This window comes from Streptococcus caledonicus (assembly GCF_042656225.1).
GTDB classification, from domain to species: Bacteria; Bacillota; Bacilli; order Lactobacillales; family Streptococcaceae; genus Streptococcus; species Streptococcus caledonicus.
In genome coordinates this window covers 55,549-113,101 of sequence record NZ_JBHSOJ010000033.1, presented here as the reverse complement: position 1 = coordinate 113,101, position 57,553 = coordinate 55,549, and the positions used below count along the sequence as shown (strand labels likewise).

The window sequence follows — 57,553 nt, the reverse complement described above, 5'->3', positions numbered from 1 at the left end:
CGGTTTGCCTTAGCTTGTAAATTGCCTAATAAGGAAGCCAAAACCATCAACGAGGCAGTCCAAGGCTTGATTAAACGTTACCCTATCGCCTCCATTACAGCTGATAATGGTTCGGAGTTTAGTCTCTTATCAGAACTAACTGACATTGAAGTCTACTTTGCTCATCCTTATTCATCATATGAAAGAGGTTCAAATGAGAACTTCAACGGCCTCCTCAGAGAGTCTCTCCCTAAAGGGAAATCTCTCAATCCGCTGACTGACGAAGAACTTGATCAATATCTCTCAGCTATTAACGAAAGACCTAGACGACTTCACCATTACAAAACTTCAAAATTTCTGTTTGGGCTAGCCCAAACAGCCTAAATAATGGAATCCTAGTCTATCCATGAACTTGTTGCACTTGACTTGACAATGTGCCAAAACAACTCTCTTTTTCTAATGAAAAAATCCACCGAAAACCAGTGGATTTTTTAACTTACAAATTAAAGTGAGTTTGGATCAACTTTGATACCAACACCTTGTGTTGTTGTGATTGATACTGAAGTCATGTAAGTACCTTTAGCAGTAGCTGGTTTAGCTTTAGCCATTACATCGTGGAAAGCTTTGAAGTTTTCAACGAGTTTGTCAGCGTCAAATGATACTTTACCGATAAGAGCTTGAACGATACCTGCTTTATCAGCACGGTAAGTGATTTTACCACCTTTAGACTCTTCAACTGCTTTAGCAACATCCATAGTTACTGTACCAGTTTTAGGGTTTGGCATCAAGTTACGAGGACCAAGGACACGTCCAAGACGTCCAACTACAGCCATCATATCTGGAGTTGCGATAACCACGTCAAAGTCCAACCAACCACCGTTGATTTTAGCAACAAGGTCATCTTCTCCAACAAAGTCTGCACCAGCAGCTTTTGCTTCTTCTGCTTTAGCACCACGTGCGAAAACAAGAACGCGTGACGTTTTACCAGTTCCGTTTGGCAATACCATTGCACCACGGATTTGTTGATCTGCTTTACGAACGTCAATGTTCAAGTTGTAAGCAACTTCAACTGACGCATCAAATTTAGCAAAGTTAGTTTCTTTTGCAAGAGCAACAGCTTCTTCTACGCTGTAAAGTTTTGTGCTGTCGATTTTCTCAAGAGCAGCACGCAAGTTTTTGCTTTTTTTAGCCATGTTATATGTCTCCTTGTAATCAGATAATCTTGGGTGCTACTATTAGTCAGTAACAGTGAATCCCATAGAACGAGCAGTACCTTCGATCATACGCATTGCAGCTTCAACAGATGCAGCGTTCAAGTCAGGCATTTTAGTTTCAGCAATTTCCTGTACTTGTGCACGAGTAACTGTTGCAACTTTAGTTTTGTTTGGTGTACCTGAACCTTTTTCAACACCTGCAGCTTTTTTCAAAAGGACAGCAGCTGGTGGTGTTTTAGTCACGAAAGTGAATGATTTATCTTCATACACTGAGATAACGACTGGGATAATCATACCAGCTTGATCAGCTGTACGAGCATTAAACTCTTTTGTGAATCCCATGATGTTGATACCTGCTTGACCAAGTGCTGGTCCGACTGGTGGAGCTGGAGTAGCTTTACCTGCAGGAATTTGAAGTTTTACGAGTTTTTCGACTTTTTTAGCCATGATATAAAATCCTCCTATTGTGGTTTTGGCGGTAATTACAGATTTTTACCTCCCACAAATATGCCATTGGCATACTCTAACTATTATACAGATTTTTTGTAAGAATGCAAGAAATTATATCACTTTTTATATAAGTTTTTGCACCTTGCACACAACAACCTACATCTAGCTTTATATTTCTAAGATAGCATATTTACAAGTTGACTTACCTATCACATTGTCTCAATTGAGAAAGACTGGCACAACCATTTTCCCCTCTTTCTCACTGCAGTGATAAAGGCTTTCATGATATTCAACTTACTCATCAAATAGTCCATTGAGACTTGCAAAAGGATTATTAGCCGCTGCTTTTTCTTCTTGCTGTGCTTGATACTGTTCCTCAGTTAAGACTGTCCAAGCATTGCCACTTGGCATCTGATCATCTCGTTCCTCTTCAGAAGTTAATACACGTAAAGGAATATTAAGTAAGATGTTATCTACAACACTCTCTTCTAATGAAATGGTTTCTCCTTCAACAACAAGAACCAAATCTTCCTCAACAAGTTCTGCTTTTTCTTTGGCATCTGCTTCTTCGATAAAAACTTCTGAAATCGGCAATGTTTCATTCAAAACTACTGCTTCCATCGAACGACTTGAAGGTAGCGTAATCGTATAACTTAGTTGGTAATTAAGCAAGTAAAGCCCTGCATCGTAAGAAATATGCCCCGTCACTCTAACGTCTGTGATGTCCAAAATACTGCAATCACGTTCCAATAAAGCTTCTTTGATATCTAGTTTGCGATCAAACGCAATGCCTTCAGTTTGTTTTTTTAAGTCAATCAAATTAAACATAGTTACTTTTCCTTATATCGTTTTTTTCATTATATCAGTTTCATCAAAAAAAATCGCCTCTAGAGACGATTTTACATTTGACGCAAGCGTTCAATGCGTTCTGAAATTGGTGGATGGGTTTGAAACAAGGCATTTAAATCTTTCTTTGGAGCATTAATATAAAGAGCTGCGCTGGCACTGTCAACTTCGTGAGCCATTGGACGTGAGTTGTCCAATTTTTCAAGCGCCTTAATCATTCCCATCGGATTTCTCGTTAATTCAACAGAACTTGCATCAGCCAAAAATTCTCTCTGTCTGGAAATAGCCAACTGAACAATGGTCGCAGCCATTGGTGCTAGCACAAGTGCCAAAATCGAAAACAGCAAAATCAGAATTCCTGCTCCGCCATTCTCATCAGAATCACGTCGTGACCGTCTTCCTCCTCCGAAATAGAGGAAACGACCGCCTATTGAGGAAATCATAGTTATTGCTGCTGTTAACGCTACCGCAACAGTCGCAATTCTGATATCATAGTTTTTGATATGACTAACCTCATGTCCCATGACCCCTTCTAGCTCTTCTCGTGTCATGACCGAGAGCAGGCCAGTTGTCGCGGCTACTGCTGCATTTTCCGGGCTGGAACCCGTCGCAAATGCATTTAGGGAAGGATCCTCAATAATGAAAACTCTTGGCATAGGAATTTGCGCCACCATGGCCATATCTTCAACAATGTGATAATAGTCAGGCGCTTCAGCTTCTGTAATTTCACGGGCATTATTCATTGACATGACCACATTAGTAGATTGGAAAATCATGCTAACCGCATAAATGGTTCCAATAATCAAAGCTATAAAAGCACCTAACTCTAGGCTTCCTAAAATAAGGTAACCTGCCGCTGCACCTAGAGCGGTGAGTAAGATAAAAAAGGCGATAAGTAGCACGACCGTCCGCCTCTTATTACTGGCAATTTGGTCATATAACATCAGCTCACCTCATTAGAAATCAAATTCAACCTTAGGAACTGCTTTTTCTTCTTCTGGTACTGCTAAGAATTCACTTGCTTTAAAGCCAAATAATCCTGCAATAATATTAGTAGGGACTGTCTGTAATTTCGTATTGTAATTAGCTGTCGTGCTATTGTAAAGTTGACGTGAATAAGAAATTTTATTCTCTGTATTTGTCAATTCATCCTGTAACTTAACAAAGCTGGCATTCGCTTTCAAATCAGGATAGTTTTCTGCTACTGCAAAAATCCCTGATACTTGACGCCCAAGAGCATCTGAGGCAGCCATAGCTTCTTGAGGGGTTTGGGCCTTTGCAACCTGAGCACGAAGCTCTGCTATTTTCTCTAATGTATCTCCCTCGTATTTAGCATAACCTTTGACCGTTTCAATCAAATTAGGAATCAAATCATTACGACGTTTTAATTGAACATCAATCTGACTCCAGGCTTCTTGAGTTTGCATACGGCTTTTAATCAATCCATTGTAAGAACCGACAGCCCATAACACTATAACCACTGCAACTGCAGCAAGAATAATCCACAACATAATAGACCTCCATAATCTTATTGGCTCTATTATATCAAGTTTTCAATCTTTTGTGGTAAAATAAGATCATGACTAAAGAAGAATTTTATCAAATGCTCGCTGACCAAGGCTTTAAGCTCAGCGATTTACAAAAGCTACAATTTAAACGCTATTTTGAATTACTCGTGGAATGGAATGAAAAAATCAATCTGACCGCAATCACTGAGGAAAATGAGGTCTATCTCAAACACTTTTATGATTCTATTGCACCAGTATTACAAGGTAAAATCACAAATAAATCACTCAAACTTTTAGATATCGGTGCTGGAGCCGGTTTTCCGAGTCTTCCTATGAAAATTCTTTGCCCTGAGCTTGATGTGACTATCATTGATTCACTTAATAAGCGTATCCATTTTTTGACACTTCTAGCTGAGGAATTAGGATTATCAGGGGTTCATTTTTACCATGGCAGAGCAGAGGACTTTGGACAAGATAAGGCTTTTCGTGCTAGCTTCGATATTGTAACCGCTCGGGCTGTCGCACATATGCGGGTTTTATCTGAATTGACTATTCCTTTTTTAAAAATCGGTGGTCAATTGATTGCACTTAAAGCTGCTGCCGCTGAAAATGAATTAGCTGACGCTAAGAATGCACTCGCTCTACTATTTTCAAAAGTCATAAATACTTATAACTATGATTTGCCAAACGGAGATGGTCGCAACATAACCATCGTTGAAAAGAAAAAAGAGTCCCCGAATAAATACCCTAGACGGGCGGGTCTCCCAAATAAAAAACCATTGTAAAACTGCCTTTGAGCAGTTTTTTAATACCCAAAAATCATGAAACGAATTCCCCATAGCACTAAAAGATGCCCAGGATAAAATGCATAGAAGCCCCATTTAACCCAAATTGGTGAATAGCCACGTTGCCCATTATAAGACAACAATATAGGAATGACCAACAAAATACCTAAATTGGCTACTATTATCGCCTTTACTAACGATCCTAACCAAAGATCTTGCAAGTATGATTCATAGGTATTCCAACTTAAGAGCACCATAATTAGAGATACAAATGGAATAACCCAAAATTTATGATTGCTCTGCCTAAAGCGATAGAAGACATAGATGATCAGGATTCCAAAAAGTTGCCAGTCCGACCAAAGTGTCAGCGTTATAAAAGCTAGAACGACAGGAATTTCCCACCAAAAAGAACGACATTTTTCTAAGACCATCATCATAAGAACCCCCATCATTAGGGTAAACATGATGTTATTTCCGACCCACATTGGTAGAGGAGATGAAAAAGTATAGTGAAAGGGAATAAAGGATAACAAGCTAAAGAATCCTAGTCTACCTGCATATTTCCAACGATTCCTTGTATAGTAAAACCCATCCACCATCAAATAAGCCATAATCGGAAAAGTCAGTAACCCTACGGATAAATAGAAAAAAGTCCACACAGGTGGATTCCAAATCGCTTCAAAAGTATGACCAATATGATTGATCAACATAGCCAATATGGCAATCACTTTAAGGTTAAAAGCATCATGTTTTTTCATATGTTCTCACTTTCTCACATTAGTTTATCCTCTTTACAATCAAAAAGCAACAATAAGCATTTTCCTATTTGCCTTTATCCCAAATTTTGTTATCATATTCTTAATCTTATTTAGAAAGAGTATTGCTCGTGAGATTTTTTTTTAATCAGCTAACTGCTGCTCAAAAGCTTTGCCTTAGTTTTATTTTTGTGATCATACTAGGAAGCGTGCTACTATCTCTCCCCATTTTTCATCTCCCTTCAGCACCTAAAACAGCCTATATTGATCATCTCTTTACGGTCGTTTCCATGGTTTGTGTAACAGGACTCTCTGTTTTCCCTATTGCAGACGTTTATAATCATGCTGGATTGATACTCTCTATGATTCTCATTCAGATTGGGGGACTAGGATTGATTACCTTAATCGCCTTTAGTTACTATACCTTAAGACGGAAACTATCCCTTAGCGACCTAACTGTCCTGCAAAGTTCCCTCAGCCGTGAATCCAGTAGACACCTTAACAAGTTTCTCTACTCTATCTATAAATTTACTTTTTTTGTTGAAATGGCTTGCGCTGGAATTTTAATGATTGATTTCATCCCACGTTTTGGGTTCATCAACGGTATTTTCAATGCTATCTTTTTATCAGTTTCAGCTTTCTGTAATGCTGGCTTTGACAATCTCGGAAACAACAGCTTAATTGATTTTCAAACAAATCCCTTAGTCAATCTGACGATAGCCTTTCTCATTATCGCCGGTGGACTAGGCTTTGCTAACTGGATTGATATCGTTCACAGGTTAAAGGATTACCTTAAAAGTAAACCGAAAAAATTATCGCTCACTCTGCGCCGATTAAAAATTCAGACTCGTTTGGTGTTACTGACAACTCTCATTTTATTGACTGGTGGAACATTACTTTCTTGGCTTATTGAATATCACAATCCAAATACTATCGGTAACCTTAACTTTTTCCAACAGGGGCTTGTTTCTTTCTTTCAAACCGTAACAATGAGAACTGCTGGTTTTGCTACTATCGATTACAGCCAAGCACATTCAGCAACAAATTTTCTTTTTATCATTCAGATGATTATTGGTGGGGCACCCGGAGGAACCGCTGGAGGTATCAAAATCGCCTGCGCCTCTCTAATTGTTTTACTCTTTAAGTCTGAATTACGTGGCGATAAACACGTTACCTTTTCTAAAAAGCGTATTCCTCAAGAGATTATTCAGCAGGTTCTAACAATCTTAGTCTTCTTCTTTAGCGTTTTTATCATTGGTTACTTCCTGTTATTAGTCACAGAACCTAGCCAATCTCCATTTGCCCTTCTCTTTGAAACAGCTAGTGCTCTAGCAACTGTCGGGGTCTCAATGAATTTGACATCTCAGCTCAGTCTCTTGGGCAGAGTAATTATCATGTTGCTTATGTTTCTTGGTCGTGTTGGGCCACTCACTGTCTTGCTCAGCCTTTCTCAAAAACAAAAAACAACCATAACCTATCCTAGAGCTGACATCAGTCTAGGTTAACTTCCATTTAGAAAGAATTTATTATGACACATAAAATTTTCGGCGTTTTAGGCCTTGGCCGTTTTGGCTTTGCGATTGCTCACGAACTTAGTCTTTTTGGACAAGAAGTTATTGCAATTGATAATAAGACAGACTTAGTAGAGGATGTTGCTGACTTTGTCAGTAAGGCTATCATTGGAGATATGACTGACCTAGATTTTCTAAAGACAGTTGGTATCGACCAATGTGATGTTGTCATCCTCGCTACTGGAACTAATCTAGAAAGCTCTGTTCTTGCCCTTATGAACTGCAAAAAGCTTGGTATCAAACAAATTATCGCCAAGGCTAGCAATAACGTTTATGAAGAAGTTCTCTATCAAATTGGTGCTGACCGTGTTATCACACCTGAACGCGAAAGCGGACGAAACCTTGCGTCCTCTCTTATGCGTCACAAAATTACAGAACTCTATCATTTAGAAGATGATATTGCCGTCATGGAATTTCTTATTCCTCAAGACTGGGTTGGAAAATCTATCGTTGACCTTAATATCCGTAAAAAATTTGACCTTAACCTCATTGGTATGCGGTCCGAAAAAGGAAGCACTCTATCTACAGAATTAGCTATTGATCAACCACTTAAAGAAAACACCATTATGGTAGCTGTCGCTAACAATCGGACCTTTGAAAAGTACGATTACCTAGGTTATTTATGATAATAAAAAATCGGAATAGCCTTCCGATTTTTTATTATCATAATTTTTTTAAATGGTGCCTTAAATAGTACTCTTTAGAATCTATTCAAATTTTTCTTGATAGAATTCAATTTTATCACCGTCATTAAGTGTGATTTGATCAGCACCTTTTGGTGCCATTTCATCATTGACCTTAAACATCCAGTAAAGCTTTTTAGCTTCATCTTGAGCTAAGCCATCAATTGAAGTAATCAGACCATTATCTTTTTCAACTTCATAGTTATCTTCCAAAACATCCATAACCGTGTCACCAGATTCAAAAGTAACCTGCTCATCCATCTTATTTGTATCTAAATTAACAATAAGTTGAACTTTACCTGCAACCTGATCGTCTTTTTCCGCAGCATCGTTATCACAAGCTACCAAAAAAATTGAAAGAAATATTACTAGACTAGACAATAGTTTTTTCATGGGATAATCTCCTAAAAAATGATGTGATTAGTGGAAAGAAAATCAGAGTAGATAAGGCGTGTGCTAGATTAAAGAAAAAACCTGCTGCCACATAAGACCACCAAGGCATGTTAAACATAAATGCCGACAGGCTATCAATCACAATACCGTAACCGATTCCTACTAAACCTGCTCCAATCGTTTCCACAAACAGTATTATTATATCAGATTTACCCCCCCTTGTCACCAAAGTCAGATAGACACGCCACAATAACATCATAATAGCAAATGATACGATTTGCAAGGCTACCCAAGGTCCCAAGCCAAGCAAAAATGAAGACACTAGCATAGTCAAGGCCATGACTAAAATGGCATCAATCAGTCCCCAAACAGGAACTAATACTAAAAAAATAGCCGTAATGGGTTGAACGTTAGGAAAAACAGAGAAAGTCTGTCTGAGCACCACACACAAGGCAGCCATCATGGCAACCTTAGTTAAACGATTGATTGAGAAAGTTTTCATAGTGACATTATAAAAAACTAGGTTACAAAATGCAACCTAGTTAACTTGGTTATCCCCAAACCTCATCAATGATTTCTTTAACTAAGGCTAATTTCTTCCATTGATCTTCATCTGTTAAGATATTTCCTTCTTCCGTTGAGGCAAAGCCACATTGCGTAGAAATCCAAAGTTGTTCCAAAGAAATGTATTGACTTGCTTCTTTTAGACGAGCGATAATAGCTTCCTTATCTTCCAATTCAGGGAATTTAGAAGTAATCAGACCGAGCACTGCAACCTTATCTTCATCTTTAAATTCTGACAATGGCTCAAAACCGCCTGAACGCTCATTATCAAATTCAAGGAAATAGGTTTTCGCAGCTTCCTCACCAAATAATTCTTTAGCAATAGGGTTGTAGCCACCTGATGATGCCCATGTTGAATGGTAGTTTCCACGGCAAACGTGAGTATTAACCAAAAGACCTTCTGGGACATTTTCATAAACATCGTTATTCAATGTAAGGAAAAGTTCAGCTAGTTCATTACGAACATCTTCTTTTGATTTTCCTTGTAAAGCTCCCCAGCCTGTTAAGAAATTATCATCCACCAAGACACCCCAAGTACAGTCATCAACTTGTAAGGTTTTCAAACCAGCTTCTACTAAATCCGTAATAACTTGCAGGTAGGCAGATTTAATATCTGCACGTAATTCAGCAAAATCTGGATAAATTTCATTTAATTTTTCCACATGCTCTACATCACGAATCAGCTCAAAGTAAAATTGAGATGGTGCTGGAATGGTTGTTTTTGCTTCTACATTTGTCCCTTTTTCATCTACATAAGCCTTGAGAAATTTGTAAGCTTCAACAAATGGGTGATTCTCACCTGTGATTTTTCCAGAAATAATAGCAGAGTCAGCCTTAGTTTCTTCATCATGGAACTGGTAACCTTGAGCAGCTTGGATATGGTCGATACCGTTAAATCCCCAGAAGAAGTCAAGGTGCCAGTAGGCACGACGAAACTCTCCATCAGTCACCTTTTCAAGTCCAACTGCGACTTGTTTATCAACCAATTCTGTAATCAGACGGTCTTCAACAGCTGTTAATTCTTCTTGTGAAATCTTACCAGCCGCAAAAGCCTCACGAGCCTCTACCAATTCAGCCGGTCGTAAAAATGATCCGACGTGTTCAAAATACTTCTTTGTCATAAGCCATCTCCTATAGTTATTCTTGGTTGCTTATCCCCAAACTTCGTCAAGCACTTCTTTGACAAGTTTTAATTTATTCCATTGATCTTCATCAGTGATAAGATTTCCTTCTGCTGTTGAGGCAAAACCACACTGCGTCGCCAACCAAAGTTGTTCTAACGGCACATATTGACTAGCTTCTTTGATACGAGCAATCAATTGTTCCTTGTCTTCAAGCTGACCATTTTTTGTCGTAATCAGACCAAGAACAGCCACCTTATCAGGATTTTTAAATTCAGCTAAGGGTTCAAAACCACCTGCACGCTCATTATCATACTCCAAGAAATATGATTTAGCATTTTCCTTACCAAATAAGGTTTCAGCCACTTTAGTATAAGGTCCTTCAGTCAAGTGAGTTGATTGGTAATTACCACGGCAAATATGCGTATTAATTGTCAAATCTTCTGGAAGACTTTCAATCGCCTTGTTATTGATATAAAGGAAGTTGTCACGAATCACCTCTTGTGGTACAGCACCTTTGGTCATTTTTTGATAGAAGTCATCATCCATAACAATTCCCCAGCTACAGTCATCCAACTGGATTGTGCGTGCCCCTTCTTCATATAGGGCAAGAATAGCTTGACGGTAAGCAACTGCCAAATCTTCCACTAACTCAGCTTGGTTTGGATACACTTCAAGGGCTTTTTGAAGGTTGCTACCGCGTTGCAATTCAATCAAGCATTGCGATGGAGAAGGAATGGTAATTTTAGCTTCCACACCACGCTCATCAGCCAATTGTTTCAAAAATTGGAAATGTTTAATAAAGGGATGATTTTCCTTAGTGAATCCGATCTTTCCTGTTACAAGAGCGGAATCATCATTTGTCTCAACACCAACAAAGTGCAAACCCTCACCATAGTTTAGCTTCTCAATACCATCAAAGCCCCAGAAGAAATCCACATGCCAGTTAGCACGACGGAATTCACCATCTGTAACCTTTTCAAGACCAACTGCGACTTGCTCATCAACCAATTCTGTAATCAGACGGTCTTCAACAGCTGTTAATTCTTCTTGTGAAATCTTACCAGCCGCAAAGGCCTCACGAGCCTCTACCAATTCAGCCGGTCGTAAAAATGATCCGACATGTTCAAAATATTTTTTAGTCATTATAGTTCCCCTTTTGTTTCAGTAAGTCTAGTTTATCAGAGTATTATATAGCTGTAAAATATATATTTATTATGATTTAATATAGTTTTTAGCTATATATAAAGCAGTGCTCTGCCATGTTATAATAAAAGAAAAAGGAAAATGCACTCTAATCATGAAAAAATTACGAATTATTGTATCAGGACGTGTTCAAGGTGTTGGTTTTCGCTACTCAACCTATGCTCTAGCTTTGGAAATTGGTGATATCTATGGCAGAGTATGGAATAACGACGATGGAACGGTTGAAATATTAGCGCAATCAGATGATTCAGCTAAAATGGCTAAATTTATTCAGGAAATCAGAAAAGGACCTTCTCGTTTGGCAAAGGTAACCTATGTGGATGTTACCATGACGTGCTTTGACGATTTCACTGATTTTCGCATGGCTAATTAAAAAAGCTCCAAAATTGAAATTACAGCCTTAGAATGATTGAGAATTATTCTAAAAAAAGGTAAAATAGTAATGTTACGTCTTAAAAACAACTAAAAAGACATGATTATAAAACAAAGGAAATGATACAAACTGTGAAAAAAATTCAAAAACGCCTCGCTCTATCAGGCATGGCTCTATCAATGCTTCTGCTTCTAACAGGCTGTGTTAGCCGTGATAAGGCAGGTAACCCAACAGGGCTTATCTGGAACCTTCTAGGTAAACCAATGGCAAGTCTTATCAGCTTTTTCGCCGATAATATGGGACTCGGTTTTGGTCTCGGCATCATCCTCGTGACCATTATCGTTCGCTTTATCATCCTGCCTCTAGGACTTTATCAAAGCCGAAAAGCGGCTTATCAGTCTGAGAAAATGGCATATCTTAAACCTATTTTTGAGCCACTTCAAAAACGTATGCAGGATCCAAACCTCTCTCAAGAAGAAAAAATGACTGCACAGGCTGATTATTTTGCAGCACAAAAAGCAAATGGGGTTAGTATGTTTGGTGGTATCGGCTGTCTTCCACTCCTCATTCAAATGCCTTTCTTCTCAGCAATGTTCTTTGCAGCACAACATACACCAGGAATTTCTGAAAGCAAGTTCCTCTGGATGAACCTTGGAAAACCTGATTTTATCTTAATCGCCACCATTGTTGCCCTATATTTTATTCAATCTTGGTTATCTGTTCAAGCAATGCCGGAAGAGCAACGTCAACAATCTAAAACCATGATGTATTCAATGCCAATTACGATGGCAATCTTTACATTTGGTCTCCCATCAAGTGTGGGACTCTACTGGTTTGTCGGTGGTATCTTCTCTATCTTCCAACAACTGATTACAACTTATATCATCAAACCACGATTACGCAAGCAAGTTGAACAAGAATTCGAACTCAACCCACCTAAAAATATCAACATGTCATCAACACGTCGTGATGTGACACCACAGGCTTCACAAGCCATTATAACAAAATCAAATCGCAACGCTGGTAAACAACGTAAACGTAAATAATCAAAAAGCCGTAATCTAGCGGCTTTTTCTTATACTCTCAAAAATCCATCCATCACTGTTGCCTCAGCTCAGCACATTTAATTCTATACACGTTTATTTTATCCATTTTTATGCTCATTTAAAATCAATGAATCTAGTAAATTTTAAACACTTCTACCACTATGAGCTATTCCTTATTAGAGAAATGTTAATGTTCCGTAGAGGGCTCCAGATTAAGCTTGGAAATTAGTCAGCCTAGGAAATCTTCTTGATAAGAACAGATTGTTTAAGAAAAATTCTAAACGCAATTTTTACTTTTTGAAGAGTGTCAGATTTCAATTCTCACTTTTGACAATGCAAAAAAGCCCTAGCAAAACTAGGGCTTTTACAATTAAAAGTTGTCTGACTTAATAATTGTTATTCTGGGAACTTAAGATATCTTAAGCTTCGATTTCTGAAACAATACCTGAACCAACAGTACGTCCACCCTCACGGATAGAGAATGTAGTACCTTGTTCTACGGCGATTGGGTGGATCAACTCAACGTCGATAGTCACGTTATCACCTGGCATTACCATTTCTGTACCAGCTGGAAGTTCGATTGAACCTGTAACGTCAGTTGTACGGAAGTAGAATTGTGGACGGTAGTTGTTAAAGAATGGAGTGTGACGTCCACCTTCTTCTTTAGAAAGGATGTAGACTTCACCTTTAAATTTAGTGTGTGGGTTGATTGAACCTGGTTTAGCGATAACTTGACCGCGTTCGATTTCGTCACGTTGAACACCACGAAGAAGGATACCTACGTTGTCTCCTGCAAGACCTTCATCAAGTTGTTTACGGAACATTTCAACACCAGTAACAACTGCTTTTTTAGTTTCTTCTTTGATACCAACGATTTCGATTTCGTCGTTGACTTTAACAGTACCACGGTCGATACGTCCTGAAGCAACTGTACCACGTCCAGTGATTGAGAATACGTCCTCGACTGGAAGAAGAAGTGGTTTGTCAGTGTCACGAACTGGTTCTGGAATGTACTCATCAACAGTGTTCATCAATTCCATAACGATGTCTTCGTATTTAGCGTCACCTTCAAGGGCTTTAAGAGCTGAACCTTGGATAACTGGAAGATCATCACCTGGGAAATCGTATTCTGAAAGAAGGTCACGGATTTCCATTTCAACGAGTTCAAGAAGCTCTTCATCGTCAACAAGGTCGATTTTGTTCATGAACACGATAAGGTGTTTAACACCTACTTGGCGTGAAAGAAGGATGTGCTCACGAGTTTGTGGCATTGGTCCATCTGTAGAAGCTACTACAAGGATAGCTCCGTCCATTTGAGCAGCACCAGTGATCATGTTTTTAACGTAGTCCGCGTGTCCTGGAGCGTCGATGTGAGCGTAGTGACGTTTTTCAGTTTCGTACTCAACGTGTGCAGTATTGATTGTGATACCGCGTTCGCGTTCTTCTGGAGCAGCATCGATAGACGCATAGTCTTTTGGTTGGTTTACTGCTGATGGCAAGCGACGTGCCAAAACAGTAGTGATAGCTGCAGTAAGAGTAGTTTTACCGTGGTCAACGTGTCCAATTGTACCGACGTTAACGTGTGGTTTGCTACGATCGTATTTTTCTTTTGCCATTGTGGAAAAAGCCTCCAATAAAATATATTTTATAGATAGACAGTAGGCAATACGGTCTAACTTTACCTTACTATTCTATCAAATTACCAGATAATTGCAAGCTTTTTGTGCGTTTTCACAAAATCTCACTTTTACTTCTTACTTTTCTAAGTGGTGATAAGGTTGAATTTCAACACTTTGTCCGATATTTGAGGCAAAAATCCAGTCTACATCTTTTAACTGCGCAAAATTCTCAGAACGACCAGTTAAGATAACACCTGCGAATTTAGCGCTTTTTGGATCAGGATTAGCTACTAAATAATCTTTTAGAAATTGATCTGTCGAATACTCTTTACCATCCTCTCCAGTTCTTGATGTGGAACCATAGCCTTCGGATAGAAAATCTTGTACATTAGTTTGAAAGATACTATAACTATTTTCCATACCCTCTAGTGGAGTTACTTTTTTATCATACTTTGCATATATTTCTGAAATATTTGCATCGGGATTTTTTTTCATTGCAGTATCAATTTCTTTTTCAAGGGCTCTAGACTCTTTGGCGTTTAAACTAGCATCAAAGTAAGGTGTAAATCCAAATTGATTAGCAAGATCTCCATCTGAATATATTGGAGCATATGATCCTATCCAAATCCAATTTAGTTTGAGGTTTTCAGGAATTTTCTCTGCAATCTCTGCTAAAGAGTAAGGTTTGTCAAATGTAATTGCTACTTCTACCGCTTTTCCAGTCATTTCAGGAACAACATTCAAATCTTGAGTAACCTTATACTCTGTCTGTTTCTGCTGTGCTGTATCAAAGAAAAGAGGAATCTTATAGCTAGTTTCGTAAGTATAGGCTGATTGTCCATTATCACCAGATTTCAATCTCTCTCCTTGATTAAGGCTATCACTTAAAAAAAGAAAATAATCACCTTCGTACTTTTCAAACGGTACTGTGATACCATCAATATCCTTCGTACGATGAGAGTAAAACGTACCAGAGAAAGGGGATGTGGCTTGATATCCCCAAGTCGTGTAATCAATATTTGGATAGGCAATTTCAGATTGCTTGAGATAGCGCTTTTGAACATTTACTCCCGTACGGCTGGTCATTTTTTCCAGAGTTGTAACTAAACCTAGAACAGCCAACAGAGAAATGACTGTACTGATAACAATAATCTTAACCCAACTTTTCTGCTTATTTTTCTTTGCAATTTTTTCAAAGTTAGATAAAGTCTTCATAGGTATATCCTTCTTTCTCTAATTTTTGTCGGAGCACTTTTCGTCCTCTCATGAGGTCGATTTTGACTTTACTGACACTATGATGAAGTAGCTCTGCTATTTCTCTAACTGTCAGGTCTTGAAAATAGAAAAGGTCAAGTGGTAGGCGGTACTTTTGGTCCAAGCCGAGCAAGCACTGATAAAGAGGCTCATAGGTCTTATCATCGAACTTTATCAAAGTCTCCTCCGTAAAAAAAGCCTTTTGCAAAATCTCATGATAGCGTTTATCACGTCGATACTTGTCAATATAGGTTCGAATGGCTGTGCGGTAAAGCCAGGCTCGCATCTTGTCAGCAGGTAGTACGATGTCACTTTCAAGCATTTTGACTAAAATATCTTGTGCTATATCCTTTGCATCCTCTGATTTGGCTCCTGATTTTATCAAATAAAAACAAATTTCTTCTGCAACATCGACTAAATAGGTTTCATAACCTGAAAGTTTCACTTATTCACCTCCTAACTTTTTCTTTTTTCACTAGTATAACGAATGATGAGAAATTTGGTTACATATTTTTGCAAAAAATTATAAAAAGAACCCAGTTCATTCTGAGTTCTGTTTTATTATCGTGATAAGGTGTCTCCGAGTTCACGATAGATAGCTTCACGTTTTTCATTTGCATCTATATTTAATACAAAAGCAATCGCTACAGAGAGGACAAGAAGACTGTTCCCCCCTAATGATAAAAACGGAAAAGTTACCCCAGTCGATGGAATCAATCCTGATATCCCCCCAATATTGACAAAAACTTGGACTAAAATCATACCACCAACACCTAGAGCCATCATACTATTAAATGGATTTTTGGCTTTGATACCAACCAATAAAATTCGTAAAATGAGGAAAAATACTAATGCTAAAATGAGCGCCCCGCCGATATAACCTAATTCTTCAATAACGATAGAAAAGACAAAGTCCGTCTGTGATTCTGGTAAATAGCCCCGCTTTTCAATAGAATTACCAAGCCCTCGGCCAAACCAGCCACCATTACTCATAGCATAATAGGAGTTTGCCAATTGGTGTCCTGCGCCTTGAACATCTTCAAAAGGATTAAAGAATGCTGAAAAACGCTTGGCCACATATCCAAAAACAGGAACCTTAGCTACCGTATTAACACCAACTACAGAGATAAAGCCCAGTAACAAGGTTGATCCTGCTACAATTAGAGATAGCAAACCAGAAAACCAACGAAAACCAATGCCACTAACAGAGAACATGATAATAGCTGTTAAAATAATAATTGTTGCATTTCCAAGATCTGGCTGAAAGGCTACTAGAAAAACCATCAAAGCTGAATAAAAACGCCAATCTTGAAACTTCCTTGGAAAAAGGGTTCCTCTAGTTAAAGCTTGATAATCATAAATACCAACTTCTTCTTGTCTTTTTGAAAAAGTTAGAGCCAAATACCAAATAATCAAGATTTTCAAGTATTCAGCAGGTTGGAAAGTAAAGAGACTTCGCTCACCTACTGTAATTGCAATCCAGCCGTGCGCCCCATTAACTGTCTCAGTAAAAAAACGTGAGTAGAGCAACATTCCAATCTCAATCCAGATAGCTAAAGAAACAATACTTGTTTTTTTCAAAAAATCAAGTTTTAGACGATAAATAAATGCAATCGCTATTAAACTCAAAAACCAAAATATAGTTTGATTCAAAACTGAACTAAATGGATTTGCACCCTTCTGCACCAGGCTAGCACTGGTAGTGGAGTAGATAATAATCAACCCTAAAATCGATAGTGCTAAGTAAGGCAAAAATATTGAATAATTCAATAGATGCCGCTTGTTTATTTTCATTAGAAGATACCTCAAGTATTCAAAATGTAAAAATTTGTTCGACATATAAGAATAGCTAAATGCCCTATTTTTAAAGATCCCACTATGTCTAATTAACCTTAAGTTCCACCCTGTTTAGTTTCTCATACATGTCATCAACTGTTTTATTATAGCATGTTTCGAAGTCATTTGCGAACTTGAAAGAGTTTGAGACTTCTCCCAAATTCTTCATACCTATGCTCAGTTTTTAACCTGAATTTCGCAAACCTGTTGCAATTCCATTGATGGTGATGTGAACAAGTTTTTCTTCTTTATCACTGAGTTTTCCAGCTCTTAAGCGATTGATTAGTTCAATTTGAATATAATTTAGCACATTAAAGTACGGCAAACGATAATCTAAACTCGCTTTAAGATTCGGTAAATCTTCCAATAAATCATCATGCTGTTCAATTTGCAAAATGATATTTTTGGTTAATTGCCATTCATCAAGTATCGCATTGAAAACATCTCGTACGGCTTCGTCGTCACACATTTGGGCATAACGGAAGGCAATATTCATATTTGATTTAGACAAAACCATATCTACATTTGATAGGAGAGATTTAAAGAAAGGCCAATTTTGATACATGTCTTGAAGCTTAGCAAGATTACCTTCTTCTTGTTCAATAAAGTGTTTAAAGCTTGAACCGACACCATACCAGCCAGGGAACATGATCCGATTTTGAGACCATGAAAAGACCCAAGGAATGGCACGAAGTCCAGAAATTTCAGTAATGGTTTTACGTGCAGCAGGACGAGAACCAATGTTAAGGCTTGAAATTTCTTTAATCGGACTTGCTGTCATAAAATAGTCGTAAAAATGCGGATTGCCAAAGACGAGGTCACGATAGATAAGATTGCTGTCTGAAACAATCTTATCCATATCAGAACGGTACCCATCAATTTTATTGCTATCAACAATTTGACTCGTTACCATACGACCTAAAGTTGCAGACACTAACATTTCCAAATTATAATAGGCAGCATCTTTGTTACCATACTTATTGCCAATCACTTCCCCTTGTTCTGTTAAACGAATTCTGTCTTTGATGGTACCAAATGGCTGTGAAGTAATGGCATCATAAGATGGCCCGCCACCACGACCAACCGTACCACCACGACCATGGAAGAAGGTGATTTTAACTCCTTTATCTTGACCTATCTTAGTTAGTTCATTCTGAGCTTTGTAGAGGGTCCAGCCAGATGAGAGATAGCCACCGTCTTTATTAGAATCCGAATATCCCAACATGATTTCTTGATAGCCATCTTTACTAGCCACCCATTTTTGAACCAAATCAAGAGAGAGGTAGTCTGTCATGGTCTGTGCTGCACCATCCAAATCTTCAATGGTTTCAAAGAGAGGGACAATCTGAACACGCGCCGATTCTGTCGATATCAAACCAACTTCCTTTAGCATAATGGCTAATTCTAACATATCTGAAACACTCTCAGTATGCGAAATAATATGTTGCTTGATAACTTCCTCGCCTAATTTATCTTTGAGATCACGAGCAGTCTGATAAATCGCAAGCTCCTTCTCTAGAAGTTCTGATTTTTCAACATGAGTCGCTGATAAAAGACGCGGGTCTTCTCTTAATTCTGTCAATAGCAGAGCTATTTTATCTTCTTCAGATAGAGATGAATAATCCGCTTCTATGTTAGCTGATTTCAGAAGCTCTGCAACACAGGCTTCTTGGACAGACGAATCTTGACGCAGATCAATAGAAGCAAGGTAAAAACCAAAGATACGAACAGCTTCTAAAACTTCTGCCAAATCACCCTTAACAAGATTTTCCCCTTTATTAGCAATAAGAGAGTCTTTAATCGTTAACAAATCAGCTTCAAATTCACTAGCCTTATCATAACGCGGACTAAGATTTTGATTATCAGTTAAATACAATTTCGTATTCGCTAATTTTTCTGTGATGTAATGAAAAGCTTTGCGATAAAGCTCTTTTTCACGATATATCGAAGCATCAGATGATAGTTCTGCTAATCTTTTCACCTGTTCTGAAGCATCACTCAAGCTAATAGATAAAGCAAAAGAATCATACAGCTCTGCTATTTTCCCTAAATAATAAGTAAGAATCACTTCTGCCTGTGTTTCTGCTGACAATCGTAACGTTTCGGCTGTTACAAATGGATTCCCGTCACGATCGCCACCAATCCACATGCCCATGGTAATTGGTTTTGGCGCTTCTAATCGGAGACCTTTTTCAGCAGCTAATCGTTGATATTCCGATGTCAAATTTGTAATGGCAGGAATGAGCGATTTTTGGTAATACTCCGTTACATTGGTGATTTCATTTTTGACCTTGAGTTTTTTCTCACGAATAATGTCTGACTGCATCATTAAATCAATCTGACGACGAAGGTCATCCATCCATTTATCTTTATTGAGTAATCCCATGCGAACATCACGGTACCGACGAAGTAAAACATGGATTTTTTGAGTGAAACCTAACATTGTTTTACGTTGCACTTGCGTTGGGTGTGCCGTCAATACAGGAACAACATTAGCATGTTGTAAAATAGAGAAAGCGTCTGCACTTTTTGAAACTTGGTCAATTGTGGTCGAAAGTTTTCCTAAATAATCCTGTTCGGTATTATTTTGGTAGTTAACTTCGTAAGCTAAATCAACGTCCTCTGAAATATTAATTAACAGCGGTAAAATAGCGAAATAGCGCGCAATTATCTCCATCTCATCATTAGAAATTGTCGTAATTTCTTTTTCTAATTCTTGATAATTTTTTTCCTTAGACAATTGCGTCAAGCGTTCAATTTTATTAAACACTTCCTGCCCTGCTATACGAATAGTCGTTTCAGCTAAAAAATGGGTTAAAATGGTCACTTCTTCCTGAATAACCGTACCTTGGCTACGTGTCTCTAACTTAACCATACTTGTGCTCCTTTTCACTTATTGCCTTTTCATTTTACTATTTTTCATGAAAAAAGAACACTAAAAAAACATCTTTTCTGGAAGAGGTTCACTTTTTAAGAAAATAGCAGATCTGAAAGAAACCGCTGACAAATGCCATCTTTTTTGCTATACTGAGTCATATTAACAATAGAAATGGAGCCTCTTATGGAACTCAAACCACGTTCAGAATTTCCTGAAACTGAACTATGGGACTTAACAGCCCTTTACAAAGACCGTGAAGATTTTTTATTAGCTATTGAAAAAGCCTTGGCAGATGTTGACCAATTCAAGAAAAACTACGAAGGCAACTTGAAATCCGCTGATGATTTCACCGCTGCGCTTTATGAACTGGAACAAATTTATATCCAACAAAGCCACATCATTAACTATTCCTTCATGCCTCAGACTACTGATTTTAGCAATGAAGAATTCGCAGAAATCGCTGCAAGCGGTGATGATTTCATGACAAAAGCTAGTGTAGCGCTCAGCTTTTTTGATACAGCTCTGGCACAGGCTGATGATGCTGTTCTTGATGAACTAGAAGAAAACCCTCATTTCAGCTCTGCTATTCGTCAGGCCAAACGCCAAAAGGCCCACTTGCTAGCTCCTGAAGTTGAGAAAGCCATCAGTAACCTCCGTGAAGTGCTTGGGGCACCTTATGACATCTATACGAAGATGCGTGCCGGTGACTTTGCTATGGACGATTTTGAGGTTGAGGGTAAGGTTTATAAAAACAGCTTTGTGACTTACGAAAACTTCTATCAAAATCACGAGGATGCTGCGGTCCGTGAAAAAGCCTTTCGTTCGTTCTCAAAAGGTTTACGCGCTCATCAAAATGCGGCAGCGGCAGCTTATCTTGCTAAAGTAAAATCAGAAAAATTACTAGCTGATATGCGTGGTTATGACTCTGTTTTCGATTACCTCTTGGACGAACAAGAAGTTGACCGTACCATGTTCGACCGTCAAATTGACCTTATCATGAATGAATTTGGCCCTGTGGCTCAACGCTACCTCAAACATGTGGCAGCTGTTAACGGTCTTGAAAAAATGACCTTCGCTGACTGGAAACTCGATATTGACAATGAACTCAATCCAGAAGTCTCTATTGATGATGCTTATGACCTTGTCATGAAATCAGTCGCTCCGCTTGGTCAAGAGTATTCTCAAGAGGTGGCTCGCTACCAATCTGAGCGCTGGGTGGACTTTGCAGCCAATAAAAACAAGGATTCTGGTGGTTATGCTGCTGATCCTTACCGCGTGCACCCTTACGTCCTCATGAGCTGGACTGGCCGCATGTCAGATGTTTATACTTTAATTCACGAAATCGGGCACTCTGGTCAATTTATCTTCTCAGATAACAACCAAAGTTTCTACAATGCCCATATGTCAACCTATTTCGTGGAAGCTCCGTCAACCTTGAACGAATTACTCCTTAGCGATTATCTCGAAAATCAATTTGACAACCCGCGTCAAAAACGTTTCGCACTTGCTCATCGTTTGACAGATACCTACTTCCACAACTTCATCACTCATTTGCTTGAGGCAGCTTTCCAACGTGAAGTCTATACCTTGATTGAAAATGGCGGAACCTTCGGTGCTGAAAAACTTAACAGCATTATGAAAGACGTCCTTAGCAAGTTCTGGGGAGATGCTGTCGAAATTGATGACGATGCCGCATTGACTTGGATGCGTCAAGCCCACTATTACATGGGGCTTTACAGCTACACCTACTCCGCTGGTCTCGTGATTTCAACCGCTGGCTACCTCAATATTAAAAACAATCCTGACGGCGCTAACCAATGGCTTGATTTCCTCAAATCAGGCGGTAGCAAGACACCACTTGATTCAGCCCTTATCATCGGCGCTGATATTTCAACCGAAAAGCCACTCCGCGATACTATCCAATTCCTCAGCGATACCGTTGATCAAATTGTTGCGTATAGTGCAGATCTGGAGAAGGAAATATCCTAAAAAAGACTGGACTCCCAGTCTTTTTTATATCTCACGATTGACACATCATATTATCTCAAAAAGTTTTAGCTATACAATTTTTACTAATCGTCTAAAATCAAGCGATGTCACTTAACAACCTCAATCTCCGATCACTTCTAATCGATTAATCGCTATTTCATCCACTCCAACTTCTGATGAAATCGTTACGATATGTTCACCTTTTTTTAGTGATACTTTTTGATATAAAGGAGAATAATCATCAGATGGCGGCAATAATGTACTATATGGTTCCCCATCTACTGTCATTAAAACTGGCACTAAATTGTCAGGGGTGTAATTATCTACTGTTTTAGCATATACAGCAAAAATATAATCACCAGATTTCTTTACATTCACATTAAATGTTAACTCATCTTCACGATTAGCAAAACCTACAATACTTTTCAAAGATTCTCCTTTAGAATCTTCAATCATTTTAAAATCACCTGATTGTTTTGCCTCTATCGCCGAATAGATTTGCCTATTTAAATCCCCACTAGGCAACCTTTGATACTGTTCTGAAGCCAAAGGAAGCATGGTATCTATTTTTTCTCCTTTTAGAGAAAGTGGTTGTATTCTAATGGAACGCTCCCAGCCAGAATGAGACCATCTTGCCGAATGATATACAATCCAAGGCTTACCCTCTTTATCTCTCACAAATCCATTATGACCCGGTCCAAAAACAAAATCTGTTTTCGCCATAATAGACTTTGATTCTTTAGACCATCTTTTCACATCTAATGGATTATCCTTGACATTAAGAGTTAGCAACCCTAAACTGTAATCATCATCCCAACTTCCGCTAGCAGAATAGACAAGATTAATCGTGTCTCCAGCAATAAAAATTTCAGGTCCCTCATTGATTAAAGGAGTCTGCTTTTTTTCCCATTCAAATTCAGGTCGAGACAGCAACTGTCGCTCGCCAGATATCTGAGCAATCCCCTCCATTGGAGCGATGTATAAATTTTGAGCAACGTTCTCATAACCTTCCCAACCAGACCAGATAAAATACCTTCCTTGATTAGTTTCTAAAATAGTCCCATCAATAGCAAAGTGCTCAGTCATACCTGCTATAGCCTGAAGTTTCCACTCCCCTTGATAAGGATCCTTTGAGGAGTTGGTCAAAGCATACATCCGATGAGTTTCGCCACCTTTATTTAGCGCTACATAAACAATCCATTGATCATCTAGATAATGCAGCTCTGGAGCCCATGCACTCTCAAACTCACTAGGTAATTTCCATATCACCTTCCTTTCTCCAGCTACTACTGTACTGAGTTCTTCAGATCTCCACAAAGTGACATCATTACCTGTGGTTTTCGTATAATAATAGTAATTATCGTTTTTGAGCAGCCAAGGGTCTGCCCCATTATTATCAATTATAGGCGTAAACTGATCAGATATTTTTTCCTTATCCTTAAAATGTGTACAGCCAACTAAAATCAATATGAACACTCCTATAATGAGAAAACTCTTTTTCATGAGCATTACCTATTCTACATTTGGAATATGATACCCATCATTGATTTTTTTTATTTTTTCTAAATCACACTTAGGGTCTCGATTATAAGTCAATAAACCATTGATTTCTTGTTCAACATCTGTTAGTTGTGTATAACAATATCCCCAGAGTCCTTTTGAAGCATATATAGCTGACATAATACGTTTATAATCCTCTAAAAATTCTTCCTCTGAGCCAACTTTTGTATAACCCCAACCTTCTTGGTTAGAAACTTCATAAGCTATCCCGCCAAATTCAGTCAATAAAATAGGTTGTCCTTGGTAACCAAAACCATCTGCAAAAATAGGCCAAGCCGTCGAAGGATTATTAATTAAAGACTCCTTGCAAAATAGGCTTTCTCTATAATAGTTATACTTATCTTTTTCACTATTTTGACCGTGCATATAATTATGGATAGCTACAATATCTGTTTCCGTAGCTGCCCAACCATCATTAGAAATGACTAAGCGAGAATTATCTAGAGAATGGATATAATGATACATAGCTTGAGAAAAATGTTGTTGCATCCTGTCATGAGAAATATTAGGAACTCCCCAGCTTTCATTAATTGGAACCCAAGTGATGATAGATGGATGGTTAATGTCACGATTTATGATTTCAGTCCATTCTAGCATCAAACGAGCCACAGAGCGCTCACTGTAAATAGGAGGCGCCGCACATTCTCCCCAAACAACAAATCCTTTGACATCTGCCCAATACAGAAACCTAGGATCTTCCATTTTTTGATGTTTACGGCAGCCATTAAAGCCCATCGCTTTAGCTAAGTCAATATCTTTAATAAAATCGTCATCACTTGGAGCTGTTAACAAACCTTTTGGCCAATAACCTTGGTCTAACACTAATTTTTGATAAAATGGTTTGTTGTTTAAAAAGACCATACCGTTTTTCGTATGAATTTTCCTAAACCCAAAATAAGAGGTTACCCTATCTATAACTGTATCGTCAAGCATTAACTTTAATTCAACATCAAATAAATTAGGATTTTCTGGTGTCCAACTTCTGCCATCGTCATGAAAATTAGTTGAAAAAATATGGCCTTGTATCACATCAACGGCAATTGTTGTTACTTCCGACGTTATTAATTGCTCCCCCTGTGAAACTATCTCATCTTGATATGATATACGATAAACTAACTTCGACTCACCCTTTACACTTCCTAATGTCCTGACTGCAAGATTTACCATTCCTTCATCATAACGAATATGATAGCGTAAATCATCTATATGGCTTTGATTAACCTCTTCTAGCCAAACCGTTTGCCAAATACCCGTTGAATTAGTATACCAAATACCTCTTGATGTTTTTTCCCAAAACTGCTTTCCTCTAGGCATCTCTTCATCATCATGTCTGTCTGTTACTCTAACTATAACTTCTTGATTTCCTGAATCCTCTAGCAAGTTAGAAACATCAAACTTAAACGGAGTGTTTCCGCCAACATGAGTTCCCGCCAATTGACCATTGACGTATACCATCGCCTCATAGTCTACCGCACCAAAATGAAGATAGACTATTGCTCTTTCATTTTTGTGATAGAAAAACTGTTTTTTATACCAGACAACATCGTGTACACTACGATCGTTAATTCCACTTGCTTCAGACTGATAAACAAAAGGAACCTGTATGTGCTTAGTAAACTCAATCTCCTTTAAACCATTCCAATTATTAACTAGCCCTTCATTTTTGTCATCAAACTCAAATTGCCATTCCCCATTTAAGTTTAACCATTTTTCTCTGACAAATTGAGGACGTGGATATTCTGTACGTTTCATTTATTTCCCCCTTATTTCATCCCACTTTGTAACGACATTGATTGCATAAAATATTTTTGAGCAACCAAATAAAGTAAAAACGTAGGCAATAATGCTAGAATTGCCCCCGCAGTTGCAAGGCCAGGGAATGTTTGATATTGCCCCTGCAATAATTGCAATCCCGGAGTTATCGGCATCTGCGAAACATCACTCATCACAATAGATGGCCATAAAAAATCATTCCACGAATTTGTAAAACTAAATAACGCTACTACAAGCAACACTGGCTTAATTAATGGCAAAATAATATACCAAAAAATTTGAAACTCATTTGCACCATCAATCATAGCTGATTCATCCAATCCCAAAGGAATTGCCTTCATAAACTGTCTTACTAAAAATAGATTATAAACCCCTGCAACCCCAGGAATAATAACTGCTAAGAAAGTATTCGACCACCCTAAACTACTAATAATTTTGAAATTTGGAATTAGATTAATCACCGTCGGAAACATCATACTTCCTAGTAGAATTGAGAAAATAAAATCTCTTCCTGGCCATTCTAATCTCGTAAACCCATAAGCCGCAAAAGCCGTGACAAATACAGTTAAAACCATGAAAGTTGTAGAGATAATCAACGAATTCGTAAACCATTGAAATACTGGAGATGCCTCACTGTTATTTAACAAGGTAGTATAGTTAGACAAAGTCCACTCTTTTGGTAATAGATGAAATCCAGAAGATGCAATTTCATTTTGTGATTTAAATGAGGTGAACACTGCCCAGATTAGTGGTAAAATCCAAACAAGACACACAACTGCTAAAATAATAAATGATATTCTTTGGGCTGTTTTTGATTGCTTCATCTCATCACTCCTATTGATTCATTTTTCTAACTGCAATAAACTGAAATACTGAAACCAGCATAATTCCCAGACCTAATAAAATCGCCATTGCAGAAGCCATTCCTGCTTGTGGAATACCTGCCCCAAAAGCAGCTTGCTGAATATACATCAATAACACACTAGTGGAACCATTCGGACCACCATTAGTAAGCATCAAAGGCTGACCATATACATTTAATTGAGCAATTGTAGTCATAACCGTCGTGAATAACAATTGATCTCTAATACTAGGTAATTGAATACTAAAAAATGTTCTCAATCGACTTGCACCATCAATTTGAGCTGCTTCTATCATTTCGGAACTAACAGCATTAAGCGCTGCCACATAAATAATTAAATTTCCTCCCATCGTCCACCAAACAGTAACCAGAGCCAAAACAATCCAAGCCCAAGGTTGTTCTCCTGTAAAGAAGATTTCCAATCCCAGCAGACTTTGCGGACCGTAGGAAATACTCAACAGAAAAGCCCAAATAATCATAACCGCCGATATAGCAAAAAGACTTGGCATATAAAGAACAGCTTGAAAAAATCCCATTAATTTTGGCTTGTTCATTAATAATGTTGCTAACAACAAAGGAACTACAATACACAAAGGTACAGTAATCACCGCAAATAAGAAAGTATGTACAAAACCTTCTGTAAATTGAATATGCCAAATAGATTCTGTATCAAACAACAACGTTTTAAAATTTTCTAGCCCCACCCATTGAGGAGTTGAGTAAATATCCCACTCTGTAAAAGACACATACAAGCCTAAAATGGCTGGTGCTAAGAAAAACAGACTGAAAATAATTAAAAAAGGAGCAATAAATACTAACGTTTTCCACGTAAATTGCTTTTTAGAAGAATGTTTGCGCATTAGTTTCTCCATTTCTTATAACAATAAAAACAAGTGGCACTTAAAGACTTCAGCCACTTGCTTACAGATTATAAATAAGATATTTAAGCAATCTTATTCATTGATTTGAGCTGCAACTGTTTGTTGAATTTGATTAAATGTTGCATCAAGTTCCGCCTTACCAGAAATCATATCCATTCCCTTAGGATCAAAGGCAGTCATAAATGGTGACATTCCTGGATCAGTGTTAATGGTAATAGCATTTTGAGCTTTTTCATCTGTCACTAAGAATGATTGTGGTAATTTGGTATAATTTTCATCTTCAAGCATTGCCAATGCTGTTGGATTGGCACCTGATTTCACAATGTCTCCTTGATTAGTTTGTAACCAAGCTAAGAAATCAACCATACCCTTTTCAAGATTTTTAGATCTGCCCTCTTTGGTTTTAAAAATAGCAAATTGTCCTGCTCCAGATGCTTGAATAAGATTTTTCTCATCCCATTGAAGAGTTAACATCTCCCCCCATTTAAAGTCTTTAATCCCTTGGTATTGACTCAACATCCATGTTCCCTCAGGATTAAAAATCACTTTACCATTCATGAAGGCTTTGACGGCATCCTCACCATTTGGAACAACATAACCTTTGGAATAAAGTTTTTCCCACTCTCCCCAAGCCTTCTTAGCAATATCATTATCAATATTAAATTTTCCGGAAGAATCACGCCATTCTCCACCCATTTGAAGATAAATATTCATGAAATTCTGAGACGACCAGTCATTACTTGTTGCATAAATACCATCAGCTTTAGCTGCTTCTCCCGCTTTCTCAACTTCTGCATAAGTAACAATGCCATCATCAAGAGAACCTGGCGCATACTTATCTACTAAGTCTTGATTATAGTACATCACCCATGTGTCCATTTTATCTGGAACCCCATATTGTTTACCATCAAGCGTCCCAATTTCCCATGTCGCAGGAACATAATGTTCAGCGCTAACATCGGAGCCTTTTATCAGCGAATCCCAACTATCTAGCAATCCTAAATCTTTATAGTATGGCAATTGTTCTGAAGCTAATTCTGCAATATCAGGAAGTCCCGTTCCTGATTTACCAGCTGTTGTCAATTTTTGTTTAAGTGTATCTGCTTTCATCGGAACCATCTTAACTTTGTAAGCTGGATTAGTAGCATTATAAGCATCTATTGTTTTTTGATAATTTTCAAGATCCGGTCCAGAAAATGCCGACCACACCGTAATTGTGCCACTCTTGTCACCTTCTTTAGATTTAGTATCAGATGCTTTTTGTCCACATGCCACTAATAACGCAGCTCCACATAACGTTACCGCCAACAATTTCCATGATTTTTTCATAATAGCCTCACTTTATCATTTTCCTTAACAAGAAAACGATGTTTTATTTTTTAGTAAAGAAACAATTGTTTTATTTACAAGTTTATTTTAATAGCAAAAGAAAGCGTTGTCAATATTTTTTGACTTTCTTTTTTTGTAAATTGACAATTTTAGTTTTTAGTATTAAAATTAAGAAAAGAATATAAGGAGGCGAGCACTATAGATATAGAGCTTAATAGTTCAGATGAGCATTCTTTAGCAATTTTTCATGCACTTTCTAACATCGACAGAGTAAAACTTCTAGAACTTTTAGAAATCCAAAATAGGCCTATCACAGAACTCCGTGAAAAATTACAATTAAGCCCTTCTAGCATCAGTAAACATCTTAAGATTTTAGAAACCGCTCAACTAATCAGCATTGAACAAGGAAAAGACAATAGATGGAAAGAAAAATTTGTCAGCTTAAAAACAGATACCTTAACCGTTCATCTTCCCAATAAAATTTTCCCTGATTTATCAAAAATGCGTGAAAAGGTTAAAATAGGTCATTTTGTAAATTTCTATTCTTCACCATCTTGCGGTTTAGCAACTCAAGAGCAGATTATCGGAAAAATTGACGACCCTAAATCTTTTCTCAACCATAACAGGGTAAATGCTGATATTATTTGGCTAAGTCAAGGTTTTTTAGAATACAAGATTCCTAAGCCATTAAAAAATGGCAGAGATATTACGATGTTAGATATCAGCTTGGAAGTCTCTTCTGAATTCCCTATTTCAAACAACACATGGCCAACATCTTTGAAGTTTATTTTAAACGGCATCACCCTTGGAAACATCACCGTCCCTGGAAATTTTTCTGATGTTCGCGGCAAACTAACACCAAATTGGTGGCCAGATGAATTTAGCCAATACGGTCTTCTAAAGCATATCAGAATCAATCAAAACGATACCTCTATTGATGGTATTAAAATTTCTGATCACAATCTACACGATACCAAAATTATTGAGAAAGATTTTTTAACCTTTAGAATTGAAGTTGACGAAATCGAAAACCAATATGGAGGCCTAACTATCTTTGGGAAGAATTGGGGAAATCATTCTCAAGATATTAATTTTGATTTTTATATCCCCTAGAAAGAATTTATCATGATTTCACAAGAAACTTTATTAGCAAACGAACAACCAGTCACCATTTTTTCTATGACTAACGCTTTAGGAAGTAAGCTCCAAGTGACTAATCTTGGTGCAACTATTCTATCTTTCGAAGTTGCCGATCAATTTAATCAAAAACGAGATATTGTTTTAGGTTATGAACCAGTCGATCGTTATTTTTCTAATAATGCTACTTACTTCGGCGCTACAGTTGGTCGTAGCGCCAACCGAATTAATCAGGCGAGCTTCACATTAAACGATAAAGTCTATAACCTCCCTAAAAATGAAGGCGAAAACAACCTTCACAGCGGGCCAAACGGCTACCATTTACGCCTGTGGGACATTATCGAGGTCAACCAAGAACAAAATAGTGTGACTTTAGAAATAAAAAGCCCAGATTCAGACCAAGGCTATCCTGGCAATTTGACCTTGGTTGTTATCTACCAATTGACCGACCAAAACGAACTTATTATCACCTATAATGGCTTATCTGATGCTGACACGATTTTTAACCCTACAAATCATAGCTATTTTAACCTCAACGGTCACAATAGTGGAACTATAGAAGAACATCTTCTACAGTTAAACTGCCACGCCTACACTCCTATTTCTGATTCAAAATCAATTCCAACTGGCGAAATGATTTCAGTCGAGAACACACCGTTTGATTTTACAACTCAAAAAAGGATAGGACAAGATATTGATGCCGCTTTTGATCAAATTCAATATGCCGGTGGTTACGATCATAATCTCATCATTACAGAACCAAGTCTCAATAAACCATTTGCAACAGCTATCGGTAACGAATCAGGTATCAAAATGGAAGTTTACACAGACCTCCCCGGCGTTCAATTCTATTCTGGTAACTTTATTGAAAAGGAAAATGGCAAAGCTGGAACAATTTATACCAAACGTTCTGGATTCTGTCTAGAAACACAATTTTTCCCAAACGCTATCAATACACCTCAATTTGAAGCTCCCGTTCTATTGGCCAACACCCCTTATCAAACAACAACTATTTATCAATTTGATATTAAAAAATAAGCCACAAAATTGGATAACGTCACCTCATTCTTCAGGGATACCGTTGATCAGATGATGATTTGCATTTGAGAACTAGGAAGATACATTGTAAAGGAAATTTCAAAACTCAGGTTCTTCTCAGAAATAGCACTCTAAAAAGGCATCGAATCGACGTTTTTAAGAGCGTCATTGATGCCTTTTACTGAACTCTAATATTTTTCCAACTCCTATCTATCAGACTCATTCGTGAACTATTTTCTTTGTTTCCCTTATATCAAAGTAATTTTTGATGAGCACATTTTCTAACATCGTAGAACGTTCAACATCTTACTCAACTAACTAAAGATTTCGATTTTCTAATAAATATATGATATATCATAATAAAATCCCACGACCTTCTCATTAGACCTCTCAATTCTAAAATGTTAAGATATCATTGAATCCAAAGGAGGAACATTTATGACAACACTGTACGATTTCACAGTTAAATCCCAAGATGAGACTGACTTTTCGCTCCGTCACTTCACCGACAAGGTCCTTCTCGTTGTTAATACAGCCACCGGTTGCGGTTTAACGCCTCAATACGAAGGGTTACAGGCGCTCTATGATCAGTTTCAGGACAAAGGTTTTGAAGTACTCGATTTTCCGTGTAACCAGTTCAAACAGCAGAGCCCAGGGACAGCAGAGGAAATTAACACTTTCTGTAGCTTAAATTACAATACAACCTTTCCACGTTTTGCTAAGATTGAGGTCAATGGCAAAGCTGCTCATCCTCTTTACCAATGGATGAAAGAAGAACAAAAAGGTGCTTTTGGAAAAGTTATTGAATGGAACTTCACCAAATTTCTCATTGACCGCGAAGGTAATGTGGTTAAACGCTTTGCCCCAACCACTACACCTGAAAAATTGATTGCTGAAATTGAAAAACTACTATAACTGAAAAACGCTAGGAGAATACAGCTTCCTAGCGTTTTTATGATTAACGATGACTAATTTTGCGTGTCAGCAAATCTCCTGTTAACTGAATGGTAACAATAATCAAAAGAATGAGTAAAGTCGCTACCCATATCACATCATGGTGAGAACGTCCGTGACCATATGCAATGGCAACATTTCCTAGACCGCCACCACCGATAGCGCCAGCCATTGCTGTTTCACCAACCAAGGAAATCAAAGTCACCGTTGACACACGAACCAAATCAGGCAAACCTTCTCCTAGATAAACACGGATAATATCAAAGGTTGTCGCGCCTGATGCTTGCGCAGCCTCAATCACCCCACGATCAACTTCGGCCAAAACAACTTGAACTTGGCGTGTAAAGAAGGCAAAAGTTGCCACTGATAGCGGGACAATAGCCGCCGTTGGACCAAGGCTTGTACCAACCAACAGCAAGGTTACTGGCACAATAACTGCCAATAAGATGACAAATGGCACCGCACGAAAGACGGAAGTGACCTTATCAAGCACATGAAAAACAACTTTATTTTCAAGAACACCACCCGGCGCTGTCAACACGAGAAAGAGACCCGTTAAAAGTCCAAGACCCCCACCAATAATAAATGCCCAAAAAGTCATATAAAACGTGGTGTAAATAGCTGCTAACCAGCCATTTTCACCTGCCAAACCAATTTTATAGACATGAGGAAGATTCGTTTCAATCCACTTTATCATTATTTCGCACCTCTTTTCAATACAGTCAAGCCAACACCAGCTTCTACAATAGCATTTTCAGCCGCAGCTAATGAATCTGGTTCTCCAGACAAGACAACAATCAGCTCACCAACTGGTGTGTCATCTAAAATTTCAATATTTCCATAAAGGATATTAGCTGTTACTTCAAAGCGTTTGTAAATCTCATTCAAGATAGGCTCATCTGTTGCATGTCCAGCATAATTAAGTTGAGCAAGCAAGCTATTTGGCGCCATATCTTGGACAATATCTTGCTTTTCAATCTTAACCATGGCTTCATCAATACCTGTAGCCGTTGTGATAAATTCTTGAGTTAAGGCTTCTTTAGGATTTGAGAAAATGTCAAGAACAGAACCTTCCTCAATCAAGTGACCATCCTGCATGACAGCAACACGGTGACAAATGTCTTTAACAATTTGCATTTCGTGGGTAATCATAACAATGGTGAGCCCCAATTTACGATTAAGTTCCTGCAACAAGGCTAAAATTTGCTTAGTTGTCTTTGGATCCAACGCTGAAGTTGATTCGTCAGAAATTAGAATTTCCGGATCATTAGCAAGGGCACGCGCAATCGCCACACGCTGTTTTTGCCCTCCTGAAAGCTGAGCAGGGTAGTTATCAGCTCGGTCCGCCAAGCCAACTAAACTTAACAGTTCCTCAACTTTCGCCGCACGCTCTGCTTTTGTCAAATGAGAGTGACGAAGCGCAAAAGCAACGTTTTGACGAGCTGTTTTTTGTGCCATAAGGTTAAAATGCTGGAAAATCATTCCAATTTTTTGACGTTTCTGGCGCAACTGAGCAGGACTTAACTGCACTTTGCCATCTGCAAAAGTCACATCACCAGCCACTGTAATTTTACCAGCTGTCGGCACCTGAAGAAGGTTAATCACACGGACTAATGTTGATTTCCCCGCTCCTGAATAGCCAACGATACCATAAATCTGCCCCTTGTCAATAGTTACAGAAACATCCTTAACCGCTTCAATCATACGTTTTTTCTGGTGAAACGTGATATCAATATGTTCTAGTTGAATAATGGGTTTACTCATAAGATTTTATTAACTCCTCAATCATTTCAATATGGGTGTAATAATCTGCCAATTTTGCATTTTCATCTCCACCGTGGTCTCGGCTATTTGGATTTCCTAGACCAAAAGATACAATCGGTACTTCAAGCGCTGCAAAAACTTGGTGCATCGGACCTGTTCCAGCTGTTGTTGGCAGAACAGCGACACCCTTTGGAGAGAATTTTTTAGCAATGTCGATGGTATTTAAAATGGCTGGCGCAGTCATGTCACTACGGTAGCCTTCTTCACCCAAAGTATAGCTCAATTTGACCTGTTCAAAACCATTTTTTCGCAGTTGCTTTTCAATTTTTACCAATACATCATGCGGTTCCATACCAGGCACCAGACGCACTTCCAATTTAGCAGAGGCTTGACAAGGAATAATCGTTTTAACGCCCTGCCCTTGATAACCAGTGCTTAGTCCTTGTATGGTCAATGATGGTTCAAAGAATAAACGCTTCAGAAGCTCTGCTTTATCATCCGTCAAAAACGGTAGTTTTAAGTCATAAAGGTCACGTAAATCCTCTGACTCAATGTAGGCAAATTGATGTACTAAATCAAGCTCACGAGCAGTTGGAGGCGTCACACCATCATAGATGCCGTCCACCAAAATACGTCCATCAGCCGCACGAAGACTTGATAGGGCATTGATTAAATACCAACTACTACTATCAATCACACCGCCAAATTTTGAATGGATATCAACCTCTGCACTTTCAACAACTGCATCAAAGGTGACAATCCCCTTTGTCCCACCAGAAAGTTCCATCTGACCTTGAGCATTAAAAATCCCTTGCTCCCAAACCAAAAGCTCTGCCTTTGATAATTCAGGTTGGTATTTTTCTAAATACTTCTCCAAATCAACCGATGCGGATTCTTCGGCACCTTCAATGATGAAAATAATATTTACTGGCAATTCAGTCACTACTTTACGATATTTTTGAACGCCTGTCAAACGTGCAAGAATATGTCCCTTGTCATCATCAACTCCACGCCCATACATATAACCATCACGAACATCCAAAGTAAAAGGCGCAGCAGTCCAAATTTGGTCACTATCTGCTGGCTGAACATCATAGTGATTATAGAAAACAAGTGTCTTTGCATCCGCTTTTTGGCTAGCAAATGTCGCCATCACGAAAGGAGCCTCAAAACTATCATCTAAAACCACATCTGCACCTGCTTCTTCAAATAGTGTAACTAAATATTGAGCAGCATCATCTAAACCAACATTTTGCGCAAAAACACTTTTAATGGCAACTAATTCTTTTAATTTATCAAAATAGTACTGTGCCGTCGCATCATTGTAAAATTTTTCCAACTGCAATTGGTCATTACTAACTATCATCTTTTCGTTCCTTTCCTGTTGTGTGGCTGGATGTTGATGTCTATAGTATAATCTTTTTTTATCAGCACTTATCCTAATGTAGTGCGACCTCATGAGAAGTTTCACTGCTATTTGGAAAGCCAAAGTATCCCGCGCTTTCTACTTTCTAAGCTCAGGCTGAAACTGTCCACTGGATATTTTCACTCCATTATAGTGGAAGCACTAGGAATTGCAGATAATTTAATCATAATCAACTACTAAGTATCCATACATTGGTAGCTTCGTTATTTTTATTATTAAATGATTAATTATTTTAAATCTGATATTCACCCAAAATCAAAATTAGCATTTTAGAACCTCTAATATCATTGATAGACAACCGAACGAAGTGAGGCTAAAACGTTTCTTTCGCTATAGCGGTATTCTTATCAAGAGTTTACTCTTGACAAGAACGGATTTTTTGAGATCTAAGCTCAAAAAATAGCAATGAAACTCCATAGGAGGTTGCTTGCGTCCGCACTTCTAAGAAAGAAACAAAAAGTAATTTTTTCTGTTTTTAAATATAAATCACTATAAATTTGATTAAGCATAAGCCTACTACACATATAAAACAAATATAGCGTGCTTTCACACGCTGATATTTATTGACAATTTAGTTAAATGTTGGAGCACCTTCCCAGGCTGGAATATCAATACCTTTTGATGTTTCATTAAGCACTTTGGCAATCTCATCTGTTTGGTAAACTGAGATCAATTTTTTAATGGCATCAGCCTTGTCTGATTTTTCCCAATCTTTTTGAGCCGCGATAATGTTAACCCATTGTTTAGAACCTTCGTTTACTTCTTCTTTGTAAAGAGAAGTCTCATAGTTAATACCTGCAGACTGAGCAAAAGCATTATTGATAATAGCTGCATCTACAGATACTAAGTTGGCTGCAAGTTGATCAGCTGCAACTTCTTTAATCTTGACATTCTTACTGTTTTTAACAATACTATCAAGCGTTGCTATCTCGCCTTTAGGCACTTCAAGATCAATGATACCAGCACTTTCAAGAACATAGAGAGCACGGCTTTCATTTGTCGCATCATTTGGTACTGCAATCACAGCACCTTCTGGTAATTCAGAGACATCTTTATACTTGGCCTTACTACCCTCAGTTCCTGAGAAGAGATGGATTGGACTAAGAAGGGTATCCGCTGCTGCGACTAAATCACCATCATTTTCCTTATTCCAGTTATTTAAGAAATCATAGTGTTGGAAAGCATTGACATCTACTTCACCATTATTAAGAGCAGTATTGGGTTGTGTGTAATCAGTAAACTGTACAAAGTTTAAAGTCACGCCTTCTTTTTTAACCAAAGCTGAAATTTCATCCCAAAGTGGCTCTGTCGTATCATCAAAGGCCATAACTCCAACAGTCAATTTTTCACCCTTATCGCTTGCCTTATCTTCTTTGCCTGACGATGGAGCACAGGCTGCCAAAAGCACTGCGGCTGCCAAAGTTGTTGTTAATCCTAGAATTTTTTTAAATGTCATATCTCATTACCTCTTCTAAATTTTTAAGATATGCCCATTATGCCACAGGAAGCTATAGATTTCAAATTGTTAAAAATAAGGTTTTTATATAGTTAAAAACTATAACATTACAAATATTGGCGTGGCACACGTTGGCTCAAAAGGCAAAGAACTTCATAATTGATGGTATCACGATGCTGAGCAATGTCAGTTGCCGAGATAGCCTCATCACCATTTTTACCAATCAGAGTAACTTCTGTTCCAAGAGGATAGGATTTTGGTAATTTTATGGTCATTTGGTCCATGGAAATACGGCCAACAATTTGACAATAGTTTCCGTCAACTAGAACATAGAAATTTTGAGTATCACGCGTCCAACCATCCGCATAACCAATCGGAACAGTAGCGATATACTCATCGCTCTTAGTTTGATAAGTGGCACCATAACCAATCGTTTTCAGAGATGGAAGTTTTTTGACATGGATAATTTGCGAAGAAAGTGTCAGAGCTGGTTTAATTGGATAAGGTAATTCTAAAACTTGTCCACTAGGGTTAAGTCCATAAATAGCAATCCCTAGTCGCACAGCATTAAAAATCCCTTCGTGATGCCAGAGACTGGTCGCAGAGTTACCGGCATGAACAAGGGCTGGAACTTGCTCCAGTTCAGACAAATGCGTTTTGAAGCTCTGCAATTGCTCCAAAAAATAACTGTCATCAGCTTCATCAGCTGTCGCAAAGTGGGTGAAAACCCCTTCAACATTAGCACCTAGTTCTCTTAAACGATGCAGAGCTTGCTTAGTATCAGAACTGTTTCGAAAACCGATACGCCCCATACCTGTATCCAATTTGAGGTGGACTTTTAGTCCTGTCAAATCATAGGAACATGCAAAATCCAACCACTCCAAACTAGCTACCGTGACCGTGATCTTTTGTGAAATCGTTACTGGTAATTCCTCTGGCATAATAACACCCAAAATCAAAATCGGTTTGATAATCCCTGCTTGACGCAATTCAAGTCCTTCATCAAGGTTTGAAACACAAAAATAATCAACTTGGTGCTTAATATGTTTGGCAACTTCAGCTGCTCCATGTCCATAAGCATCTGCTTTAACAACCGCAAAATGCTGAGTATTTTCTGGTAGATGGCTTTTTATAGTCTCAATATTGCTAGTAATAGCTGATAAATCAACAGTCGCCTTAGTTGGACGATGAATACTTGTAACCATAATATAAGATACCAAGAACGCCGAGAAAGCGATTAGAATTTTAGGAAATCAACGTAGTGTGCTTGCACACAAGGCGATTTATCTAAATTCCGAGCTTTCCGTTCGGGTTCAATTCCTTTCATTTTCCTCAATACTTTCTAAAATGACACTAGCCTGAACAAAAGAACCACTGTGAGAGATAGATAAATGGACTTTCCCCTCAAAAGGCGAGACTGTCACAATCGGTGCTCCCTTACTGTCTTTCATTATTTCAATATCTTGAAAAGATAAGCCAACCAACCCAGTTCCCAAGGCTTTTGAAAAAGCCTCTTTTGCCGCCCAACGTCCCGCTAAAAATTCATAGGTACGAGGAGCTTTAAGCGTCTGAAATAGCTCTAATTCTTTTTCTGTAAGAATTTTATGGGCAAAGCTCTGCCTTTTATCATAAACCCGTTGAATAGCAGAAATATCCTGCAAATCAATCCCATGTCCGTAAATCATAGGTTCTCCTTTTCCAAAAAGAAAAACCAGCCTAAGCTAGCTTTCTTTCTATTATACCACTACTTTGACAAAGTCGCATAGATTTCCTGGATAAGTTCCTCTGTTTTATCCCAACCAAGGCATGGGTCTGTGATAGATTTACCGTAAATTTCTGGGCTGTCTTGGCGTCCATCTTCGAGGTAAGACTCAATCATGAAACCACGAACATACTGACGAATCTTCTCATTCCAATCACGGTTGATAAGGGTTTGACGAACAATACGGATTTGTTCTAAATATTGTTTGCCTGAATTATCATGATTTGTATCAATCACGATAAACGGATTTGCCAAGCCCATTTTCTCATATTGTGCAATGGTTTTGAGTAAAATATCATAGTAGTAGTTAGGCACATTTTCCCCGTGCTCATTCACCGCACCACGCAAGATAACATGAGCCAATGGATTACCGTCTGTGTCCACTTCGGCATTGTGATAAATGAAGTTTTGAGCATTTTGAGCAGCATAGATACCGTTAAACATGACATTAAGATTTCCTGAAGTTGGATTTTTCATCCCTACAGGGGCATCAATACCAGATGCTACAAAACGGTGTTCTTGGTCCTCTACGGAACGTGCTCCAATCGCATGGTAAGACACCAAATCATCAACCAAGGTGAAGTTAGATGGGTATAGCATCTCATCTGCTGTTGTCAAACCTATCTCAGTAATGACACGGTAGTGCAAATTACGAACAGCAGCAATACCATTGATTAAATCTGGCAATTTTGACGTATCTGGCTGGTGCATCAATCCTTTATAGCCATCACCATTGGTGCGTGGTTTAGCCGTGTAAACACGCATCACCATAAAGATTTTGTCTTTGACTTTCTCTTGAAGGGCTGACAAACGTTTCGCATAATCAAGCACAGCTTCTTCGTTATCAGATGAGCAAGGACCAATAACCAGCAGTAAACGATCATCTTTTCCCGCAATAATATCTGCTAATTCTCGATCACGACTTTCTTTTTTGCGAAGAAAGTCACCCGTCAATTTTGATAATTCTTTAACTTGAGCGATGTCAATGGTTTCTGATTTTTGATGAATCCCCATAGCTTTTTCTCCTATTTCTTTTTAACTATTCATTTTCATAACCGTTAAATGACTGACTTTTTGATGTTTGATAAATCTCACGGACTAAGGCTTCTGTTTTATCCCAACCCAGGCATGGATCGGTAATGGATTTTCCATAGACCTCCGACTTATCTTGACGACCATCTTCTAAGTAAGATTCAATCATAAACCCTCTAACATACCGACGAATTGTTTCATTCCAATCTCGATTAATGAGAGTTTGGCGGACAATACGAACCTGTTCAAGATATTGTTTTCCAGAATTATCATGGTTGGTATCAACGATAATAAATGGATTTTCTAACTGCATCTTTTTATACTGCTCAATAGTATCTAAGATATTATCATAGTAGTAGTTTGGAATGTTTTTACCATATTCATTAGTCGCACCGCGCAAAATAACATGGGCAAGTGGATTTCCAGTTGTCTTAACTTCTTCTCCGTTAAAAAAGAAATTCTGCTTAGCTTGAGCTGCATAAATCCCATTAAACATAATGTTTAAATTACCCGATGTAGGATTTTTCATCCCTGTTGGAACATCAATACCGGAAGCAACAAAGCGATGTTGCTGATCCTCTACAGAGCGTGCTCCAATTGCAATGTAAGAAACAAGGTCATCAACCAAGGGAAGATTTTCAGGATATAGCATCTCATCAGCTGTTGTCATCCCTGTTTCCGTAATCACTCGATAGTGAAGATTACGAACCGCCTTGATACCGTTAATAAGATTCGGCTCTCCTTCTGCATCTGGTTGATGAATAAGACCTTTGTAACCATCACCATTGGTGCGTGGTTTCGCTGTGTAAACTCGCATCACCATAAAAATATGGTCTTTAACTTCTTCTTGAAGTTTAGCTAATCGATGTGCATACTCAAGCACCGCTACTTCATTATCAGACGAACATGGACCAATCACTAACAAGATACGGTCATCTTCCCCACGCATAATCGCTGCAAGCTCTTCATCACGTGCCTTTTTTCGACTTAAAGCTACACCTGTCAATTTTGATAATTGACGAACTTCATCAATATTAATTTTTTCACTCGTTGGTATAAATGACATACTACTTCCTTTAACTCAATATAAAAATTGTTTCTATTATACCACTTGAAAGCTTCATTTCCAAGGTATTTTTCAGAAAATTTAGTCAATAGAGATAATAATCATATTTATATCATCCCTAAATAAGTTTGCAATGCCACTATGTGACCTTGACCATCAGTAAAACCTTTCTCATAGATCTCATCAAATTTATTAGGATTTTTCTCTAAACGCCCAATTTTGAGAGTGTTTTTCGGTCGAACAACAAAAGCTTGTCCTTCTTGTTCAAGTTTGATAACCTGCTCAACCTGAGCATTGTAATACTGATAGCGTTTCGAAGCCACAGCTATAAATTTAGGATATTTTTTATAAAAAAGTCTGTAAAGTCTCCCACTAGAAGGCTTTTTTCGATAATCAAGTGGCTGCGTTAAAATCACAATTAATTTGTCAAAACCTAGACTTCTCGCAAAATCTATGGGAATCGAATCAGAAAGACCACCATCTAAATACTGTTTCCCTTTATAAGTGACAATTTCATTAGCTAGGGGCAAGGCAGAGCTAGCACGAAGGGCTTCCATCTGTTCAAAGACATTCTCAATTTTAATATAATCTGGTTTACCTGTTTCAATATCAGTAGCAACCACATAAAAAGGAGTCCTTGATTGAGCAAATCTTTCCTGGTCAAATTTATCTAGTTCCATAGGAATTTTATAATAAGCCATATCCTTATTAACAACATTGCCTGTTTTCACCCAAGAACGAAATCCCATATAGTTTTTATTTTTGATGAAGCGTTTGTTATAACGAAGAGCCCTGCCTTTTTGCTGAGAAAGAAAATTTACCCCAAAAAGTGCACCAGCAGAAACAGCTACAACCCCATCTACCTTAATTCCCGCATCTAAAAACGCATCCAAAACACCAGCCGTATAAAGCCCACGCATACCGCCACCTTCTAGCACCAATCCAACTGTCATCTTCGTTCCCTCCGTCATGGTTTTGGTGATTATTATAACAAAATTTCCAAAAAAATGGGCAAAAGAGAGTGGGACAAAAATCGTTAAATCGTCAAAAAAGACGATTTCGATTTTGTTGTCCCCCTCCGCACAGTTGATTAGGATGGCCGCTAACGATTGCGTAGTACTAAAATAGTCCAGTGGACTATTTTAGGTGGACACTTGAAAATGAAAGAAGGGTCCAGTTACAGACCTCCAATCAACCACTGCGCCAATCTGTTATTACTATCAAAAAAGAGAAGGTTGAGATATTTTTGTCTCAACCTCATTTATTGCTGATATTGCCATACATTTCTGGACGACGGTCACGGAAAAGCCCCCAGTTAAGACGCTCATTGGCACTTTTGTCCAAGTCGTAGGTTGCTAGTAGCACCGCTTCTCCTTCACGATCAGCAACGGTCAACATTACTCCCGTCTCATCTGTCATAAAGGATGAACCATAGAAATTCAAGCTTGATTCCTGTCCGCCATTTTCCACAGATGGCGTCACATGCTCGATACCAAAGCGGTTTGCTGAAATAACAGGTGTAATATTGGCTGCGGCATGACCTTGCATGGTGCGTTGCCAGTGCCCCTTACTGTCTGTATCCAAAATTGGTTCAGAGCCAATAGCCGTTGGGTAAAAGAGCAATTCTGCACCGTTTAAGGCAAGGCAACGCGCTGTTTCTGGGAACCATTGGTCCCAACAAATGCCAATCCCAATCTTAGCATATCGTGTCTCCCAGACCTTAAAACCAGTATTTCCTGGAGTGAAGTAAAACTTCTCTTGGTAATAATGATCATCTGGAATATGAGTTTTACGGTAAACTCCTAACACCTCACCAGTCGCATCAATAATAGCGATCGAATTATACAGAACATTGCCATCTTTCTCATAAAAACTAATCGGTAAAACCACCTGCAACTCTTTTGCGATAGGTTTGAAGTGGAGAATAGCCGCATTTTCCTCTACGGATTGCGCGTATTGATAATACTCATACTGGCGTTCTTGACAGAAATAAGGACGTTCAAAAAGCTCTGGTAGGAGAATAATCTGCGCCCCTTGTTCAGCCGCTTGGCGTACCAAACGCTCTGCTGTTTTAATATTTTCAACCACTTCTAGCTGACACTGCATCTGAATGGCAGCAACGGTTACATGTCTCATCATTTTCCTTTCTCTACAATGGAATTTGCTGGGTGATACAGTGAATATTTCCCCCACCTAGCAAGATATCTCGTGCTGGAATTCCAACAATTCGGCGATAAGGGAACAACTCTTGTAAAAGTTCACAGGCCATCTTGTCTTTAGGATCATTAAATTGTGGAACTAGGACAGCGTCATTGGTAATGTAAAAATTCACATAGCTAGCTGCAAGACGTTCTCCCAATTCCCGTTCATCTTCCCCTTCAGCAAATTGATAACCTAACAAATCATGTTCATCAATGACTTGAGTTTTATCAGGAATGTGCATTTTATAAACCGTTAACGGACGTCCCTTAGCATCTGTTTCTGACTCCAATACTTTAAGATTAGCTAATGACATGTCATATTGAGGATCATGTTCATCATCTGTCCAAGCAAGGACAACTTTGGCTGAGCCAACAAAGGCTGCGACATTATCCACATGCTCATTGGTCTCATCTTGGTAAATGCCATATGGTAACCAGATAACCTTTTCAATTCCTAAATATTCTTTTAAGTTTTTTTCGATTTGATTTTTAGTTAGATGCGGATTGCGGCCTAGACTGAGAAGACAAGATTCCGTTACCAACAGAGTGCCTTGCCCATCTGTGTGAATAGCTCCGCCTTCAAGCACAAAAGGTTTGGCATTATGAATAGGCATATTCAGATGATGAGCCACAGCAGACGCTAACAAATTATCTTCCTCATAGTCCCGATAGAGTCCATCAAAATCACCGCCCCAGGCATTAAATTCCCAATCAAGAGCTAGTTTCTCTCCTTGAGCATTGGCAACGATTGTAGGTCCCGTATCACGCGCCCAAGCATCATTACTTGGAATATCAAGGTAGGTAATCTCATCTCCTAGATAGGATTTTGCTTCCTCACGATGAGCGTCATCCACAACTAAGTACACCTTTTCACTCTTGGCAATTTCCTTCATGATACGCGTAAAGGCTTCCTTAGCCCCTTTGCCGTCATAGGCCCATGATCCAGGTCTGGTCGGCCAAATCATTAGAGTCCCCTGATGGGGATAATACTCAGCAGGCATGCGATACCCTAATTGTTTCGGTGACGTCATTAAGATAACCTCCCCTTGAAATCTTCGTAGCCAAAGGCTTTGACCAAACGGCAATCTCCATTCTTATCCATGAGATAAAGACTTGGTAACCCAATACCATTGAAGGTATTATTTTTCACAAAGGAATAGATAGCCATATCCTCAAAGTAAAGGCGGTCGCCGATTTCGACCGGCTTTTCAAAGCTATAATCACCGATAATATCGCCTGTCAAGCAAGTATTTGAAGACAAGCGATAAGTAAATGACTTTTCATTAGCTTCAAAACTATCACGAAGTGGCGGGCGATAAGGCATTTCTAGGACATCTGGCATGTGACAGGTCGCAGAAGCATCTAAAACTAAGGTATTGATTCCATTTTCAACGATATCCAAGACTTCTGTCGCCAGATAACCAGCATTGAGAGCAATAGCTTCTCCTGGTTCAATATAAACGTCCACATCATACTTTTCTTGAATTCGTTTGATTTCAGAAATCAATAAATCGACATTATAATCCTCACGTGTGACATGGTGACCACCACCAAAATTCAGCCACTTAATCTGGTGCAAATACTGACCAAATTTTTCTTCAACAGCTGCCAAGGTCGTTACCAAATCATCGGAATTTTGCTCACAGAGGGTATGGAAATGCAAGCCATCTACTAAATTCATCACCTCTGGATTAAACTTGTCAATCGTCACGCCAAAGCGTGAACCGTAGGCACATGGGTCATAGAGGGCATGGTCACCTTGCGTTGAACACTCTGGATTGATCCGCAAACCGACACTAACTTTAGCTGCTCTGCATTTATCACTATGCTGGCGCAACTGGCGCTCCGAGTTAAAGACGATGTGGTCTGACATTTCCAAAACCTCATCAATCTCACTGTCTTTAAATGCTGGCGCAAAAACGTGAACTTCTCCAGGAAATTCTTCACGTCCTAAACGTGCTTCGTAGAGCCCGCTGGCTGTTGTCCCAGAAAGGTAACGGCTAATCAAGGGATAAGTCGCATAGAGAGAATAAGCCTTCTGAGCTAGCAAGACCTTACAGCCTGCTTCCTCCTGAACACGCGCTAAAATCTGTAAATTCTTTTCCAACTGCCCTTCATCAATGACATATGAAGGCGTTGGGACTTGTTCCAATCTCATTAGTCCACCAATTGAGGATTTTCAACCACTACCCATGGAAGGCCATATTTATTCAAGGCTTCCATGAATGGGTCTGGATCCAATTCTTCCAAGTTATAAACACCAGGCTGTTTCCAAGTTCCGTCCATAACTAGTTTTGTTCCAATCATGGCAGGAACACCAGTTGTGTAAGAAATGGCTTGAGAACCAACTTCCGCATAACATTCCTGGTGGTCACAAACATTGTAGATATAGATGGTTTTTTCAACGCCATCTTTGATACCAGTAAAGATACAGCCGATGTTTGTTTTACCGACCGTACGTGGGCCAAGGCTTGCTGGGTCAGGAAGTAGGGCTTTCAAGAATTGAATTGGCACAATTTCTTGCCCTTGGAAATTGATGGTATCCGTGCGAAGCAAGCCGACATTTTCCAAGCACTTCATGTGAGTAAGGTAGCTTTGACCAAAGGTCATGAAGAAACGAATGCGTTTCACACCTGGAATGTTTTTAGCCAAAGATTCGATTTCTTCGTGGTGAAGAAGGTACATGTCTTTTTGACCAACTTCTGGGAAGTCGTATTCACGTTTAATTGACATAGCTTCAACTTCTACCCACTTACCGTCTTCCCAGTAAGAACCTGCTGCTGATACTTCACGAAGGTTAATTTCAGGGTTAAAGTTTGTCGCAAATGGATAGCCGTGATCACCACCATTACAATCTAAGATGTCGATGTAGTGAATTTCATCAAAGTAGTGTTTCAAAGCATAGGCTGAGAAGACACTCGTCACACCTGGGTCAAATCCAGAACCAAGTAGAGCTGTTAAACCTGCTTCTTTGAATTTTTCTTGGTAAGCCCATTGCCATGAGTAGTCAAAGTAAGCTGTGAAACCAAGCTCCTCACAACGTTTCTCATAAATGGCACGCCATTCTGGATCTTCCGTATTTTCAGCCTCATAGTTAGCAGTGTCAATGTAATGCACTCCAGTTGCCAAGCAAGCATCCATGATGGTTAAATCTTGGTATGGAAGGGCAACGTTCAAGACTGCTTCTGGTTTGTAGCTGTTGATAAGGGCTACCACTTCCTCAACATTATCAGCGTCAAGAGCAGCTGTTTCAATTTTAGTAGTGGTTTTACCTTCTAATTTAACTTTCAAGTCATCACATTTTGACTTGGTACGGCTGGCAATCATGATTTCTGTAAACGTTTCGCTATCCTGACAGATTTTAGAGATAGCAACTTGGGCAACGCCCCCACATCCGATAACTAGTAAACGACTCATTTTCTTCCTTCTTCCTCTTCTAAAATATCCTCAACATATTTTGGCAACATAAAGGCCCCGATATGTAAGTTAGCGGTGTAATATTCGGTAAAAAGCTGGCGCTCTTTCCACTTGTCTTTTTTGAAATCCTCAATAGGATGGTATTTTTTAGACGCAAAGCCAAACAACCAGTAACCAGCTGGACTAGTTGGAATATGAGCTTGGTAAACGCGGCTAATTGGGAAAGACTGGGTAGCCTTACGGTGCATGCTACGACAAGCTGATTCATCCTCATCAAAGAAGGGGCTACCATGCTGGTAAATCATAATCCCATCTTCTTTCAGAGCGCGGTAGCTATTGCCATAAAATTCTTTTGTAAACAGTCCTTCTGTGTGCCCAAAGGGATCCGTTGCATCGTTGATGATCATATCGTACTCTGCTTCGCAATTTCGCAAAAAACGCAGACCATCTTGATGGTAAATATTCACCCGAGGGTCATCTAAACCTTGGGCAAAATCAGGGAAATACTGGCGACATACCTCAACCAACATCTCATCTGGTTCTACAATATCAATCTGCTCCAACTCTGGGTACATGGTCAAAACCTGCGCCACACCACCGTCCCCACCGCCTAAGACAAGGACTTTCTTAGGTTTAGGATGCACTGCCATAGGTACATGAACAACCATCTCATTGTAAACAAAGTCATCTGCATCCGAGAAAAGGACATGACCATTCAAAACTAAAATCTTCCCAAAAGCAGGTGTTTCTAATACCGCAATATCTTGCCACTCACTTTTTCCTGAGTATAACTGCTGCGCAGTACGAAGCGACAATTTCACATCAGGTGTGTGAACCTCTGAAAACCACATATCCATCTAGTAGTCCTCCTTGATAATATTGATGACATTAACATCTGGATCTTCTGTTCCCTGAAGCGAGCAGCCTCTGTCCTTAGCAAATTGAATGTAATCAACCAAGTCCTGTGTCACTCGCTCACCCGGAGCTAAAATAGGAATCCCTGGTGGGTAGCACATGACAAATTCGCCACAGACAGAACCAATAGCCTCTTTGAGGCTAACACTCTCTCGGCTAGCATAGAAAGCTTTTTGAGGTGACATAACCACCTCTGGCTGAATATACTCTCCAGTAATCAAGTCCTTGCCATCTCGTGAATAGAGGCGTTTAATATCTGCTAAAGCACCGACCAAACGTTCAATATCCTGAATACGATCTCCAATCGAAATGTAGGCTAGGATATTCCCAATATCTCCAAACTCAATCTGAATATCATACTCATCACGCAAGAGGTCATAAACCTCAATACCAGTCAAGCCAATTCCTTGTGTGTAAATGGACAACTTAGTCACATCAAAGTCATAGACTGATACCCCGTCAATCAACTCTTTCGAGTAAGCATAGTAACCACCAATGGCATTAATTTCACGACGAGCATACTCCGACATTTCAATAACTTTTTCAAAGGACTCTTTGCCACGAAGGGCCAGATTTCGACGTGAGATATCAAGACTAGACATGAGCAAGTAAGATGCTGATGTGGATTGCGTTAAGTTAATAATCTGACGGACATATTCTGCATTCATGTCCGGTCCAAGCAGAAGAATCGAGCTCTGTGTTAGACTACCGCCTGATTTGTGCATAGATACTGCTGCCATATCAGCGCCAGCATCCATTCCAGAAATCGGCAACTTCTCTGTAAAATGCAAATGTGCTCCATGCGCCTCATCAACCAACACTTTCATTCCTGCTGCATGGGCCATCTCTGTCAGACCTTTCAAGTCTGAACAAATGCCATAGTAGGTTGGATTATTGATTAATACCGCCTTAGCATCTGGGTGTTCCTTGATAGCCTGTGCCACTCGGTCATTTTCCAAGCCAAGAGCAATTCCAATTTGAGGGTTAACGCTCATCTCAATGTAAATCGGAATCGCACCACAAAGAACCAAGGCATTGATCGCAGACTTGTGCACATTTCGTGGCAGGATAATCTTATCTCCAGCCTTACAGGTCGCTAAAATCATCGCCTGGACCGATGAGGTTGTCCCACCAATCATCAAGAAGGCATGCGCTGCGCCAAAAGCATCCGCCGTCAACTCTTCAGCCTCTCGGATAATTGATACTGGGTGCCCTAAATTATCCAAGGGTTTCATGGAATTGACATCAATCCCAACACATTTTTCGCCTAAGAGCTCCACTAATTCTGGATTACCTCGACCACGTTTGTGCCCAGGCACATCAAAGGGAACTATTCGTTTCTTGCGTAAATTCACCAGCCCATCATAAATGGGTGCATGGTGCTGATTTTTTCTTGTCACTGCCTCTCCATTCCTACCATCTTCTCACGGTTGAAAATACCTTTCCAACCTATTCTTCTGTCTCTTGTCAAACAAAAAGAGCAGGGTATACTCCTGCTCTACAATCGTTTTTTGTTCACGTTTTGATTTCTTCTTTATGAGTGTCTGGGGCTAGATGTTTCCTACTCTCAAGTGCAAATATGACGTACTTTATTGACCGTTTCACAAGATGACGTGTGCTTTCACCACACTAAAATAAATATGAATTAGGAAATATTTCCTAACATCAACTGTAAAATTTGGGTTTCTAACCCAATCAATAATGGGAGCAGAACACTACTGTACTATTCCCGCTTCGGCATTCCCCTGCCTGTCCGTAGGCATTTTTTACTCGGGGTATATTTGCTAGAAACATCTTTTGGATACTTATTCTAGACAAAAAGTATTCTAACAGAATCTTAAGAAACCGTCAATAAGTTTTTATCTTTTTTTAAAATTTGTTCGTCATTTACGAATAAAAAAAGAGATTGAGACTATTCTCAACCACTTTCGCTATAATAGACAAATATCCTTACAATTCAGCAATTTGGTAAAGTTCCACTTCTGCCTGTGTCTCTGTACCAAACATGCTGAGCATCAATTTCACTTTATTGCCATCAATTTCAACCACACGACCTTCTTGTCCCATGAAGGCACCATCAATGATTTGAACCACATCACCAGCTTTAATATTAGTATCAATAATATCCACTTTTTGTCCCATTGAAATGAGAATAGCACGAATTTCTTCTTCCAACAGTGGTGTCGGTTTTGAACGGTTACCGTGCGATCCCACGAAACCAGTAACGTTTGGTGTGTTACGAACAACAAACCAAGCTTCATCTGTCATTACCATTTCAACCAAGACGTAACCTGGGAAGCGGTTTTCTTCAACCTCTTTTGTCGTTCCATTTTTCTCAAAACTAACGGTTTGTGTCGGAATAATAACCTGTAGGATATTATCTAACATATCGTAAGTTTGAGCGCGTTGCAAAAGGTTCTCTTTTACCTTGTTTTCGTAACCTGAATAAGTTTGAAGGACAAACCAGCCCTTATCAAATGAATCTAACATTTTATGCTCCTTTTTACTTGTTAGTTTAGCTTTTTAAATTGAAAATAGCTAACCAAATAAACGAAAAGACGATATAAAAAAGCCGATGGTGCGGCTTTTGGTCTTAGTAAGATTATACCATACTTTTGACCAAATGAGCCCTAACATCTGCTTATTTAAAAGACTTTTTTAAAATTTATCAAATAAACTTAAGAGACCACCTGAAATCAAACGGTCAAATAAGAAAATAATCAAAGTGAAAAATGTGGTATATTCAAGAACTGAGATAAAATCATACCAACGTTGCTTGCGAGTTGGCCAAGTTGTATCTTTTAAAACCTGAAAAATTCCTTTGACAAACATAATTTATATCTATACTCCTCATTTAAAATACACGAATCTTCAATCCATGCTGAATGTAACACTTAATGAAAATCAACAATAGACAGTCTCAGTAGGTATAGAACAGTCCAACATTACTTTTATTTTCACCAAGTTTTAGCGGGTTTCTTTGTGCAGCGAATACCCTTTGCAATGTTTACAAAACTTCTTAACTTCTAAGCGTGTCGGCTTGGGATTACTACTAACTGAGATTGAGTAGTTGCGACTGCCACAATCTACACACGCTAAACTTGCTTTTTTCTGTGCCATACTGCCTCCGTAATTGTCATTATACCACGTTAACAAGGTCTTTGCAACTTATCTAAAATAGTCAACGATGCTATTCCAAATATTTTCAGCATTCTCTTGAAGTGACGTATCCTGCAAGGCTTTTTCTAAGTCTTCTTTAGCCTTAGCAGCAGAATCCCTTAGGTCGTCAATGATACTACGTGATTCATCTTGGTTTTCCTGCGCCGCGACATCATACACAGCCTCAATCCCATTAGCAACGTAAGCATTTTTTGCCGTAAAATCAGTCCCAGGAGTGTAGGGCAAAACTGTGCTAGCAACGGTACTAAAAAGAGCTGATGCATTGCTATAAGGATCAACAATATAGTGCCCTTCATCCGTCTGATCGTAACCAATCCACTGAGAAATCACCACATCAGGTGTGTAGCCAATAACCCATTGATCGCTGATAACATCTGGATTGAAGCTTGCTTCATTTGTTCCAGTTTTTCCAGCCATCGTATAACCATAAACATTAGCTGCAGTTGCTGTACCATTAGTAAATGTTCCCAGCATCATACTTGTCATTTTATCAGCAACAGTTTTACTAAATACGCGTTTAGCAGAAGGGGTGTAAGCCTTGACTTTGTCACCTCTAGCCGTCTCAATCCGAGTAATAAGATGTGCCTTATTCATCACACCTTCATTGGCAAAAGTAGCGTAAGCCTGAGCCATTTCTAGCGGACTTACTGTCACACTAGATCCTAGAGCTATTCCTAATTCTTCTGGAACTCCCTCCATTTTCAACCCTAATTTTTTGCCATAAGAGAGAGACTTTGACACACCAATCTGGTCTAAGGTGTACACAGCTGGAATATTGTATGAATTGGCCAAAGCTTGATACATAGGTAAATCTTCTGTTTCAATTCCACCATAATTAGATGGGGCATAGCCATTAAAATCACGCTTAGTATTTGGTAAAGGTTCATCAATACTCCAACCAGAAGCTATTGCCGGAGCATACACTAGTAAGGGTTTAATTGCCGAAGCTGGACTACGACGTCCCTGAGTCGCATAGTTAAAACTTCTAAAATGAGTATTTTCAGTACTATTAGAACGTCCAACTAACCCTCTAACTCCTCCCGTTTTGGGATCAAGTGCCACACTAGCAGCCTGTGAGGGTTCACCATCAGCAGCAACATAAATAAAGTTATCATCATCCAGTGTATTTTGCATTCCAGTTTGATAATTTTGATCCAGTTCTGTATAAATCTTATATCCGTTATTTAAAATATCTTTTTCACTCAATCCATACGTATCGATGGCTTCGCTGATAACAGCATCAAAATACGAAGGGTATTTATAGTCGTTCATCTTTCCTGAATAAGTATCTGCCAGACGATTTCCCATACCAATAGTCGTCGCTTCATTGGCACTTTCTTGGCTAATATACCCAGCCTCTACCATTCCTTGCAAGACTGTGTCCCGACGATTAGTCGCATTCTCAATAGAGTAATAGGGATTATAAATCTCTGGACCTTTTAGCATACCTGCAAGTGTAGCCGCTTCATCTAATGCTAGATTTGCCGCACTTGTACCAAAATATTTTTGGCTTGCATCCTCAACACCCCATATCCCGTTACCGAAATAGGCATTATTAAGATACATGGTTAAGATATCTTCTTTTTTATATTTCTTAGTCAATTCCAAAGCAAGAAAAAACTCGCGTGCCTTACGTTTAATGGTCTGATCCTGTGTTAGGTAAGCATTTTTAGCCAGTTGTTGTGTAATTGTGGAACCTCCGCCTGATTTCCCAAGCGTCAGCACTGCTAAAATCGTACGTTTAAAATTTATGCCTTTATTTTCATAAAAGGTCCTATCCTCAGTTGCTAGCACCGCATGTTCCAAATCATCGGAAATCGCATCTAGTTCAACGTAAGTTCCTTTTTGTCCAGTCAAAGATCCTGCATACTCATCATTACGGTCATAAATAACAGTTGTTGCCTTCAAGGCTTCTTGCAAATCAGAAACCTTTGCAGTCTTAGCTAAATAAAAGAGATAGCCACTGACTAGCAAAACACATCCTGTCGTAACAATCAAGACAAGCTTACCTAAATGGTAACGACGCCAAAACTGACGAAGAGGATTTTTAGGATTTAGCTTTAATTTATCAGCTTTTTTTAAAATTTCAGGTCTCTTTTCTTCTTTCTGATGATGATTGCGGCTACGCTGATACCGTGAAATGTATTCTTCTTGTTTAGAGACATCCACTCGTTTTTCTTCTACCGTAACGCAAAGGTCACCCTCATCAGAACTTATATTATCAACAAACTCTTGCTGTTCTTTTCGATACTGGGTTGGAAAGAATTTTTTCTTCAATAATTCTAAAAATGTCATACTGGTATTATACCACAGCTATTTTATTCCTGTCTTAACGGATTAATTTAGGGTTGAAAAATCATTCTTCAGACGTAGCAAAAAAAGCCAGAATCAACTGGCTTAACACTATATATTTAACGAAGTTTACTAATCACAACATAGCGATTAGGGTCATCACCTTCAGAATAGCTTTCAACCCCCTCAATCTTTCCAACAGTTTTATGCACAATTTTGCGTTCGCTATTACTCATTGGATCCATCACATAATCATGTCCAGTTTCCAAGACACGCTTCGCCATTTTTTTGGTAAAGTCAATCACAATTTCTGTACGATGTTCAACATAATCATGAACATTGAGAACTACTGAAAAATAGCGTGAATAACGATCGTGCAAGAAATTTTGAGCTAATAATTGCAGTGATTTAAGAACTTTTCCGTGGTAGCCAATCACACGACCAGCTTCAGGTGTTTCAATCTGAATGGTGATTTGACGGCGGTTAGTACTAACATCAAGCGTTGCTTCTACGTCCATTTCATAAATGATTTTTTCAATGTAAGTTGCCACTTCCTTTGCGGCAACCTCAATATCTTCTGAAGGAAATTCTTCTGATTCATTTTGACTAAATTCACTTGACACAAAGACTTGGAAGTCATCTTCTTTCGCTGACTCTTGTTTTTCTTCTGAGTCGAATTTAGATTTAGGTTCAATCTCTTCATTTGGCTCGTTATTTTGTAATTCTTTGAGAACTTCAAAATGTCCGGTTTCTTCCAAAATAGTTTGCGGAGATTTTTTGTTATTCAAAAATTGCTCTTTGACCTCTTGATCAACCTCAAGTTCACCACGGGCCTCCATTTCCTTGATAAGAGTTGTTACCTTACTCAGTTCAATGGTGTCTTCAAGACTAGTTGTCACAGGAGCATTTTGTTGGTTAATATTGTCTGGAACTCCCTTAACAGCCTTTTGATCTGCCTTATGTGCAGTTTTTTCATCAATATTTTCAATTTCAACCTGCGCAGGCTTTTTCCAAAAACCAAGAAAGCCTTTTTTCTCTCGTGAAACGACACGGATATGTGCCTTCATACGTGGTAAGCCAAGTTCACGTAACCCAGCTTCAATAGCATCCTCTACCGTTTTTCCTGTAAAAATAGCCATAATTTCTCCTTATTTGCGTCGCTGTGCTTTCTTTTTAGCGCGACGTATCCTTGCTTCTTTTTCTTTTTCGGCTTGCGCCAATTGCTCCCGCTCTGCAATAAGTTTGAACGGGTTGTTAAAAATTAAAGTCTGAACCACTTGATAAGCATTTGACACTGTCCAATACAAAGACACCCCACTTGCAATGTTAAAAGAAACCATTAAAATCATTAACGGAGCTACAACAGACATAAGCGTTAATGCAATATTTTTTTCACGTGCCCCCTTGTTGGTCAACCAAGTCGATAGGAAAGTAAATCCAGCTGCTAATATCGGAAGAATAAAGAATGGATCTGGTTGTGCCAGTTTAAACCAAAGGAATGATCCTTCTTTAAGAAAATCAACACGTAGCAAGGCTTGGTAAAGAGCGATCATGACAGGTAGCTGAATTAGAATCGGCCACATGCTTGTATAAGGATTGACACCTTCTTTTTTATACAGAGCATTGGTAGCTTCTGTCAAAGCTAAACGGCTCTCAGTATCTTTATTAGGATATTGTTTTTGTAATTCTCGTAGCTTAGGTTGCAAATCCTGCATCTTACGACTTGATTTGATTTGCATATTATAAAGAGGAAGTAATATCGTTCGAATCAAGAGTGTGAAGAGAACAATCCCAATACCAACATTTCCAAACGACAATCCATCAATAGCTTGTGCAAAAAGATACACTAATTTAGCCCAAAAACCTGTGCTTTCTGCCGTAATTGGCGTCATTGCTTGTGCACGACCACAGGCTGACAGCACCAAACCACCAAATAAAAAAAGTCCACTTACTTTTAGTTTTTTGTTCACCCTTAATTCCTTCCTGATAACGGCATAAAACGTAGAAAATCACACTTTATCTACAAATATTTTGGAAGAAGTAAACTCCTCTTCCTCACTATAAAGTTTCCCCAACTTTAAGACATGAATTAAATTACTTTTCATTTCTTGATAAGTAAGGCTTTCTACTCCCTTACGAGCAATAATAACAAAGTCTGTCGTCACAAGGTGAGGCGATAGATCTTTGACCAAATGGCGGAGCCGACGTTTCACACGATTTCTGACTACCGCATTGCCCAATTTCTTACTGACTGAGAGACCTACTCTAAAGTGAGGTTGGTCCTTTGGAAGACTATAAACTACAAATTTTCGATTAGCTACGCTTGTACCCTTTTGAAAAACTAGCTTAAAGTCTTTCTCACGCTTGACGCGATAGCTTTTTTTCACGATAAGACTCCAAGTTCTACATTTTTTACATTATATCATATTTCAGAAAAAGCTAAAACCCCTAGAATAGAGGTTTTTCGCGGATTTTTAACTGTTTTTAGGCTTTCCAATGCTTTTTGACGTCTAGCGGTTCACCAATTACCGCTGAATCGTCTAATTCAATGATTCCACGCACTTGTGGGGCGTTGGGCAAAGCAAGCTCACCAGGACTACACATCATGCCATAACTATCTTCACCACGAAGTTTCCCTGGGAAAATAAGGCTGCCGCTAGGCATCATAGCACCAGGCAAGGCAACTATAGTTTTTAATCCGATAGCCGCATTAGGGGCACCTGCCACGATTTGGACCGTCTTATCAGAAGCTACCTGAACGTGGCAAATGTTTAGATGATCACTATCTGGATGTGCCACCATCTCAACAATTTGACCAACTACAAAAAATGGGCCTTTATCATTAACAAGTTCTTCTGTAAAGCCTTCTTTAGCAAGTTCTTGATTTAAAATAGCAACATCATCATCTGATAAGATAACCTGACCATTTCCTTCAATAGCAATCAAACTTGATACTTCAAAAATATTCCAAGCAAGCGTTTTGCCACTTGATAAATCATAAACACGGGCTACCTTACCTCTACGTTCCACATCACGTTTTATATCTTTGGTATCCTGTAAAATAACAAGGAGAGTATCTCCCACTTGGTCTTTGTTATATGCAAAAATCATTATATTTCCTTAACTATAATTTTTATTCTTTTAATCTTTTTTATTTATCTCTTCCAGTGACTTATACTAAACAACTCGCAAACTCATTCAAAACCTCAAGACTGCCAAAAAGCTCTCACCAAATTTGTCTACATCGTTTTTTCAAATCAACCATTCAGAGTGATCAAACAATACTTACTGAGCAATATCAAACACAAGCAAATTCCCTAAAAATATTTTACCAAGCAATCACAACCCAAAACATCCTTATAGAACATTTCGACACGGTGAAAACAACTTTGAACTATTTGTCACCATTCTAATAATCAAAAGTTTAGATTTAAATTGAGAAATTTCCATACCTAGTCTATTAGCTAAATGAAAGTATCTGCCGTCCGAACACATTTTTAGAGTTTTTCTAAAAAACTGATAATTTCTTCTTTACTTTTTCTCAGTTTATTAACCAAACGACCTAGCTCTTCACCATTCTGTGTCACAACAAAGCTTGGAATGCCAAAAATATTCCAAGTCTGAGCGAGTTCCAAATGCTCATCCCTATCCACTCGAACAAAGGTCATCTCAGGGAATTTTGACTCAATTTCTGTCATAGCTGGGTAAATAAATTGACAATCTGGACACCAGTCTGCCGTGAAAAAGAAAACTGTTTTATCAGCTCCCTCAACAAAAGTTGCCAATTCTTCAATCGTTTTAGGAATAATCATTTATCTAACTCCTCCTCTAGGCGATAATTGATATCACCATGGTCATAACTAAAATAAAAGGTTACACCATCTTCAAATACCACACCACCAGTCACCAAACGTCTGATGGATTCAAAATCATTGACATAAACAACCGAAATCGTTCCAAAAGGCACAAAAAATTCTCGCACTTCCGTAAGGATTTGCTGGCGCTCTTTCTCTAACTGCTTTTGGCGAGCAACTACCCCAGCAGCTGCAAGACCACCTAGCCCTAAGATACCTGCTAGGAAGGCAAATCGATTTTTCTTCATAACCTTTATTTTAACACAAAAGAAGTATTTTTGTCTTAAAAGAAGAAAGAAAAGTCATCCATTTCCTTGATAAAAAACTGACAAAGTTAACATAGAGTGATAAAATAAAACATAGCTATTCAGTTTAAGGAGACCGAAATGAATCATTTATTTTCAAAAATTAAAGAAGTTACAGAATTGCACGGCATTGCTGGTTTTGAACACGATGTTCGTCACTTTATGCGTCAAAAAATAACTCCCCTCGTTGATGAGGTAGAGACTGATGGACTTGGTGGTATCTTTGGTATCAAACATAGCCAAGAGGAAAATGCACCTCGTATCATGGTTGCAGCTCACATGGACGAAGTTGGTTTCATGATTAGCGATATCAAGGCTGACGGCACCTTCCGCGTAGTTGAAATCGGTGGCTGGAATCCACTCGTTGTTAGCTCACAGCGCTTTGTGTTACACACCCAATCAGGCGACAAACTCCCTGTTATTTCTGGGTCCGTACCTCCACATTTAATGCGTGGCAATGGCGGAGCTCCTAGCATTCCTCGTGTTGCTGACATTATTTTTGATGCTGGTTTTTCTGATAAGGCTGAAGCAGAAATCTTTGGCGTGCGCCCAGGAGACATTATTATCCCAGAGTCTGAAACCATCTTAACCGCCAACAAGAAAAACATCATTTCTAAGGCTTGGGATAACCGCTACGGTGTCCTCATGGTAACAGAGCTTTTAGAGCACTTAAAAGGTCAAGATCTCCCAAATACCCTTATCGCTGGCGCTAACGTGCAAGAAGAAGTTGGTCTTCGTGGGGCTCATGTTTCAACGACTAAATTTGATCCAGAGCTCTTCTTTGCAGTTGACTGCTCACCTGCTGGGGACATCTATGGGGACCAAGGGAAAATCGGTGACGGCACTCTTCTTCGTTTCTATGACCCAGGTCACATTATGCTCAAGGACATGAAAGACTTCTTGCTCACAACTGCTGAAGAAGCTGGTGTTAAATTCCAATATTACTGCGGTAAAGGAGGAACTGATGCTGGTGCTGCTCACCTTAAAAACGGTGGTGTCCCATCAACAACCATCGGTGTCTGCGCCCGTTACATTCATAGCCACCAAACCCTCTATGCTATGGATGATTTCTTAGAAGCACAAGCTTTCTTACAAGCCATCGTAAAACGCCTTGACCGTTCAACTGTTGATACTATCCGAGGTTACAAATGAGAATAGGATTCATTGGCGTTGGCAAAATGGCTAGCGCGATTATCACAGGCTTAAAGACCACTGAGCATGACCTGATTATTTCGGGTGCTTCTTTAGCACGTTCTCAAGAAATCGCAGAGCAGCTCAA

The 57,553-nt window shown here is 38.8% G+C and carries 57 protein-coding genes and 1 pseudogene (1 of these 58 cut by a window edge); 13 read left to right on the top strand and 45 right to left on the bottom strand.

Annotated features, from left to right (window positions below; all coding sequences use genetic code 11):
* A partial coding sequence (locus ACFPQ3_RS11790) for an IS30 family transposase (RefSeq protein ID WP_380434551.1) occupies positions 1–363 on the top strand: 363 nt, incomplete at its 5' end.
* 119 nt (positions 364–482) lie between these two features.
* Here ACFPQ3_RS11790 and rplA read toward each other — a convergent pair.
* The 5 genes from rplA to ACFPQ3_RS11765 form a co-directional block, all read right to left on the bottom strand.
* A complete protein-coding gene (rplA, locus tag ACFPQ3_RS11785) occupies positions 483–1,172 on the bottom strand; it encodes a 50S ribosomal protein L1 (RefSeq protein ID WP_004194879.1) in 690 nt (229 codons plus the stop codon).
* A 42-nt stretch (positions 1,173–1,214) separates the two neighbouring features.
* Positions 1,215–1,640 carry a 50S ribosomal protein L11 gene (rplK, locus tag ACFPQ3_RS11780; RefSeq protein WP_156805976.1) on the bottom strand — a complete coding sequence of 142 codons (426 nt, stop codon included), beginning with the start codon at positions 1,638–1,640 and terminating at the stop codon, positions 1,215–1,217.
* A gap of 297 nt (positions 1,641–1,937) precedes the next feature.
* On the bottom strand, positions 1,938–2,471 hold the full coding sequence (locus ACFPQ3_RS11775; protein WP_156805975.1) for a YceD family protein: 534 nt from the start codon (positions 2,469–2,471) through the stop codon (positions 1,938–1,940).
* A 71-nt stretch (positions 2,472–2,542) separates the two neighbouring features.
* Positions 2,543–3,433 carry a zinc metalloprotease HtpX gene (gene htpX / locus ACFPQ3_RS11770; protein ID WP_156805974.1) on the bottom strand — a complete coding sequence of 297 codons (891 nt, stop codon included), beginning with the start codon at positions 3,431–3,433 and terminating at the stop codon, positions 2,543–2,545.
* Between the two features lie 12 nt (positions 3,434–3,445).
* Positions 3,446–4,000, bottom strand: coding sequence for a LemA family protein (locus ACFPQ3_RS11765; protein ID WP_156805973.1), 555 nt, complete (start codon positions 3,998–4,000; stop codon positions 3,446–3,448).
* Positions 4,001–4,068: 68 nt separating this feature from the next.
* Here ACFPQ3_RS11765 and rsmG point away from each other — a divergent pair, with 68 nt between their 5' ends.
* Positions 4,069–4,782: a 16S rRNA (guanine(527)-N(7))-methyltransferase RsmG gene (gene rsmG / locus ACFPQ3_RS11760; protein ID WP_156805972.1), complete on the top strand. Its 714-nt coding sequence runs from the start codon at positions 4,069–4,071 to the stop codon at positions 4,780–4,782.
* Between the two features lie 20 nt (positions 4,783–4,802).
* On the opposite strand, the gene ACFPQ3_RS11755 is transcribed toward rsmG, so the two are convergent.
* Entirely contained in the window at positions 4,803–5,540 is a 738-nt protein-coding gene (locus ACFPQ3_RS11755) for a TraX family protein (protein ID WP_156805971.1), read from the bottom strand.
* A gap of 128 nt (positions 5,541–5,668) precedes the next feature.
* Between ACFPQ3_RS11755 and ACFPQ3_RS11750 the strand changes: the two genes are divergently transcribed.
* Positions 5,669–7,042: a TrkH family potassium uptake protein gene (locus ACFPQ3_RS11750; RefSeq protein WP_156805970.1), complete on the top strand. Its 1,374-nt coding sequence runs from the start codon at positions 5,669–5,671 to the stop codon at positions 7,040–7,042.
* 23 nt (positions 7,043–7,065) lie between these two features.
* Positions 7,066–7,734: a potassium channel family protein gene (locus tag ACFPQ3_RS11745; RefSeq protein ID WP_156805969.1), complete on the top strand. Its 669-nt coding sequence runs from the start codon at positions 7,066–7,068 to the stop codon at positions 7,732–7,734.
* An 81-nt stretch (positions 7,735–7,815) separates the two neighbouring features.
* On the opposite strand, the gene ACFPQ3_RS11740 is transcribed toward ACFPQ3_RS11745, so the two are convergent.
* Genes ACFPQ3_RS11740 through ACFPQ3_RS11725 form a run of 4 tightly spaced genes read right to left on the bottom strand, consistent with a single transcriptional unit; the run spans position 7,816 to position 11,015 of the window.
* Complete coding sequence (locus tag ACFPQ3_RS11740) at positions 7,816–8,184, bottom strand: DUF4430 domain-containing protein (RefSeq protein WP_156805968.1); 369 nt, start codon at positions 8,182–8,184, stop codon at positions 7,816–7,818.
* Positions 8,165–8,686, bottom strand: a complete 522-nt coding sequence (locus ACFPQ3_RS11735) for an ECF transporter S component (RefSeq protein ID WP_156805967.1) — start codon at positions 8,684–8,686, stop codon at positions 8,165–8,167. The genes ACFPQ3_RS11740 and ACFPQ3_RS11735 overlap by 20 nt, the downstream gene beginning before the upstream one ends.
* A 49-nt stretch (positions 8,687–8,735) precedes the next feature.
* Positions 8,736–9,869 (bottom strand): 5-methyltetrahydropteroyltriglutamate--homocysteine S-methyltransferase, encoded by a 1,134-nt coding sequence (locus ACFPQ3_RS11730; RefSeq protein WP_156805966.1) that lies wholly within the window; start codon positions 9,867–9,869, stop codon positions 8,736–8,738.
* 30 nt (positions 9,870–9,899) lie between these two features.
* Positions 9,900–11,015, bottom strand: coding sequence for a 5-methyltetrahydropteroyltriglutamate--homocysteine S-methyltransferase (locus ACFPQ3_RS11725; RefSeq protein ID WP_156805965.1), 1,116 nt, complete (start codon positions 11,013–11,015; stop codon positions 9,900–9,902).
* A gap of 154 nt (positions 11,016–11,169) precedes the next feature.
* On the opposite strand from ACFPQ3_RS11725, the gene ACFPQ3_RS11720 reads away from it, so the two are divergent.
* Complete coding sequence (locus ACFPQ3_RS11720) at positions 11,170–11,448, top strand: acylphosphatase (RefSeq protein ID WP_156805964.1); 279 nt, start codon at positions 11,170–11,172, stop codon at positions 11,446–11,448.
* Between the two features lie 131 nt (positions 11,449–11,579).
* The gene (gene yidC, locus ACFPQ3_RS11715) at positions 11,580–12,494 is read left to right on the top strand and encodes a membrane protein insertase YidC (protein WP_156805963.1); all 915 of its coding nucleotides are present in this window, start codon (positions 11,580–11,582) and stop codon (positions 12,492–12,494) included.
* Positions 12,495–12,913: 419 nt separating this feature from the next.
* Here yidC and tuf read toward each other — a convergent pair whose 3' ends face one another.
* The 5 genes from tuf to ppc all read right to left on the bottom strand — a co-directional run bounded on the left by tuf (position 12,914) and on the right by ppc (position 20,078).
* Complete coding sequence (tuf, locus tag ACFPQ3_RS11710) at positions 12,914–14,110, bottom strand: elongation factor Tu (RefSeq protein ID WP_156805962.1); 1,197 nt, start codon at positions 14,108–14,110, stop codon at positions 12,914–12,916.
* A gap of 138 nt (positions 14,111–14,248) precedes the next feature.
* Positions 14,249–15,328 carry an anti sigma factor C-terminal domain-containing protein gene (locus ACFPQ3_RS11705; protein ID WP_156805961.1) on the bottom strand — a complete coding sequence of 360 codons (1,080 nt, stop codon included), beginning with the start codon at positions 15,326–15,328 and terminating at the stop codon, positions 14,249–14,251.
* The gene (locus tag ACFPQ3_RS11700; protein ID WP_156805960.1) at positions 15,312–15,812 is read right to left on the bottom strand and encodes an RNA polymerase sigma factor; all 501 of its coding nucleotides are present in this window, start codon (positions 15,810–15,812) and stop codon (positions 15,312–15,314) included. The genes ACFPQ3_RS11705 and ACFPQ3_RS11700 overlap by 17 nt, the downstream gene beginning before the upstream one ends.
* A 116-nt stretch (positions 15,813–15,928) precedes the next feature.
* Complete coding sequence (gene ftsW / locus ACFPQ3_RS11695; protein ID WP_156805959.1) at positions 15,929–17,161, bottom strand: cell division peptidoglycan polymerase FtsW; 1,233 nt, start codon at positions 17,159–17,161, stop codon at positions 15,929–15,931.
* 226 nt (positions 17,162–17,387) lie between these two features.
* The gene (gene ppc, locus ACFPQ3_RS11690) at positions 17,388–20,078 is read right to left on the bottom strand and encodes a phosphoenolpyruvate carboxylase (protein ID WP_156805958.1); all 2,691 of its coding nucleotides are present in this window, start codon (positions 20,076–20,078) and stop codon (positions 17,388–17,390) included.
* Positions 20,079–20,264: 186 nt separating this feature from the next.
* Between ppc and pepF the strand changes: the two genes are divergently transcribed.
* A complete protein-coding gene (pepF, locus tag ACFPQ3_RS11685; RefSeq protein ID WP_156805957.1) occupies positions 20,265–22,070 on the top strand; it encodes an oligoendopeptidase F in 1,806 nt (601 codons plus the stop codon).
* A 120-nt stretch (positions 22,071–22,190) separates the two neighbouring features.
* Here pepF and ACFPQ3_RS11680 read toward each other — a convergent pair whose 3' ends face one another.
* From ACFPQ3_RS11680 to ACFPQ3_RS11660, 5 genes are all read right to left on the bottom strand, one after another.
* Positions 22,191–23,573 (bottom strand): family 43 glycosylhydrolase, encoded by a 1,383-nt coding sequence (locus tag ACFPQ3_RS11680; RefSeq protein ID WP_156805956.1) that lies wholly within the window; start codon positions 23,571–23,573, stop codon positions 22,191–22,193.
* 9 nt (positions 23,574–23,582) lie between these two features.
* Positions 23,583–25,382, bottom strand: a complete 1,800-nt coding sequence (locus tag ACFPQ3_RS11675; protein WP_156805955.1) for a glycoside hydrolase family 2 protein — start codon at positions 25,380–25,382, stop codon at positions 23,583–23,585.
* Positions 25,383–25,393: 11 nt separating this feature from the next.
* Positions 25,394–26,227, bottom strand: a complete 834-nt coding sequence (locus tag ACFPQ3_RS11670) for a carbohydrate ABC transporter permease (RefSeq protein WP_156805954.1) — start codon at positions 26,225–26,227, stop codon at positions 25,394–25,396.
* Positions 26,228–26,237: 10 nt separating this feature from the next.
* The gene (locus ACFPQ3_RS11665) at positions 26,238–27,125 is read right to left on the bottom strand and encodes a carbohydrate ABC transporter permease (RefSeq protein WP_156805953.1); all 888 of its coding nucleotides are present in this window, start codon (positions 27,123–27,125) and stop codon (positions 26,238–26,240) included.
* Positions 27,126–27,218: 93 nt separating this feature from the next.
* Positions 27,219–28,475: an ABC transporter substrate-binding protein gene (locus tag ACFPQ3_RS11660; protein WP_156805952.1), complete on the bottom strand. Its 1,257-nt coding sequence runs from the start codon at positions 28,473–28,475 to the stop codon at positions 27,219–27,221.
* A gap of 198 nt (positions 28,476–28,673) precedes the next feature.
* On the opposite strand from ACFPQ3_RS11660, the pseudogene ACFPQ3_RS11655 reads away from it, so the two are divergent.
* From ACFPQ3_RS11655 to ACFPQ3_RS11640, 4 genes and pseudogenes are all read left to right on the top strand, one after another.
* Positions 28,674–28,856: pseudogene (locus ACFPQ3_RS11655) on the top strand (ArsR/SmtB family transcription factor); the annotation flags it as partial.
* 120 nt (positions 28,857–28,976) lie between these two features.
* Positions 28,977–29,588: a hypothetical protein gene (locus ACFPQ3_RS11650; RefSeq protein ID WP_232323201.1), complete on the top strand. Its 612-nt coding sequence runs from the start codon at positions 28,977–28,979 to the stop codon at positions 29,586–29,588.
* Between the two features lie 12 nt (positions 29,589–29,600).
* A complete protein-coding gene (locus ACFPQ3_RS11645) occupies positions 29,601–30,650 on the top strand; it encodes an aldose epimerase family protein (RefSeq protein WP_198039896.1) in 1,050 nt (349 codons plus the stop codon).
* A gap of 438 nt (positions 30,651–31,088) precedes the next feature.
* Positions 31,089–31,565, top strand: coding sequence for a glutathione peroxidase (locus tag ACFPQ3_RS11640; RefSeq protein ID WP_156805949.1), 477 nt, complete (start codon positions 31,089–31,091; stop codon positions 31,563–31,565).
* Positions 31,566–31,608: 43 nt separating this feature from the next.
* On the opposite strand, the gene ACFPQ3_RS11635 is transcribed toward ACFPQ3_RS11640, so the two are convergent.
* The 25 genes from ACFPQ3_RS11635 to ACFPQ3_RS11515 form a co-directional block, all read right to left on the bottom strand.
* Entirely contained in the window at positions 31,609–32,301 is a 693-nt protein-coding gene (locus ACFPQ3_RS11635; protein WP_156805948.1) for a methionine ABC transporter permease, read from the bottom strand.
* Positions 32,301–33,368 (bottom strand): methionine ABC transporter ATP-binding protein, encoded by a 1,068-nt coding sequence (locus tag ACFPQ3_RS11630; protein WP_156805947.1) that lies wholly within the window; start codon positions 33,366–33,368, stop codon positions 32,301–32,303. The genes ACFPQ3_RS11635 and ACFPQ3_RS11630 overlap by 1 nt, the downstream gene beginning before the upstream one ends.
* Positions 33,361–34,734: a M20/M25/M40 family metallo-hydrolase gene (locus ACFPQ3_RS11625; RefSeq protein ID WP_156805946.1), complete on the bottom strand. Its 1,374-nt coding sequence runs from the start codon at positions 34,732–34,734 to the stop codon at positions 33,361–33,363. Before ACFPQ3_RS11625 ends, ACFPQ3_RS11630 begins: the two co-directional genes overlap by 8 nt.
* A 631-nt stretch (positions 34,735–35,365) precedes the next feature.
* Positions 35,366–36,250, bottom strand: a complete 885-nt coding sequence (locus tag ACFPQ3_RS11620; RefSeq protein ID WP_156805945.1) for a MetQ/NlpA family ABC transporter substrate-binding protein — start codon at positions 36,248–36,250, stop codon at positions 35,366–35,368.
* A 107-nt stretch (positions 36,251–36,357) separates the two neighbouring features.
* Positions 36,358–37,455 carry an alanine racemase gene (gene alr / locus ACFPQ3_RS11615; RefSeq protein ID WP_156805944.1) on the bottom strand — a complete coding sequence of 366 codons (1,098 nt, stop codon included), beginning with the start codon at positions 37,453–37,455 and terminating at the stop codon, positions 36,358–36,360.
* A gap of 108 nt (positions 37,456–37,563) precedes the next feature.
* A complete protein-coding gene (acpS, locus tag ACFPQ3_RS11610; RefSeq protein ID WP_156805943.1) occupies positions 37,564–37,935 on the bottom strand; it encodes a holo-ACP synthase in 372 nt (123 codons plus the stop codon).
* Positions 37,936–37,994: 59 nt separating this feature from the next.
* Complete coding sequence (locus ACFPQ3_RS11605) at positions 37,995–39,026, bottom strand: 3-deoxy-7-phosphoheptulonate synthase (protein ID WP_156805942.1); 1,032 nt, start codon at positions 39,024–39,026, stop codon at positions 37,995–37,997.
* 25 nt (positions 39,027–39,051) lie between these two features.
* A complete protein-coding gene (locus tag ACFPQ3_RS11600) occupies positions 39,052–40,110 on the bottom strand; it encodes a 3-deoxy-7-phosphoheptulonate synthase (RefSeq protein ID WP_156805941.1) in 1,059 nt (352 codons plus the stop codon).
* A gap of 107 nt (positions 40,111–40,217) precedes the next feature.
* Positions 40,218–41,063 (bottom strand): patatin-like phospholipase family protein, encoded by an 846-nt coding sequence (locus ACFPQ3_RS11595; protein WP_156805940.1) that lies wholly within the window; start codon positions 41,061–41,063, stop codon positions 40,218–40,220.
* Positions 41,064–41,367: 304 nt separating this feature from the next.
* Positions 41,368–42,246 (bottom strand): N-carbamoylputrescine amidase, encoded by an 879-nt coding sequence (gene aguB, locus ACFPQ3_RS11590; protein WP_156805981.1) that lies wholly within the window; start codon positions 42,244–42,246, stop codon positions 41,368–41,370.
* A 13-nt stretch (positions 42,247–42,259) separates the two neighbouring features.
* Entirely contained in the window at positions 42,260–43,342 is a 1,083-nt protein-coding gene (aguA, locus tag ACFPQ3_RS11585; RefSeq protein ID WP_156805939.1) for an agmatine deiminase, read from the bottom strand.
* Entirely contained in the window at positions 43,342–44,469 is a 1,128-nt protein-coding gene (gene nspC, locus ACFPQ3_RS11580) for a carboxynorspermidine decarboxylase (RefSeq protein WP_156805938.1), read from the bottom strand. Before nspC ends, aguA begins: the two co-directional genes overlap by 1 nt.
* Positions 44,469–45,728 carry a saccharopine dehydrogenase family protein gene (locus ACFPQ3_RS11575; RefSeq protein WP_156805937.1) on the bottom strand — a complete coding sequence of 420 codons (1,260 nt, stop codon included), beginning with the start codon at positions 45,726–45,728 and terminating at the stop codon, positions 44,469–44,471. Before ACFPQ3_RS11575 ends, nspC begins: the two co-directional genes overlap by 1 nt.
* Positions 45,725–46,585: a polyamine aminopropyltransferase gene (speE, locus tag ACFPQ3_RS11570; RefSeq protein WP_156805936.1), complete on the bottom strand. Its 861-nt coding sequence runs from the start codon at positions 46,583–46,585 to the stop codon at positions 45,725–45,727. The genes ACFPQ3_RS11575 and speE overlap by 4 nt, the downstream gene beginning before the upstream one ends.
* Complete coding sequence (locus tag ACFPQ3_RS11565; protein ID WP_156805935.1) at positions 46,586–48,043, bottom strand: aminotransferase class I/II-fold pyridoxal phosphate-dependent enzyme; 1,458 nt, start codon at positions 48,041–48,043, stop codon at positions 46,586–46,588.
* A gap of 550 nt (positions 48,044–48,593) precedes the next feature.
* A complete protein-coding gene (nusG, locus tag ACFPQ3_RS11560; protein WP_121835513.1) occupies positions 48,594–49,133 on the bottom strand; it encodes a transcription termination/antitermination protein NusG in 540 nt (179 codons plus the stop codon).
* 168 nt (positions 49,134–49,301) lie between these two features.
* The gene (secE, locus tag ACFPQ3_RS11555; protein ID WP_198039895.1) at positions 49,302–49,475 is read right to left on the bottom strand and encodes a preprotein translocase subunit SecE; all 174 of its coding nucleotides are present in this window, start codon (positions 49,473–49,475) and stop codon (positions 49,302–49,304) included.
* Between the two features lie 135 nt (positions 49,476–49,610).
* Entirely contained in the window at positions 49,611–49,763 is a 153-nt protein-coding gene (gene rpmG, locus ACFPQ3_RS11550) for a 50S ribosomal protein L33 (RefSeq protein WP_156805933.1), read from the bottom strand.
* 48 nt (positions 49,764–49,811) lie between these two features.
* Positions 49,812–52,118 (bottom strand): penicillin-binding protein PBP2A, encoded by a 2,307-nt coding sequence (pbp2a, locus tag ACFPQ3_RS11545; RefSeq protein WP_156805932.1) that lies wholly within the window; start codon positions 52,116–52,118, stop codon positions 49,812–49,814.
* Positions 52,119–52,234: 116 nt separating this feature from the next.
* Complete coding sequence (gene jag, locus ACFPQ3_RS11540; protein ID WP_156805931.1) at positions 52,235–53,254, bottom strand: RNA-binding cell elongation regulator Jag/EloR; 1,020 nt, start codon at positions 53,252–53,254, stop codon at positions 52,235–52,237.
* A gap of 9 nt (positions 53,255–53,263) precedes the next feature.
* On the bottom strand, positions 53,264–54,103 hold the full coding sequence (locus ACFPQ3_RS11535) for a membrane protein insertase YidC (RefSeq protein ID WP_269747723.1): 840 nt from the start codon (positions 54,101–54,103) through the stop codon (positions 53,264–53,266).
* Positions 54,104–54,124: 21 nt separating this feature from the next.
* Positions 54,125–54,502 carry a ribonuclease P protein component gene (gene rnpA / locus ACFPQ3_RS11530; protein WP_156805929.1) on the bottom strand — a complete coding sequence of 126 codons (378 nt, stop codon included), beginning with the start codon at positions 54,500–54,502 and terminating at the stop codon, positions 54,125–54,127.
* A 97-nt stretch (positions 54,503–54,599) separates the two neighbouring features.
* Positions 54,600–55,226 (bottom strand): YtpR family tRNA-binding protein, encoded by a 627-nt coding sequence (gene ytpR / locus ACFPQ3_RS11525; protein WP_156805928.1) that lies wholly within the window; start codon positions 55,224–55,226, stop codon positions 54,600–54,602.
* Between the two features lie 386 nt (positions 55,227–55,612).
* The gene (locus ACFPQ3_RS11520) at positions 55,613–55,927 is read right to left on the bottom strand and encodes a thioredoxin family protein (RefSeq protein WP_156805927.1); all 315 of its coding nucleotides are present in this window, start codon (positions 55,925–55,927) and stop codon (positions 55,613–55,615) included.
* Complete coding sequence (locus ACFPQ3_RS11515) at positions 55,924–56,217, bottom strand: DUF4651 domain-containing protein (protein ID WP_156805926.1); 294 nt, start codon at positions 56,215–56,217, stop codon at positions 55,924–55,926. The genes ACFPQ3_RS11520 and ACFPQ3_RS11515 overlap by 4 nt, the downstream gene beginning before the upstream one ends.
* 138 nt (positions 56,218–56,355) lie before the next feature.
* On the opposite strand from ACFPQ3_RS11515, the gene pepA reads away from it, so the two are divergent.
* Complete coding sequence (gene pepA / locus ACFPQ3_RS11510) at positions 56,356–57,426, top strand: glutamyl aminopeptidase (RefSeq protein WP_156805925.1); 1,071 nt, start codon at positions 56,356–56,358, stop codon at positions 57,424–57,426.
* Positions 57,423–57,553, top strand: the 5' end (the start) of a protein-coding gene (gene proC, locus ACFPQ3_RS11505) for a pyrroline-5-carboxylate reductase (RefSeq protein WP_156805924.1). 640 nt of this gene lie beyond the right edge of the window; only the first 131 of its 771 coding nucleotides appear in the window; the start codon lies at positions 57,423–57,425; its stop codon lies beyond the right edge, outside the window. Before pepA ends, proC begins: the two co-directional genes overlap by 4 nt.

Bases quoted from the DNA above. Each gene is read 5' to 3' on its own strand.
- rplA (WP_004194879.1), bottom strand. From the start codon at position 1,172: ATGGCTAAAAAAAGCAAAAACTTGCGTGCTGCTCTTGAGAAAATCGAC.
- rplK (WP_156805976.1), bottom strand. From the start codon at position 1,640: ATGGCTAAAAAAGTCGAAAAACTCGTAAAACTTCAAATTCCTGCAGGT.
- ACFPQ3_RS11775 (WP_156805975.1), bottom strand. From the start codon at position 2,471: ATGTTTAATTTGATTGACTTAAAAAAACAAACTGAAGGCATTGCGTTT.
- htpX (WP_156805974.1), bottom strand. From the start codon at position 3,433: ATGTTATATGACCAAATTGCCAGTAATAAGAGGCGGACGGTCGTGCTA.
- ACFPQ3_RS11765 (WP_156805973.1), bottom strand. From the start codon at position 4,000: ATGTTGTGGATTATTCTTGCTGCAGTTGCAGTGGTTATAGTGTTATGG.
- rsmG (WP_156805972.1), top strand. From the start codon at position 4,069: ATGACTAAAGAAGAATTTTATCAAATGCTCGCTGACCAAGGCTTTAAG.
- ACFPQ3_RS11755 (WP_156805971.1), bottom strand. From the start codon at position 5,540: ATGAAAAAACATGATGCTTTTAACCTTAAAGTGATTGCCATATTGGCT.
- ACFPQ3_RS11745 (WP_156805969.1), top strand. From the start codon at position 7,066: ATGACACATAAAATTTTCGGCGTTTTAGGCCTTGGCCGTTTTGGCTTT.
- ACFPQ3_RS11740 (WP_156805968.1), bottom strand. From the start codon at position 8,184: ATGAAAAAACTATTGTCTAGTCTAGTAATATTTCTTTCAATTTTTTTG.
- ACFPQ3_RS11735 (WP_156805967.1), bottom strand. From the start codon at position 8,686: ATGAAAACTTTCTCAATCAATCGTTTAACTAAGGTTGCCATGATGGCT.
- ACFPQ3_RS11730 (WP_156805966.1), bottom strand. From the start codon at position 9,869: ATGACAAAGAAGTATTTTGAACACGTCGGATCATTTTTACGACCGGCT.
- ACFPQ3_RS11725 (WP_156805965.1), bottom strand. From the start codon at position 11,015: ATGACTAAAAAATATTTTGAACATGTCGGATCATTTTTACGACCGGCT.
- ACFPQ3_RS11720 (WP_156805964.1), top strand. From the start codon at position 11,170: ATGAAAAAATTACGAATTATTGTATCAGGACGTGTTCAAGGTGTTGGT.
- tuf (WP_156805962.1), bottom strand. From the start codon at position 14,110: ATGGCAAAAGAAAAATACGATCGTAGCAAACCACACGTTAACGTCGGT.
- ACFPQ3_RS11705 (WP_156805961.1), bottom strand. From the start codon at position 15,328: ATGAAGACTTTATCTAACTTTGAAAAAATTGCAAAGAAAAATAAGCAG.
- ftsW (WP_156805959.1), bottom strand. From the start codon at position 17,161: ATGAAAATAAACAAGCGGCATCTATTGAATTATTCAATATTTTTGCCT.
- ppc (WP_156805958.1), bottom strand. From the start codon at position 20,078: ATGGTTAAGTTAGAGACACGTAGCCAAGGTACGGTTATTCAGGAAGAA.
- pepF (WP_156805957.1), top strand. From the start codon at position 20,265: ATGGAACTCAAACCACGTTCAGAATTTCCTGAAACTGAACTATGGGAC.
- ACFPQ3_RS11680 (WP_156805956.1), bottom strand. From the start codon at position 23,573: ATGAAAAAGAGTTTTCTCATTATAGGAGTGTTCATATTGATTTTAGTT.
- ACFPQ3_RS11675 (WP_156805955.1), bottom strand. From the start codon at position 25,382: ATGAAACGTACAGAATATCCACGTCCTCAATTTGTCAGAGAAAAATGG.
- ACFPQ3_RS11670 (WP_156805954.1), bottom strand. From the start codon at position 26,227: ATGAAGCAATCAAAAACAGCCCAAAGAATATCATTTATTATTTTAGCA.
- ACFPQ3_RS11665 (WP_156805953.1), bottom strand. From the start codon at position 27,125: ATGCGCAAACATTCTTCTAAAAAGCAATTTACGTGGAAAACGTTAGTA.
- ACFPQ3_RS11660 (WP_156805952.1), bottom strand. From the start codon at position 28,475: ATGAAAAAATCATGGAAATTGTTGGCGGTAACGTTATGTGGAGCTGCG.
- ACFPQ3_RS11650 (WP_232323201.1), top strand. From the start codon at position 28,977: ATGCGTGAAAAGGTTAAAATAGGTCATTTTGTAAATTTCTATTCTTCA.
- ACFPQ3_RS11645 (WP_198039896.1), top strand. From the start codon at position 29,601: ATGATTTCACAAGAAACTTTATTAGCAAACGAACAACCAGTCACCATT.
- ACFPQ3_RS11640 (WP_156805949.1), top strand. From the start codon at position 31,089: ATGACAACACTGTACGATTTCACAGTTAAATCCCAAGATGAGACTGAC.
- ACFPQ3_RS11635 (WP_156805948.1), bottom strand. From the start codon at position 32,301: ATGATAAAGTGGATTGAAACGAATCTTCCTCATGTCTATAAAATTGGT.
- ACFPQ3_RS11630 (WP_156805947.1), bottom strand. From the start codon at position 33,368: ATGAGTAAACCCATTATTCAACTAGAACATATTGATATCACGTTTCAC.
- ACFPQ3_RS11625 (WP_156805946.1), bottom strand. From the start codon at position 34,734: ATGATAGTTAGTAATGACCAATTGCAGTTGGAAAAATTTTACAATGAT.
- ACFPQ3_RS11620 (WP_156805945.1), bottom strand. From the start codon at position 36,250: ATGACATTTAAAAAAATTCTAGGATTAACAACAACTTTGGCAGCCGCA.
- alr (WP_156805944.1), bottom strand. From the start codon at position 37,455: ATGGTTACAAGTATTCATCGTCCAACTAAGGCGACTGTTGATTTATCA.
- acpS (WP_156805943.1), bottom strand. From the start codon at position 37,935: ATGATTTACGGACATGGGATTGATTTGCAGGATATTTCTGCTATTCAA.
- ACFPQ3_RS11605 (WP_156805942.1), bottom strand. From the start codon at position 39,026: ATGGGGATTCATCAAAAATCAGAAACCATTGACATCGCTCAAGTTAAA.
- ACFPQ3_RS11600 (WP_156805941.1), bottom strand. From the start codon at position 40,110: ATGTCATTTATACCAACGAGTGAAAAAATTAATATTGATGAAGTTCGT.
- ACFPQ3_RS11595 (WP_156805940.1), bottom strand. From the start codon at position 41,063: ATGACAGTTGGATTGGTGCTAGAAGGTGGCGGTATGCGTGGGCTTTAT.
- aguB (WP_156805981.1), bottom strand. From the start codon at position 42,246: ATGAGACATGTAACCGTTGCTGCCATTCAGATGCAGTGTCAGCTAGAA.
- aguA (WP_156805939.1), bottom strand. From the start codon at position 43,342: ATGACGTCACCGAAACAATTAGGGTATCGCATGCCTGCTGAGTATTAT.
- nspC (WP_156805938.1), bottom strand. From the start codon at position 44,469: ATGAGATTGGAACAAGTCCCAACGCCTTCATATGTCATTGATGAAGGG.
- ACFPQ3_RS11575 (WP_156805937.1), bottom strand. From the start codon at position 45,728: ATGAGTCGTTTACTAGTTATCGGATGTGGGGGCGTTGCCCAAGTTGCT.
- speE (WP_156805936.1), bottom strand. From the start codon at position 46,585: ATGGATATGTGGTTTTCAGAGGTTCACACACCTGATGTGAAATTGTCG.
- nusG (WP_121835513.1), bottom strand. From the start codon at position 49,133: ATGTTAGATTCATTTGATAAGGGCTGGTTTGTCCTTCAAACTTATTCA.
- secE (WP_198039895.1), bottom strand. From the start codon at position 49,475: ATGTTTGTCAAAGGAATTTTTCAGGTTTTAAAAGATACAACTTGGCCA.
- rpmG (WP_156805933.1), bottom strand. From the start codon at position 49,763: ATGGCACAGAAAAAAGCAAGTTTAGCGTGTGTAGATTGTGGCAGTCGC.
- pbp2a (WP_156805932.1), bottom strand. From the start codon at position 52,118: ATGACATTTTTAGAATTATTGAAGAAAAAATTCTTTCCAACCCAGTAT.
- jag (WP_156805931.1), bottom strand. From the start codon at position 53,254: ATGGCTATTTTTACAGGAAAAACGGTAGAGGATGCTATTGAAGCTGGG.
- ytpR (WP_156805928.1), bottom strand. From the start codon at position 55,226: ATGATTTTTGCATATAACAAAGACCAAGTGGGAGATACTCTCCTTGTT.
- ACFPQ3_RS11520 (WP_156805927.1), bottom strand. From the start codon at position 55,927: ATGATTATTCCTAAAACGATTGAAGAATTGGCAACTTTTGTTGAGGGA.
- ACFPQ3_RS11515 (WP_156805926.1), bottom strand. From the start codon at position 56,217: ATGAAGAAAAATCGATTTGCCTTCCTAGCAGGTATCTTAGGGCTAGGT.
- pepA (WP_156805925.1), top strand. From the start codon at position 56,356: ATGAATCATTTATTTTCAAAAATTAAAGAAGTTACAGAATTGCACGGC.